General features: G+C 72.6%; 32 protein-coding genes and 1 pseudogene (1 of these 33 running past the window's edge). 15 read left to right on the plus strand and 18 right to left on the minus strand.

Translation table 11 applies throughout. The features are described 5' to 3' along the window. The 3 genes from ABH937_RS25040 to ABH937_RS25050 form a co-directional block, all read right to left on the minus strand. Nucleotides 1–210, minus strand: the start of a protein-coding gene (locus tag ABH937_RS25040) for an SUKH-4 family immunity protein (RefSeq protein WP_370219543.1). Its footprint begins 993 nt before the window's first position; the window shows 210 of its 1,203 coding nt (coding positions 1–210); its start codon is at nt 208–210; the stop codon falls past the left edge of the window. A 92-nt stretch (nt 211–302) separates the two neighbouring features. After that, nucleotides 303–1,121, minus strand: coding sequence for an alpha/beta fold hydrolase (locus ABH937_RS25045; protein WP_370219544.1), 819 nt, complete (start codon nt 1,119–1,121; stop codon nt 303–305). A gap of 140 nt (nt 1,122–1,261) precedes the next feature. Beyond that, nucleotides 1,262–1,927 carry a DUF4097 family beta strand repeat-containing protein gene (locus tag ABH937_RS25050; protein ID WP_370219563.1) on the minus strand — a complete coding sequence of 222 codons (666 nt, stop codon included), beginning with the start codon at nt 1,925–1,927 and terminating at the stop codon, nt 1,262–1,264. Nucleotides 1,928–2,153: 226 nt separating this feature from the next. Between ABH937_RS25050 and ABH937_RS25055 the strand changes: the two genes are divergently transcribed. Continuing rightward, a complete protein-coding gene (locus ABH937_RS25055; protein ID WP_370219545.1) occupies nt 2,154–2,897 on the plus strand; it encodes a helix-turn-helix domain-containing protein in 744 nt (247 codons plus the stop codon). Nucleotides 2,898–2,912: 15 nt separating this feature from the next. Here the strand turns inward: ABH937_RS25055 and ABH937_RS25060 are convergent, their stop codons facing one another. From ABH937_RS25060 to ABH937_RS25070, 3 genes are all read right to left on the minus strand, one after another. Continuing rightward, complete coding sequence (locus ABH937_RS25060) at nt 2,913–4,256, minus strand: M48 family metallopeptidase (protein ID WP_370219546.1); 1,344 nt, start codon at nt 4,254–4,256, stop codon at nt 2,913–2,915. A gap of 132 nt (nt 4,257–4,388) precedes the next feature. Further along, nucleotides 4,389–4,826, minus strand: a complete 438-nt coding sequence (locus tag ABH937_RS25065; RefSeq protein ID WP_280689447.1) for a cytidine deaminase — start codon at nt 4,824–4,826, stop codon at nt 4,389–4,391. Between the two features lie 148 nt (nt 4,827–4,974). Continuing rightward, nucleotides 4,975–5,838: a PIG-L family deacetylase gene (locus ABH937_RS25070; protein ID WP_280689446.1), complete on the minus strand. Its 864-nt coding sequence runs from the start codon at nt 5,836–5,838 to the stop codon at nt 4,975–4,977. Between the two features lie 247 nt (nt 5,839–6,085). On the opposite strand from ABH937_RS25070, the gene lysS reads away from it, so the two are divergent. Both lysS and ABH937_RS25080 read left to right on the plus strand, forming a co-directional pair. After that, on the plus strand, nt 6,086–7,750 hold the full coding sequence (gene lysS, locus ABH937_RS25075; RefSeq protein WP_370219547.1) for a lysine--tRNA ligase: 1,665 nt from the start codon (nt 6,086–6,088) through the stop codon (nt 7,748–7,750). A 596-nt stretch (nt 7,751–8,346) separates the two neighbouring features. Beyond that, nucleotides 8,347–8,850 (plus strand): hypothetical protein, encoded by a 504-nt coding sequence (locus ABH937_RS25080; protein ID WP_280689444.1) that lies wholly within the window; start codon nt 8,347–8,349, stop codon nt 8,848–8,850. Nucleotides 8,851–8,888: 38 nt separating this feature from the next. Here the strand turns inward: ABH937_RS25080 and ABH937_RS25085 are convergent, their stop codons facing one another. Further along, on the minus strand, nt 8,889–11,585 hold the full coding sequence (locus ABH937_RS25085; protein WP_370219548.1) for a tetratricopeptide repeat protein: 2,697 nt from the start codon (nt 11,583–11,585) through the stop codon (nt 8,889–8,891). Between the two features lie 153 nt (nt 11,586–11,738). Here ABH937_RS25085 and ABH937_RS25090 point away from each other — a divergent pair, with 153 nt between their 5' ends. The 3 genes from ABH937_RS25090 (at nt 11,739) to ABH937_RS25100 (ending at nt 14,164) form a co-directional block, all read left to right on the plus strand. Next, nucleotides 11,739–12,479: an AfsR/SARP family transcriptional regulator gene (locus tag ABH937_RS25090; protein WP_280689442.1), complete on the plus strand. Its 741-nt coding sequence runs from the start codon at nt 11,739–11,741 to the stop codon at nt 12,477–12,479. Between the two features lie 287 nt (nt 12,480–12,766). Next, complete coding sequence (locus tag ABH937_RS25095) at nt 12,767–13,696, plus strand: hypothetical protein (RefSeq protein ID WP_370219549.1); 930 nt, start codon at nt 12,767–12,769, stop codon at nt 13,694–13,696. 138 nt (nt 13,697–13,834) lie between these two features. Continuing rightward, on the plus strand, nt 13,835–14,164 hold the full coding sequence (locus ABH937_RS25100; RefSeq protein ID WP_370219550.1) for a hypothetical protein: 330 nt from the start codon (nt 13,835–13,837) through the stop codon (nt 14,162–14,164). Nucleotides 14,165–14,229: 65 nt separating this feature from the next. On the opposite strand, the gene ABH937_RS25105 is transcribed toward ABH937_RS25100, so the two are convergent. From ABH937_RS25105 to ABH937_RS25135, 7 genes are read right to left on the minus strand one after another with little or no spacing between them, the layout of a single operon-like run. After that, nucleotides 14,230–15,642: an MFS transporter gene (locus tag ABH937_RS25105; RefSeq protein WP_370219551.1), complete on the minus strand. Its 1,413-nt coding sequence runs from the start codon at nt 15,640–15,642 to the stop codon at nt 14,230–14,232. Nucleotides 15,643–15,649: 7 nt separating this feature from the next. Next, nucleotides 15,650–17,764 carry a molybdopterin-dependent oxidoreductase gene (locus ABH937_RS25110; RefSeq protein WP_370219552.1) on the minus strand — a complete coding sequence of 705 codons (2,115 nt, stop codon included), beginning with the start codon at nt 17,762–17,764 and terminating at the stop codon, nt 15,650–15,652. Further along, a complete protein-coding gene (locus ABH937_RS25115; protein ID WP_370219553.1) occupies nt 17,754–18,854 on the minus strand; it encodes a saccharopine dehydrogenase NADP-binding domain-containing protein in 1,101 nt (366 codons plus the stop codon). Before ABH937_RS25115 ends, ABH937_RS25110 begins: the two co-directional genes overlap by 11 nt. After that, the gene (locus ABH937_RS25120) at nt 18,851–20,209 is read right to left on the minus strand and encodes a DUF6002 family protein (protein WP_370219554.1); all 1,359 of its coding nucleotides are present in this window, start codon (nt 20,207–20,209) and stop codon (nt 18,851–18,853) included. Before ABH937_RS25120 ends, ABH937_RS25115 begins: the two co-directional genes overlap by 4 nt. Next, complete coding sequence (locus ABH937_RS25125; RefSeq protein ID WP_280689434.1) at nt 20,206–22,449, minus strand: FAD/NAD(P)-binding protein; 2,244 nt, start codon at nt 22,447–22,449, stop codon at nt 20,206–20,208. Before ABH937_RS25125 ends, ABH937_RS25120 begins: the two co-directional genes overlap by 4 nt. Then, a complete protein-coding gene (gene aepY, locus ABH937_RS25130; RefSeq protein WP_280689433.1) occupies nt 22,446–23,612 on the minus strand; it encodes a phosphonopyruvate decarboxylase in 1,167 nt (388 codons plus the stop codon). Before aepY ends, ABH937_RS25125 begins: the two co-directional genes overlap by 4 nt. Beyond that, nucleotides 23,609–24,538, minus strand: a complete 930-nt coding sequence (locus ABH937_RS25135; RefSeq protein ID WP_280689432.1) for an isocitrate lyase/phosphoenolpyruvate mutase family protein — start codon at nt 24,536–24,538, stop codon at nt 23,609–23,611. Before ABH937_RS25135 ends, aepY begins: the two co-directional genes overlap by 4 nt. 291 nt (nt 24,539–24,829) lie before the next feature. On the opposite strand from ABH937_RS25135, the gene ABH937_RS25140 reads away from it, so the two are divergent. After that, complete coding sequence (locus tag ABH937_RS25140) at nt 24,830–25,471, plus strand: DUF2461 domain-containing protein (protein ID WP_370219555.1); 642 nt, start codon at nt 24,830–24,832, stop codon at nt 25,469–25,471. 122 nt (nt 25,472–25,593) lie between these two features. On the opposite strand, the gene ABH937_RS25145 is transcribed toward ABH937_RS25140, so the two are convergent. Then, nucleotides 25,594–27,015, minus strand: coding sequence for a cytochrome P450 (locus ABH937_RS25145; protein ID WP_370219556.1), 1,422 nt, complete (start codon nt 27,013–27,015; stop codon nt 25,594–25,596). A gap of 192 nt (nt 27,016–27,207) precedes the next feature. Here ABH937_RS25145 and ABH937_RS25150 point away from each other — a divergent pair, with 192 nt between their 5' ends. Continuing rightward, nucleotides 27,208–28,494 (plus strand): wax ester/triacylglycerol synthase domain-containing protein, encoded by a 1,287-nt coding sequence (locus tag ABH937_RS25150; RefSeq protein ID WP_370219557.1) that lies wholly within the window; start codon nt 27,208–27,210, stop codon nt 28,492–28,494. Then, nucleotides 28,491–29,369 carry an SDR family oxidoreductase gene (locus ABH937_RS25155; RefSeq protein ID WP_280689428.1) on the plus strand — a complete coding sequence of 293 codons (879 nt, stop codon included), beginning with the start codon at nt 28,491–28,493 and terminating at the stop codon, nt 29,367–29,369. The genes ABH937_RS25150 and ABH937_RS25155 overlap by 4 nt, the downstream gene beginning before the upstream one ends. Here the strand turns inward: ABH937_RS25155 and ABH937_RS25160 are convergent. Together ABH937_RS25160 and ABH937_RS25165 are read right to left on the minus strand one after the other, a co-directional pair. After that, nucleotides 29,298–30,474: pseudogene (locus tag ABH937_RS25160) on the minus strand (beta-ketoacyl synthase). The gene ABH937_RS25155 and the pseudogene ABH937_RS25160 sit on opposite strands and share 72 nt — an antisense overlap. A gap of 44 nt (nt 30,475–30,518) precedes the next feature. Next, entirely contained in the window at nt 30,519–30,737 is a 219-nt protein-coding gene (locus ABH937_RS25165) for an acyl carrier protein (RefSeq protein WP_370219558.1), read from the minus strand. Between the two features lie 187 nt (nt 30,738–30,924). On the opposite strand from ABH937_RS25165, the gene ABH937_RS25170 reads away from it, so the two are divergent. The 5 genes from ABH937_RS25170 (at nt 30,925) to ABH937_RS25190 (ending at nt 37,276) form a co-directional block, all read left to right on the plus strand. Continuing rightward, a complete protein-coding gene (locus ABH937_RS25170) occupies nt 30,925–32,193 on the plus strand; it encodes an aminotransferase class I/II-fold pyridoxal phosphate-dependent enzyme (RefSeq protein ID WP_370219559.1) in 1,269 nt (422 codons plus the stop codon). Between the two features lie 61 nt (nt 32,194–32,254). Then, nucleotides 32,255–32,980, plus strand: a complete 726-nt coding sequence (locus ABH937_RS25175) for a mechanosensitive ion channel family protein (protein WP_370219560.1) — start codon at nt 32,255–32,257, stop codon at nt 32,978–32,980. 133 nt (nt 32,981–33,113) lie between these two features. After that, nucleotides 33,114–33,956, plus strand: coding sequence for an MIP/aquaporin family protein (locus tag ABH937_RS25180; RefSeq protein ID WP_280689423.1), 843 nt, complete (start codon nt 33,114–33,116; stop codon nt 33,954–33,956). A 45-nt stretch (nt 33,957–34,001) separates the two neighbouring features. Next, nucleotides 34,002–35,519: a glycerol kinase GlpK gene (gene glpK / locus ABH937_RS25185; protein ID WP_280689422.1), complete on the plus strand. Its 1,518-nt coding sequence runs from the start codon at nt 34,002–34,004 to the stop codon at nt 35,517–35,519. Between the two features lie 44 nt (nt 35,520–35,563). After that, the gene (locus ABH937_RS25190; protein WP_280689421.1) at nt 35,564–37,276 is read left to right on the plus strand and encodes a glycerol-3-phosphate dehydrogenase/oxidase; all 1,713 of its coding nucleotides are present in this window, start codon (nt 35,564–35,566) and stop codon (nt 37,274–37,276) included. Nucleotides 37,277–37,364: 88 nt separating this feature from the next. Here ABH937_RS25190 and ABH937_RS25195 read toward each other — a convergent pair whose 3' ends face one another. Then, complete coding sequence (locus ABH937_RS25195; RefSeq protein WP_280689420.1) at nt 37,365–38,810, minus strand: glyceraldehyde-3-phosphate dehydrogenase; 1,446 nt, start codon at nt 38,808–38,810, stop codon at nt 37,365–37,367. A gap of 434 nt (nt 38,811–39,244) precedes the next feature. On the opposite strand from ABH937_RS25195, the gene ABH937_RS25200 reads away from it, so the two are divergent. Continuing rightward, on the plus strand, nt 39,245–44,694 hold a 5,450-nt coding region (locus ABH937_RS25200; protein ID WP_370219561.1), incomplete at its 3' end, for a beta-ketoacyl synthase N-terminal-like domain-containing protein.

Below are 44,694 nucleotides of genomic sequence, written 5' to 3' on the forward strand. Positions count from 1 at the left end.
GGTGGCCAGTGGCTGGAGCAGGAGGTCGGGGTCGGTGTCGAACCGCAGAAAGCCTCCGCCGCCCCGGGGCAGGCCGACCTCGGTCAGCAGGCGACGGGTCGGTGCGTGCGTGAGCACCGCCGGCAGCGCCTGCTCGGGCAGGCGATGGATGGCGTCCTCGCCGAACCAGTCGGCGAGGCGTTCCCGGTCGATGTCGACTTTCAGCTGCACTGTGACCCCCGTTGTTCCGTTGCGGAGAAGTCTGTCAGCACGGGTGATCGCGCTGACGGCAGGGGTGTTCGCGCGCGAGTTCGCGGACCTGGTCACCGCCGGCCGCGGTCGAGAGCGGCGACCTCGCGCACGGCCTCCGCGATGGCACGGAAGTCCTTGCGCAGGATCGCACCGTGGTTGCTGGCGACCTTCGCGCTGACTTCGATGTTCGCGTTACGGGCGGTCACCGCGGCGAGGCTGGTGCGGATCCGCTCCTGCTCATCACCGCGACTTCCGAGGGACTTCCCCGAAGCGACCACGTACCGCACCGGGACGGTGATGTCGTCCAGCACGGGGCCCAGTTCGCGCTCGCGGGAGAGCCTGCCGAGTTCGATGTTGCTCTCGGCCTGCTGTTCGGCGCTCAGCCGCGGCGTCAGGCCCGTCGGGCGCAGCAGCGGCGTGAACCAGCCCATCCGCCGGAACAGCTTCCGGATCCGCTGCTCCATGGCTTCGTCGAGCCAGTCGTACGGGTACGCGCCGTCGACCAGGACCGCGCCCAGGGCACGGTCCGGATTCCGGCCGGCCCAGTGTGCCGCGACGAACGCTCCGTAGGACCAGCCCACCACCAGCGCCCGCTCCACACCCCTGGCCGCGAGCACGGCATCGACATCCCGGACGGCGGCCTCGAAGGAGTAGTCCGCCGAACGCTTCGACTTCCTGCCGCGACCCCGCTCGTCGTAGGTGATGTGCCGCCACCCCGTGCCCAGTTCGGCGATGGCCCGCCGCCAGTACCCCTGAGTGGCGAACTGGCCGTTGAGGTAGAGCACGGGGATACCGGGACCGCCGGTGTCGGTGACGGCCAGGGCCGTGTCGTCGACCGGCACCATGCCGGTCCACGTCGAGTTCGTCGAGAACGTGCTGTTCTTCGTCATGACTTCTTCCTGGTCGCGTTGCGCGTCTTGGACGACTTCTCCAGGTCCTGCGGGGCGGATCGCCGGCCCCTGGACCTGATGGGCTGTCAGCCGGCGATCCGTTCGTTCTCCGGTCACGCTTCAGCCGGACGGCTCCGTCCTCACAGACTGCGGGCGGTGATGTCGCCGTGGCCGGTGGTGGCGTGGATGTCGAGTTCGGTGGTGCCGTCGTTCTTGAGGGCGTTGTTGATGCGGCCGTGGCCGGTGCCCGCGTCCAGGGCACCGGAGACGCCGGGGGCGGCGCCGACCGCGATGTCGCCCATCTGGGTGCGCAGTTCGACCCGGCCGCGCGCGGCCTCGGTGATCCGGATGCTGCCCCGTGCGGTGCTGATCTGCGCGGGGCCGCCCAGCCGGCCGACCTCGACGTCGCCGTCGACCGCGGTCAGGCGCAGGCTCGCGGCCTCGTCGATCTTGATCTGGCGGTACGCGCCTTCGAACGCGACGTCGCCGAGGCGGCCGACGCCACGCAGCTCGCAGCTGGCCGTCCTGGCCTCGATGCGGGAGCCGGCGGGCAGTTGGACGGTGACCTCCAGGGAACCGGAGGGACCGAAGTACTGGTTCTGGGGCTCGGCGGCGCGGACCCGCAGGACGCCGTCGGCGAACTCGACGGTGGTGTGCTCGGCCGCCTTCACGTCGCGGCTCTTGGCGGGGTCGGCGGGCCGGACCTCGACCGCGGTGTCGGCCCGGTCGGCGGCGATGACCTGGATGCGCCCGGCGGCGATCTCCAGGACGGCGGAGATCGGGGTGGGGGTGTCGAACTTCTGCATCATGCTCTCCTCGTGCGCTGCTCGTTTCTGATGCCGGAAACGCTACGTTGCGTTCGAGGATCACGCAACGAGTTCGTTGCGCACAATGCCTATCAGTGCAGGTGAAAGCCCAGTTTTCATTGCAACGGATGTACATCTAACGCAATGACAGGCGCCTCGCCCGTTGCATTGGACTGCGAGCGAACGCTACGCTGGCGGCACCAGGGAAGTACGAAGGGAGATCGCGGTGCCGGGAGGCAGACTCACCCAGCAGGAACGTCAGCAGATCGCGCTGGGGCTGGCCGACGGCCTCGCCTACGCGGAGATCGCCCGACGTCTCGACCGCCCCACCTCGACGATCACGCGCGAGGTGATGCGCAACGACGGCCCCACCGCCTACCGCGCCGATCTGGCCCACCGCGCCACCGAACGGCGCGCCCACCGGCGCAAGCAGGCCGCGCCCCGAGGGCCGGGAGCGCCGGTGCAGCGCCACGGGCGCGATGACGCGGCCGTGCGCGAGTACGAGGAGGCGTTCACCACCCTCCTGATGCGACAAGGCCTGCCCAAGATGACGGCTCGGGTCCTGACCTGCCTCTTCATCGCCGACGCGGGCAGCCTCACCGCGTCCGAACTCGTCCAGCACCTCCAGGTCAGCCCGGCCTCCGTCTCCAAGGCGGTCGCGTTCCTCGAAGATCAGGGCCTCATCTGCCGGGAACGCGACGAACGCCGCCGCGAGCGCTACTTCGTCGACGGCGACGTCTGGTACCGGTCGACGATCGCCAGCGCCCGCGGCATCGCCCAGGTCGCCGAGACCGCACGGCAGGGCGTCGGCGTCCTCGGCCGCGACAGTCCGGCCGCCGCCCGCCTGGAGAACATCGCCCGCTTCAGCGACTTCATCAGCGAGACCATGCTCCGCGCCGCGGAACAGGCCCGCGAAGTCCTCCACACCAAACCCGAAACGGCCTCAGGTGTGGTGACGCCTCGTCAGTAGCGTGAGCTCCTGCCGTCAGATCCCCAGCACCAGGATCGCGGTCCGCCAGCGCGAGTCCTCCAACTCGGCGTGGATCGCCGCCCAGTCCACCGTGTCGGCGAGGACCGCCGCCGCCTGCGCGGGCCGTCCCGCCTGCAGCCGCAGTCGCAGGTGGGTCGCCGGGTACCAGGCGTCCACGGCCGTTCCCCGGCGGGCGGCCAGCCGACGGCGGCGCTCCCGCTCGATGTCCGGGACGGAGTCGAGGTACTCGGCCAGGCCCTCCCAGAGCGCCTGCGCGATGTCGGCCGGGCGGGTCACCGCGCTGTGCCCCTGCAGCGCCCGCTGCTTGCGCAGGTAGGCCATGGCGCTCTCGTCCAGGAACAGGGCGTCGAGCACCGCCGTGGCCGCCGTCGAGGAACCGACGCGTGCGGCCAGGTCGTCCGCCCGGTACTCGGCGAGCCGGCTGCCGGGCAGGACCGACCGGTGCAGGAGGTGCCTGGCCAGCCGGACGGGCAGCGCGCAGACCAGCAGCAGCCGGGCGGTCAACTCCTCGACCAGGGCCTTCTGGGCGTTGACGGTCATCTGCCTGAGCACGCCGCCGGCCGGCAGCGCGTCGTACTGGCTGCTGCTCTCGATCCGGGTGACCATCAACTCGTCACCGCTGCTTGGCATCAGCAGGCCGTACCAGGCGTCCAGGGTGTCCAGCGCGACCCGCAGCCACAGCCCGCGCCGCGGATCCCGCGCAGCGCCGTGGCCGAGCTCCCGGGCGAGCAGGGCGATCCGCTCCTGCGGGCTGAGCACCGCCCAGAGCGCCATCCCCACCGTGAGCTCCACCTCCTGACGCACCCCCAACCGGGCATAGCCGGTGCGATAACCGGACTGCACCCGGATCCGGTCCGGCCGCCGGACACCCAGCGCCTCGGCCACCGTGTCGCTCAGCGCGTACAGCTGCGGGGCCTGCTCACGGGTCACCAGCGCCGGATCCTCCCGCCGCCGCCCACCGAACCGTGGCCGCAACAGGTACGCCAGGCCCAGACCGACCACGCCCAGCACGACGAAGGGCGGCTTGCCGGTCAGCAGCAGCCAGAGCGTCGCGGCCAGGACCGCCAGGGTCACCAGGTGAACCAGCGACGCCAGCACCAGCGCGCCCGACCGACCGGGGTACCACCCCGACTCGCCCCCGGCGCCGGCGGCCAGCCGCACGTACAGCTCCTCGTCCCGGGCCCGCTCCCGCGACCGCCGGCGCGCCGCCCGAGGGCTCAGGGTCGGCTCGGAGCCGAGGTTCCACTCGCAGTTCGGGCACCACTCACTGAACCGCGGATTGGAGTCGTACGCAGCACCGCACTGCGGGCAGGTGCGGGTTGTTATCGAGTCAGTCACGCCGCCTGATGATGCCACCACCCAGCCATGCGGACTCCACTATCTCCGTAAAGATGATCACAATTTCAGCAGGTTACGGGCACGCGGGTAGGAAGCAGCGCTGGCCGATTTCACGGTTCCTCATCAGCGCTGTCAGCTCGCGCCAAGCGGCGCGCTCTGCTCGGCGTCGAGCTGGTGGTCGGCCCAGACGTAGCTCTCGGGGAGCAGGTCGGTGATGGAGACGGTCCGGAGGCGGTCGCCAGCGCCGACGATGACCTTGAGGGCCGGGAAGTAGTCGAGGAGGGCCTGGCGGCACCGGCCGCACGGAGGGACGACGCCGCGGTCGCGGTCTCCCACGGCGACGATCGTGTCCAGCTCGTAGACGCCTTGGGCGGCTGCCGCGCCGATGAGGACCAGCTCGGCGCAGGGGCCTCCGGTGAAGTGGTAGGCGTTCACCGCCGTGACGATCCGGCCGTCCTGGGCGCGGGCCGCGGCGGCCATGGTGTGGTTGTCGCCCCGGCAGCGGGTGCGGGCGACGTGGGCCGCGGCCTCGATGAGTTCGTGGTCGACGTGGTGGGTCTGTGCGGTCATCTTCCCTGCCTTCGTACGTGCTGGACGGCCCGTCCCGGGCCTTCCCCGCGGTGTGGTTCCTTCCGTGAAACCGACGGAGACCGCGGCGCTCACCTCCCGCGCCGCGGTCCGCTCCCCGATCCGGGCCCCTCGAACCAGTAGCCCGAGCTCAGCGCAGGCCGGCGAAGAGGTCGTCCTCCGGCAGGGCGGCGCCGGTGCTGTCGTGGACCCGGACGAACGTCTCCACGCCCATCAGCTCGGTGAACCGCTCCTTGCCCATCCGCAGGAAGAAGATGTTCTCACTCTGGCTGGCGTGTGCGGCCAGGGCGTCGAACTTGTGACCGCCGAACTCCGTGGTGTCCACCCACGTGGTGATCTCCTCGTCGGGCAGCCCGATGTCGGGCACCGCACTGTCCCCGGAGCCCTCAGAGCCCCCGGAGGAGTCCCCGGACGGAGCCGGCTCCTCCCAGTCCGCGCCGAACTCGCGCATGATCTCGCCGAACTTCTGCATCATCGAACGCGGCGCCGTCGTCCAGTACACCTTCTGCGCCAGCCCGGTGAGCGCCAGCGCCGCCATCGTGATCCGGTTCGCCTGGATGTGATCGGGGTGACCGTAGAACCCGTTCTCGTCGTAGGTCACCACCACGTCGGGCTGGTAGCGCAGCATCAGCTCGGCCAGGCGAGCGGCCGCCTCGTCCACGGGGGTGCTCCAGAACGATCCGGGCGCGTCGTTGGCGGGCCAGCCCATCATTCCGGAGTCGGCGTACCCGAGCAGCTCGAGGTGGCTGACGCCGAGAACTTCGCAGCTCGCCTCGAGCTCACTTCGACGCATCGCGGCGACGGCGGCGGCATCATGGCCGGGGTCGCCGGGCTTGATGCCGCCCGGACCGTCGCCGCAGCCACCGTCGGTACACGTGACGAGCACCGTGCGGATGCCCTCCGCCGCGTAACGCCCGAGGACACCCCCCGTTCCCGTCGCCTCGTCGTCCGGGTGGGCGTGCACTGCCATCAGCGTCAAGGGCCGGTCAGCCATCGAAATCCATCCTCTGGTCGGTCGAGCGATCGGCCCCAGTCTGCGGCACCGCGGCAGGCGGCCGCCCACAGGGCCACCGAACTCGTCCGGCATCCGCCTGGACGGCGTCGTGGAACTGACCATACGTCAGCTCTCCGTACGGCTCGGTGCTCGGCGCCGCCCGAGGTCAAAGGCAGCGCGGTGGCAAGCCGCCTGGCTGTATCCTTCCGGTGATCAACTGGGTGAACCGTATGACAGGAGGCAAGGCGTGGCAGGCGTGAAGCAAGGCGATTGGGTGGTCGCGGCAGCGGACCAGGTGATCGCCGAGGCGAAACGCCGGGGCTCTGCCGGGCCGCTGGTGTGCGCGTCGGGGATCAGCCCGTCCGGGCCGATCCACCTGGGCAACCTGCGCGAGATCATGGTCCCGCACTTCGTCGCGGACGAGCTGCGCCGCCGCGGGCTGGACTGCCGGCACATCCTGTCGTGGGACGACTACGACCGGCTGCGCAAGGTGCCGGCCGGCCTGCCGGCCTCGTTCGCCGAGCACATCGGACGCCCGCTGTCGGCGGTGCCGGACCCGTGCGGCGAGCACGAGAGCTGGGCGGAGCACTTCAAGGTCCCGTTCCGGGCCGCGCTCGCCGAGCTCGGGGTCGAGGTCACCGAGATCAGCCAGACGCAGATGTACACCTCGGGTGCCTACCGCGAGCAGATCCTGCACGCCATGCGGAACCGGGAGAAGATCGACGCCGTCCTCGGCCGCTACCGCACCGCGAAGAAGCCCGAGGACGCGCAGGCGCCGGACGAGGACGGCGAGGAGGAGGTCGCGGGCAGCGGCTACTACCCGTACAAGCCGTACTGCGCGGCCTGCGGCCGGGACACCACCGCGATCGACTCCTTCGACGAGGTGACCAGCGCGATCCGCTACCGCTGCGAGTGCGGTCACCAGGACGGTTTCGAGCTGGCCGGCGCCGACGGCGGGAAGCTGGTCTGGAAGGTCGACTGGCCGATGCGCTGGGCCTACGAGGGCGTCACCTTCGAGGCCGGCGGCGTCGACCACTCCTCGCCCGGCTCCTCGTTCACCGTCGGCTCCCAGGTGGTGCGCGAGATCTTCGAGGGCCACCCGCCGGCCTTCCTCGGCTACAGCTTCGTCGGCATCAGCGGGATGGCGAAGATGTCCGGCTCGGCGGGCGGCGCGCCGACGCCGACCGATGCCCTGCAGATCCTCGAAGCACCGCTGATGCGCTGGGTGTACGGCCGGCGCCAGCCCCGGCAGTCGATCACCGTCGCGTTCGACCAGGAGATCCTGCGCCTGTACGACGAGTGGGACGCCCTGGGCCGCAAGGTGGCCGCCGGGACGGCCGAGCCGACCGAGATCGCGGTGCGCGAGCGCTGCCTCCGTACGGCCTCCCGGACGCTGCCCACGACCCCGCGCCCGCTGCCGTTCCGCACGCTGGCGTCGGTCGCGGACATCACGACGGGTGACCCCGAGCAGACCCTGAGGATCCTGCGGGACTTCACCATCGAGGAGCCGCTGGCCGATCTCGACGAGGCTCGGCCGCGGCTGGACCGCGCGCAGGCCTGGGTGAACGGTTACGTCGCCGCCGGGGAACGCACCCAGGTGCGCACGGCGCCGGACCGCGAGCGACTGGAGCAGCTGGCGCCGCAGCAGCGGGAGGCCATCAAGCTGCTGCTCGACGGTCTCGACGAGCACTGGTCCGTGCCCGGCCTGACCACCCTGGTCTACGGCGTGCCCAAGCAGCAGGCCGGTCTGCCCCTGGACACCCCGGCGACCCCGGAGCTGAAGGCGGCGCAGCGGGAGCTTTTCGTCCTGCTCTACGAGCTGCTGGTGGGCCGGGACACCGGTCCGCGGCTGCCCACCCTGCTGCTGGCGCTGGGCGCGGAGCGGATCCGGACGCTGCTGACCGTGGCCTGAGGCCGGTGCGGCGGCGGGGCCGATGGGCTTCCCCGCCGCCCCCGCCGCCGGTCCGTGCTGGACGGCGCGCCGCCCAGGGCCCGGTGTGCAACCTTGGAGAGAGGGTGAACAGACCATCTCTACGAGAGGAGTGGCCATGTCATCGAAGCGTCGTCGCAAGAAGAAGGCACGCTGCCGGCACAAGGCCAATCACGGCCGCCGGCCCCAGTGCTGAGTGTCCACCCCTGCACGGCCGGGCCGGTCGGCCCGGTCGTACAGGGGTGGACGATCTCCGCTGAACGGGACCACCGCGACCCGCCCCGAGCCTGGTGGTGCGCTCCGTCACCGGCGGCTCTCGCGACTGACACCTCGTCACACCGGTTGTCGGCCAGGGAGCTCGACTGCGGGGCGGTCGGTGGGGCCGGCGGGAGCGAGTCCGCGCAGGCCGCGGTGGGCGGCAATTCGCACGGCGCCGGCGCGGGGAGGGCCGCGATCATCGCCCGCGCGTCGCGTGCGCGCGTGCCTGGCCTGCCGAGGCCCTGCGCTGCGGCGGGGCCCGGCTCGGCCTAGCGTTGAGCCGGCGGGGTGATCCCGGACGCCGTCGGCGGAGGTGTGTGATGGGAACCGGCCAAGCAGGCGAGGCGCTCAAGCTGCTGGAGGAGTGGCGGCAGGCGGCCGACCGCCACCTGACCCCGACCAAACGCTCGCTGGTGGTGACCTGGGCCTCGTTCGGGGCGACCTTCGGCACCGTCCGGGTCATCACGCACGGGATCAGGGGCGGCTGGCTGCCCTGGGGGAACATCTCGGCCGGTGGCAAGCACCTGCACCACTACAACATCGGCATCGCGGCGCTGGCGACGGTCGGGCTGGTCGCGGTCCGCGGCGACCGGCAGGCGGTCGGTCACCCCGCCGTCGCGGCGGTCTACGGCATGGGCGCGGCGCTGATCAGCGACGAGTTCGCCCTGCTGCTGGACCTACAGGACGTCTACTGGGCCAAGCAGGGGCGAGTGAGCGTCGACGTCTCGATCGGCCTGCTGGCCGGGCTCGGCGTCTACCTGACCGCCGCGCCGTTCTGGCACGAGGTGGTCCGCACCACCCGCCGCCACCTCGCTCGGGGGTGACGCCCGCTGACGACCGCCCGGGCAGCCGTGCACGGTCGTCAACTGGCCGTCCCCGGCGGTTCCGTGCCTTCCAGGGCGCTGAGGCGGGCCGCCACCGCATGGGCTTCGGGGGCGCCGATGCGTCGGTAGCAGGCGGTGGCCCGGCGCAGGTCGGCCAGCGCTCCGGCCAGGTCGCCCAGCGACTGCGCGCAACGGGCGGCGCCTTCCAGCGCCCGGGCCTCCTCACGGGGGTTGCGGGTCTCGCGGGCCAGGTGCCGGGCCTGCCGGTAGAGCGCCCGGGCTTCGCGCGGGCCTTCGGTGTCGGCGACCAGCGCGGCCAGGTCGATGCGCAGCAGGGTCTCGCCGAGGCGGCTGCCGATGTCCTGGTAGATCGCCAGGGCTCGCCGGTAGAGCGCCGCGGCGGCGGTGACCTCACCGGTCGCGTGCCGGACCCGGCCCAGGCAGCGCAGCGAGTCCGCCTCGCCCTGGCGGCTGCCGATCTCCTGGCAGATCGCCAGCGCCTGCTCGTGCAGCTCGGCCGCGGCCAGCAGGTCCCCGGTCGCGTGCCGGACCCGGCCCAGACCGCGCAGGGCGTTGGCGCGGCCCTGGCCGCTGCCCAGATCCTGGTAGATCGCCAGGGAGCGCTGGTACGGGTCGGCGGCGGCCATGAAGTCGCCGGTCTCGTCCAGGATGTAGGCCAGGTCGTGCAACGCTCCGGCCTCGCCTCGGCGGTCGCCGAGCTCCTGATAGATCGTCAGGACACGTACGGTCAGCTGGACGGCGGCGGGCGAGTCGCCGAGCGAATGCCGTACGCGGCCCAGGTCGCAGAGCGTGCGTGCTTCTCCCAGGCGGTCGCCGAGGTCCTGGAAGATCGCCAGCGCCCGCTCGTGCAGGTCGCCCGCGGCCAGCAGGTCCCCGGTGAGGAGCCGGATCCGGCCCAGCTCGTGCAGGCCGACCGCCTCCCCCGCACGGTCGCCGAGGTCCTGGTAGATGGCCAGTGCCCGGTCGTAGAAGTCGCCCGAGGCCCGGTAGTCGCCGGTCGCGTGCCGGATGCGGCCCAGATCGCACAGGGCGCCGGCCTTGCCCGCGAGGTCGCCCAGCTCGTGGGCGGCCGTCGCCGCGGCCTGGTGCAGGGCCGCGGCCCGGGTCCACGGGCCGTCCATCAGGAGGACGGCGGCCAGGGCGGCGGTGATGGCGATCGCCCGCGGGTGCCGGGCGTCGGCGGCCTGGGCGATCAGGTTGTCCCGCTCGGCGCGCATCCAGCGCAGCGCGGCGTCGCGATCGGGCAGCCGGGGTGCCACGGCGGGTTCGGTGCCGGTCGCCGGTGCGCCGCCGCCGCGGGTGCGGCGGGCAAGGTGGCGGTCGGCCTGCTCGGCGGTGTGGCGGTAGTAGTCCCCCAGACGTTCCAGTGCGGCCAGACGTTCCAGCGCGGCCTCGCGGTCGTCCGCCCGCCCGCTCTGCTGGTCGCTCAGCGCCCGCGCGTACAGTCCGACGAGGTCGTGGAAGCGGTAGCGGCCGGGAGTGCGCTGGGTGAGCAGGCTGTGCTGCAGCAGGGACTCCAACAGGCGTTCGGCCGTGCGGTGGTCGCCGCCGATCAGGTTGGCGGCGGCGTAGGCGTCGAAGTCCGCTCCCGGGACCTGGCCGAGGAGGACGAACAACTGCCGTTCGGCCCAGGGCAGATCGGCGACGGAGGTGGCGAAGACGGCGGCCAGACTGCGGTCCTCGTCGGCGAGGTGGTCCAGGCGGTGGTGCTCGTCGCCCAGTTGCGCGACCAGGTCCTCCAGGCGCAGGGCGCGATGGTGGCGCAGCCGGGCGGCGGTGATGCGGATCGCCAGTGGCAGGTTGCCGCACAGGGCGACCAGTTCGGCGATCGCGGGGTGGTCGGCCGGGATGCGGCCGGGGCCGGCGGCCTCGTGCAGCAGCATGACGGCTTCGGGCCCGGAGAGGACGTCCAGGGCCAGCAGGTGCGCGTCGTCCAGTCCGGTGAGGCGGCTGCGACTGGTGATCAGGACCAGGCAACCGGGCGTGCCGGGCAGCAGGGGACGGACCTGGGCGGTGGTCGCGGCGTTGTCCAGGACGATCAGCGTGCGGGTGTCGGCGAGCCGGTCGCGGTAGAACGCGGCGCACTCGCCCAGGTCCTGCGGGATCTGCTGCGGCGGCACGTCCAGGGAGCGCAGCAACCAGCCCAGGGCGTCGGCGGCGGTGAGCGGTGGGCGCCCGGGCGTGTGGCCGTGCAGGTCGACGAAGAGCTGCCCGTCCGGGAACTGGGCACGCAGGCGGTGGGCGGCGCGGACGGCCAGGGCGGACTTGCCCACGCCACCCATCCCGTCGATCGCGGAGACCACCACCATGCCCGCCGCGCTGCCGGCGGGTGCCGCTGCGGCCACCGCGAGCAGTTCGTCGAGTTCCCGCGAGCGACCGGTGAACAGCCTAGTTTCAGCCGGAAGTTGACATCGACTCCGGATGCGGCTCGGCGCCGCTGACGGGCTGGCGCCATCAGCTGCCGCTGTGTCACCATCCAGTGTCGTCGAGTCAGATGTTCGGGCAGCCGCGAGTATTCGGCGGCGGTCCTCCGGATCGAGTTCCAGAGCTGCCGCCAGCCGGGCCACCGACGAGAGCCGCGGGCGTCGACGTCCGCTCTCCAGCACGCTGATCGAGTGCACGGACACCCCGGACCGGTCCGCCAGCGCGTCCTGCGTCAGTCCCGCCCGAAGGCGGCTCTCCCGGAGCAGGGCTCCGAAGACAGTGTCAGCCACGTGCTCTCCCTGGATGCCGACTCGCCTGCGGGCACCATAACCGCGGACAGGGTCGCAAGCACCAGGAAAACGTCAACCCAACGTCATGGAGGCACAGACCGGTCCAGTTCGAGGATGGGGCTCCCAACTGTTTTGGTGATCCGAGGAACTGACATGCAACTGGGGATACTCGGTCCGTTGTCGGCGTGCGAGGACGGACGCGAGGTGGTCATCACCGGCGACCGGCAACGAAATCTGCTGGCGGCGCTGCTGCTCCGGGCCGGCGCCACCGTCTCCTTCGACGCCCTGGTGGACGCGGTCTGGGACCGCCGCGCGCCGCAGGGCGCCCGTGGGGCCCTGCACACCGGGCTCTGCCGGCTGCGCCTTCAGCTCGGCCCGTCGATCGCCGCCCGGCTGGTCACCCGGCCGCCGGGCTACCGCTTCGAGGTCGGCCCGCACGAGCTGGACCTGCACCGGTTCGAAACCGCCGCCCAGGACGGCCGAGCGGCGCTCGCGCGAGGCGCCTGGGCGCAGGCGTACCGGCTGCTGTCGGAAGCCACCGGGCTGTGGCGCGGCGCGCCGCTGGAGGACGTGCCCTCGATGACGTTGCGCGATGCCTGGCACGAGCCCCTGCGGCAACGGCACCTGACGGTGCAGCTCGACCGGACCGACGCGGGACTCCGGCTCGGCCGGCAGGCGGACCTGCTCCCCGAGCTCGATCAGCTGTGCCGTGAGCACCCGTTGGACGAGCGGGTCCACGAGCGGCTGATGCTCGCTCTGCACCTGGACAACCGGACGCCCGAGGCGCTGGCGGCCTTCCGCAGCACCCGCCGCCTGCTGGTGCGCGAGGTGGGCGTGGAACCGGGTCCGGCGCTCCAACGCCTGCACGACCGGATGCTGGCCCGCGCCCTGTAGGCGGGCAACCCCTGGCTCCGTGCATGTTCATCCTTCCTCCCGCTGCCCGACCCGAGCAGCGTGGCGTGAGCCCCTTACCGATGGCTTACCTCTCGAGCCGCAACCCGGCTGAGCAGGGAGCCCGCGAGCGCGGCGTGACGGTTCGGTCACGATTGGAAATCGCTTCGTCGTCGGCGGCCGATATCGCCGAAACCGGTTTTGGCCCGACCTCGCGCTGTCGATAGGGTCGCGGCTTCGGCTGCGCAGCGCGGCCACAGTTGACGTTCACTCACCACGGGGGATCCACCTTGTCCACTCCGCCGCCCTCGCACGGGCTGCAGTCGCCGCCGACTCCCGCGGGGCCGCCGCCCGCCGCCTTCGGGCCGCCGCCGGGCGGGTACGGACCGCCGGCGGACGGGTACCCCGCTCCGGCCGGCGGCTACGGCGCTCCGATGGGCGCGCCGGTGCCCGCCCCGCAGGCCTACGCCCCGCCGCCTGCGCAGGCCTACGCCGCGCCGCCCGGTGCCCAAGCTCCGTACGGCTACGGCGGGATGCCGCCGCAGCCGGGTCCGCAGGCCTGGCCGACGGGCAACCCGCAGGCCCAGGGCGGGCTCAGCTGCCGTTTCTGCGGCTCGGTCCCGGCCGTGGAGGCCACCATTCGCGGCCACCAGGGGTTCCTGGTGATCATGCGCTTCCTCAAGCTCCGGGGTCCGTTCTGCCGCGACTGCGGCATCGCCTCGCACCGGTCGATGACCGCGAAGAGCCTGTGGCAGGGCTGGTGGGGCATCGCCTCGGCGATCATCAACCCGATCACCATGCTGATCAACCTGCCGCAGCGCGCCAAGATCAACAAGCTGGCGCCGCCGCTGCCCGGTGCTCCCCGGCAGCCGATGAATCCGGGTCGCCCGATCTTCGGGCGCCCGGCCGTGCTCGGTTTCCTGGTCCCGCTGCTGGCCATCGGCCTGCTGCTCTGGCCGACCCCGAAGAGCCCGGACTCCGCGGCCGTCGGCGACTGCGTGCACAACCGGGCCAGCGCCACGGTCGCCGGCAGCACGGACGACCATCCGGACGTCGAGGTGCTCCCCTGTTCGGATCCGTCGGCCGATGCCCGGGTGGTCGGCAAGGTGAGCGGCTCCGGCAACCCGGACGACAACTGCCGGAGCTACCAGGACTCGGACGGCTACTACCAGCACCAGGGCGCGGACTCCTACACGCTCTGCCTGCACTTCTTGCACTGACGGCCCGGCCAGCGCCCACGCACCGTCAGCTGACGGTGCGTGGGCGCGGGCGCGCCATCGGGGCGCGCGAAGGCGGGCGCGGCGGAACGGGACGGCGAGCGCCGTGCCCGTCCGGGCCCGCTGGACGTTGCACAGCACGTGACCCGACCTGCCGACACCGGCCAGCGCCCCGACCCCCGCGAGCGGTGGCCGCTGCGCCTGCCGCCGCCCACCCAGCCGCAGCCCCAGCCCTCCCCCTCGCCCCACCCCTCCCCGAGCACGTCGCCGAGCCCTCCGGCGCAGACCGACACGCTGCTGGTGGACGCCAACGCCATCCGCTGGGCCGAGCTCGCCGCAGTGCTGGCCGACGCGGACGTGCCGTTGGAGGTCGGCGACGTCGCGGCGCTGCGGCGGCTGTCCAAACTCGACAGCGAGCTCGTCGCGGTGGTGATCCGCTGGATCCGCACCGCCCGTCCCGGCCACCCGTGACACCCGTGGCACCCCGACCCGCGCCGTGACCTGTCCCGGCGCCGCCACCCGGCCCCGGCACCCGGTCATGGCGCGGTCGGCGCGCGCCCGTTGTGGATGGAGCGCAACGACGTCACCGCCGTCGCGCCCAGCAGCAGGGCCGCCGTCCCCGCCGCCACCCGCAGACCGGTGGCCACGCCGAACCCGGTGGCCGAGATCAGCAGACCGAAGACCGTGACGCCGAGGACACCGCCGGCCTGCCGGCAGGAGCTCAGCAACCCCGAGACCACGCCGGCTCGTTCGGCCGAGACCGCTTCGAGCAGCGCCGTCATCATCGGCGGCGAGGCGAGGCCGCCGCCGATGCCGATCGGCACCATCGCGAGCAGCAGCAGCCAGGTCGGCCCGTGCGAGCCGACCAGCAGGACGCCCAGGAACCCGACGGCTTCGAGGGCCTGGGCGCCTGCCATCGGATAGCGCGGGCCGATCAGCCGGGTGAGCCTGCCGGAGAGGATGTTCGAGGCCAGCACGAAGATCGTCAGCGGCAGGAAGGAGAGGCCGGTCCTGATCGGCGACCAGCCGCGCTCCTGCTGGAAGATGAGCGAGAAGACGAACATGATCCCGTAGTAGGCGAAGTTCAGCGCGAATCCGGTGGCGAGGCAGGAGGCGAAGACCGGCGACCTGACCTCGCGCAGGTTCACCATGGGGGCGGCACCGGTCGATTCGGCCCGCAGGAACCAGAGCACGGCGACGATCGAGACGAGCAGCGGGAGGAGCACCACGGGCGAGCCCAGGCCCTTGGGCGCGATCTCGATCACGGCGAAGGTGAACCCGGTGAGCGCGATGATCGCGGCGAGCTGGCCGGCCGGGTCGATCGAGGAGCGCCGCGGCACCGACCGGGCGGCCCGGGCGACGCCCAGCATGGCCAGCAGGCCGAACGGCACGTTGACGAAGAAGATGGCCCGCCAGCCGAGCCACGCCGTCAGGAACCCGCCGGCCACCGGACCGGCCGCGACCGCCGCGCCACCGCCCGCCGCCCAGACCGCGATCGCCTTGGCCCGGGCGGCCGGGTCCGCCAGCGACTGCCGCAGCAGCGCCAGCGAGGCGGGCAGCACCGCCGCGGCCGCCGCGCCCTGCGCCACCCGGGCGAGGACCAGGACCACCGTGTCGGGCGCGAACCCGCAGGCCGCCGAGGCGATCGAGAAGGCCAGCAGCCCGTAGCCGAACAGCCGGGTGGCGCCGATCCGGTCGGAGACCGCACCGGCCGAGAGCAGCAGCCCGGCGAAGGCCAGCGTGTACCCGGCCACCACCCACTGCAGACCGGACAGGCCCGCGTGCAGCCGCAGGCCGATGTCCGGCAGCGCCACGTTCACGATGGTGGCGTCCAGGTTGATCAGGAAGAAGCCGAGGCAGCAGGCCAGGACGACGGTGCCGGTCCGGGGCCGGGCAGCCGGCAGGGTGGCCGGTGCACCCTCCTGCCGGTCCAACGAGCTTGCGGTCATGAGCTGTTCAGCCTTCCTCACGCTGCGTCGTGCGCGCGGTGTCCGCAGCCTCGATGTCCACCCGGTTGTCCTGGTAGACGGCGCCCCGCCCCAGGTCGGCGTCGCGCTCGGCGACCGTGGCGTTCACGCCCGCCCCGCCGGTCAGCTTGGACCAGTGCCCTTTGGTCGTCGCGGCCACCCCGGGCCGCACCGCGTCGCTGATCTCCACCACGGCGGCGAACGAACCGCGGTCGTTGAACACCCGCGCCCGCTGCCCGTCGACCAGGCCGCGGCGGGCCGCGTCCTCGGGGTGCACGGCCACGCTCGGCGGCCCCGCCCGCTTGGCCAGGCCGGGCCGGTTGGCGAAGATCGTGTTCATGAAGTAGTGGGACGCGGCCGAGACCAGGACCAGCGGAAAGCGCCGGGCCAGGCCGGGGTCGGCGACCTCCCGCGCGGGGGTGTAGCCGGCCACCCGGTCCAGGCCCGCCGCCTCGGCGGCCGCGGAGACGAACTCGAGCCGGCCTGACGGGGTCGGGAAGCCGTCCTGGAACAGCACCTGGTCCGCCGGGTGATCGAGCCGCACCCACCCCTCGGCGCGCAGCCGTTCGACGGTGATGCCGACCAGCGACGGGTGCCCACCGGCGAGGAGTTGGCGCGCCAGCTCCTCGTCCGAGTCGAACAGGCACGGCTCGGTCAGCCCCATCCGCCGGGCCAGCCGCCGGAAGATCTCGGTGGCCGGCAGGCACTCCCCCGGCGGTGCCACGGCCGGCTCGTTCCAGCCGAGGTAGAGGTGGCCGTAGCCGGTGTGCAGGTCCAGGTGCTCGGTCTGCATGGTGGTGGGCAGCACCAGGTCCGCGTAGTCGACGGTGTCGGTCGGGAACTGGTCGACCACCACCGTGAACAGGTCCTCGCGGGCCAGACCGCGCAGCACCCCGGCCTGGTTCGGGGCGCTGGCCGCCGGATTCGCCCCGTAGACGAAGAGGCATCGGACGGGCGGGTCGGCGCGTTCGAGCAGGCCTTCGGCGAGCCGGGTCATCGCCAGGGCGCGGACCGGCGCCCGGCGCAGGTCGTCGCGACGCAGCGCGGCGAGGTCGCCGCCGAAGGAGCCGCCGGTCGAGTAGGACAGGCCCCCGCCCAGGTACCGCCAGTCCCCGGTCACCCCGGGCAGGCAGGCCAGCAGGCGCAGTGCGGCGCCGCCGCCCGCGTGCCGCTGCATGCCCATGCCGGCCCGGATCGCGGTCGGTCGGGTGCGGGCGAGCCGCTCGCCGAGCTCGACGATCTGCCGTTCGGGCACCCCGGTGACGGCGGCGGCACGGGCCGGCGGGAACTCCAGGATGCGCCGGCGGAACTCGGGCCAGCCGACCGTGTGGTCGGCGAGGTAGTCGCGGTCCTCCAGCCCGAGGTCGAGGACGACGTGCAGCAGTCCGAGCGCCAGGGCGCCGTCGGTGCCCGGGATCGGGGCGCAGTGCTCGTCGGCCTGCTTGGCGGTTCGGCTCAGCACCGGATCGATCGCGACGACGTGGGCGCCGTGCTGCTGCGCCTCTTTGATGAAGCGCCAGAGGTGGTGTCCGGTGGTGAGGGTGTTCACGCCCCAGAGCAGGATCAGCCGGGCGTGCGCGAGCGACTCCGGGTCGATGCCCTGCTTCGTGCCGGTGGCGAACGTGACACCTTCGGTGCCGGCGACCGAGCAGATGGTCATCTGGTGCTCGGAGGCGCCGAGCACGTTCCACAACCGCTGGCCGGCCGGGCCGCGCATGCCCTGGAGGTGGCCGAGGCTGCCGGTGCCCCAGTAGGGCCAGATCGCCTCGCCGCCCCAGGTGCTGCGGATCTCGTCCAGCCGCTGGGCCAGCTCGTCCAGCGCCTGGTCCCAGCTGATGCGTTCGAAGCGGCCCGCACCCTTGGGTCCGACCCGGCGCAGGGGATGGTGCAGCCGGTCCGGCGCGGCGGTGTGCTCCAGGTACTGGTTGACCTTGACGCAGAGCGTGCCGTGCGTGAAGGGGTGGTCCCGGCGGCCCTCCAGCCGTACGGCGACGCCGTCCTGGACGGTCACCGTCCAGCTGCACCCGTCCGGGCAGTCCAGCGGGCAGGCGCCGGGCGTCCGCACCAGCGGGAGGTCGCGGCCGGCGGGTCGGTCAGCGCCCACGGCAGGCCGCCGCCATCCGCAGCCGGGCCCGCACCGGTTCCAACTCTGCAGCGAGGTCGGCGACTTGATCGGGCGCCACGGTCCGGGGAAGCTTCAGGTGCCGTTCGGCGGCTTCGCGGACCCGGTCGGAGAACTCGGCGTACCCGTGGCGGTCGACGGCCACCCCGTCCCGGCGGCCCCACCGCGCCTGGAGGTCGAGCGCGGCCGCCTCGTCGACTCCGGGCGGCAGGTCGAGGGTGATCCGCCCGTCGGCGAGCCGCACGGGATACCCGCCGGGCAGGCCGAGCGGCCCGGGCACGTGCGTGCTGACCGCGCGTTCGCGCAGCAGGTCGCGCACCAGCAGCGCGGCGGTGTGCCCGGTCAGCGCGTGGAGCATCCGCCGGTCGCAGGCCCGCATGGGCGCGAGGCGCTCGGTGACGTCGGTGGCCTCGGCGCCGTCGATCCAGACCCGCGCCTCGTCCTGCGGGTGCTCGGGCGTCGACAGGTGGTGGTGGTGCCCGAGCACCCGCAGTCGCTCCGGCGCGGTGGCGCCGGCCAGCGAGGCGGCCACGGTGGCGATGTTGCCGACTCCGCAGTGGATCGGGCCGCCGAGCGCCGCCAGCACCGGGTTGACGGCGTCGGGCAGCGCCGCGTTCAGGAACAGCGTGCCGGGCCCGCCCGCCCGGGCGACGGCGTCGGACAGTCGCGCCGCGAAGCTCGCGTGGAACGGGAAGGCCAGCGCGATGCCGCCGGCCCTGACCAGTTCGGTCCAGCCGGACGGGCGCTCGTGGACCTCCGAAGGGGAGTGGGTGGAGGCACAGTTGAGCACCAGATCGGCGCCGACCGCGCCGACCAGCGCCGCCAGCGTCTCGCCGGGCCGGTCCGCGTCCAGCCGGTGCGCGGTGAAGCGGACCGCCGAGCCGAGCAACGCCGCCCGGCAGGTCGCCACATGGGCCATGGTGCTGAGCCGGTCGAGGGATCGGGCGACCAGATGGACGGCGGTGGGCCCGGGATCGGTGTCGGCCAGCGCGTACACCGTGCTCCGTGCCAGCGCGCCGCTGCCGATCACCACCGCCGTCCGCAGCGGCGCGTCCGGTGGCACAACCGTCACCGGCCGGCCTCCACCGCGCGGCGCACCGCCTGGTAGAAGTCGTCGACGCCCTGGACCGGGACGCTGTGCGCGGGGCTGAGCGCGGTGTAGTCGTCGTCGCCGTAGCTGCCGGACGCGTGGATGAGCACGTCGCGGTCGCCGACCAACCCCCGGTCGATCCCGTTGAGCACCCCGGTCACCGCCATCACCAGGCTCCACTCGCGCAGCCTGCGCGGATCGGCCGGCAGCGTCACGCCCCCGGCCACCGCGATCAGGTCGCGGACCTCGTTGTAGCGCTGGAGGCACTCGTAGAGCGAGACGACGATCCCGGCGCCGCCGTTCTCCCGGATGATGGTGTTGATCCGCGGCGAGGTGACCGGCGTCCTGGAGTAGAAGGTCGCGTCCAGGTGCTCGGCGGGGTCGAAGGTGACCGCGGGGAAGTGCGGGTCCTCGTCCTGGACGTAGAGTCCGTCCAGCTCGCGCCGCCGGTAGGCCGGCACCAGGTCCGGGTCGAAGGAGTCGTGGTAGAGGCCGAGCACCATGTCCGGCGTGCCCAGGTGCTGAACCAGCATCAGCTGGAGGGCCGGCAGGTCGACGCCGAGCTTGGCGAGTTCGCGGTGGCCGAACTCCAGCCCGAGCAGGCCGAGCGCGCTGGACACCGCGTGCGCGTGGACCCGGCCGCGACCGCTGTCGGGCATCAGGTCGTGCTCGGCCAGCGCCCGGACCATGTCGGCCACCATGTAGTTGCGCAGTTCGAGGGTGTGCCACAGCCGCACCCCGTAGCGGGTGTGGAACTCCTCGCTGTGCTGGGACATGAACTCGGCGATCATGAGCTTGACGTGCACCGGGACCTCGCACGGCAGCACCGCCATCGGGTTGAGCTCCCGCAGCCGCGGGTCCTCGCTCATCGCGGAGGACCAGAGCTTGTGGCGCGACGCCTCGGGGACCGCCGTGGCGATCTGCAACTCGGTGTCGCGCACCAGGCCCACCGTGACCGCCCGCTCGACGGCGCTGCGCAGCGCGGTCGCCTTGTTCCCCGACGAGGGCGTGATGATGACGACCCGCTCGCCGGTGGTCCTGATGTGGTGGACCGCGCGCGCGACGTTGATCATCGAGCCGAACGTCTTGGTGGTCCGCGTCCCGGGGTTGCCCATCAGGTTCAGCAGGTGCAGCGAGCAGTCGCCGTAGGCGCCGAGTTCGGCGACGCCGATGACCGAGGGTTGGAGGAACTTCTCCATGGTCGTGTCGAGTTCGGGCAGGTCGAAGGCGGGCAGGAACTGCTCGGCGGGGACGAACTCCGCCGACTGCTGGTAGCCGTTCATGGCGCGCTTGAGGACGTCGTAGTAGTGCGCCAGGGCGTTGTCGATGCTGTTCACGCAAGCCTCGCTGGTCGTCGGGTCTGGCCATGGGATGTCTGCGGGGTCACCGGCCCGGGGCTGGTGGACCGGCCGTCGAAGGCGGCCCAGAAGCCGTCCAGCCACCCCACGAGCTCGCGCATCACGACGTCGTTGTGGTGCGGACGCAGCGCCGAGAACTGGTACGTGCCGCGGGCGGCGGCGGCCGGGCCGAGCACCGTGACGGACTCGACGGGCCTGCCGTCGTGGCCGATCGGCCGGGACAGCCGGTCGAGATCCAGGAAACCGGGCACGAAGTCCCGGTGGCCCGGCGTGCTGTTGCGCCAGAGCCGGACCAGCCGCCGCCGCACCAGGTTGCGGTAGAGCGGTCGGAGGTCGCGCGCCGCGTCGAAGGGGTGCACCCGGCCGTCGAGCAGCACGTCGAGCGGCGCCCGCAACCCGCTCTCCCGGCCGTGCAGGACGAACCGCCCGCGCTCCTCGTCGAGCAGCACGGTGGCCCGCGGCCCGGCCGAGACGTCCAGCACACCATGCTCGATGAGCGCCCGGATCTTCGCCATCACCACGGGTGCGGCGCCGCCGGAGAGCTTGTTCTGGGCGCGGCGGTGCTCGTCCAGGAACCGGCGGTGCGAGTCGGCGCTCAGCCCGCCGCCGTCCACCGCGTGGCTGATGACGAACCGCAGGTCACGCCAGACGCAGTCGACGCCCGCCTTGAACGGGTTGTCCAGGCTGCCGTGGTTCGCCCACCTCAGATCGCGGTCCAGGAAGTCCAGGTACGCCGCCCTGAACTCCTCCGGGGTGCCCCCCGGCCGGGTCCGCAGGGGCTGCAGCAGCGTCTGCCAGTCGAACCGGTTGAGCGTCGGATCGGTCTCCAACCGCCAGGGGGAGCCCGGCGGCAGCGCCACCGGCGAGCGCCGGTCGGCGTCACGGACCGACCAGCCGGCCGGCTCCGGCCCGAACACCACGCTCAGCCAGTGGGTCAGCGAGCCCGCGGCGTCCCAGCCGGGCACGGCGCGCGCGGCCTCGGTCCCCGACAGCCGCCCGGCCAGCACCTCGCGCAGCAGCCGGCCGACCAGGTCGGCCACCGCGTCGGCGCCCGGCAACAGCCGCTCGACCGTGCCGGGTTCGCTCAGCCCGCCGAGGAAGCGTTCGTACTCCTCCTGGACACTCGCGGCGATCAGGTCGCCGACCGTCGGCCCGAACAGCGTGCGGTAGTGCACGTACGCCATCTCCAGGACGATCAGCGGCAGCACCTGCGCCTCGAAGTCCAGCCGCGGACGCTCGCCCTCCCCCGCCGGCAGGCCGGCCGCCGCGCGCAGCCGGTCGATCGCCTCCCTGGTCAGGAACCGTCCCTGGTGCGGGCGGTCCTTGCGGCTCAGCGGTCGGGTGTACGGGAAGACCCCGCTCGCGCTGAACGCGTACACCGTCGCCGGCTCCGCACCGCAGGCCTGGTAGCGCAGCCGGTCGCCGTCGGGCAGGAAGCGCCCACCGCGCCCCTCGGTCAGGTAGAGGATCTGGTCGATCGCGGTCAGGCCGAGCCCCGCGCAGCCGACCGTGGCCCCCGGGACCAACGCCTGCGGCGGCAGGCGCTGTTGCAGCGGGTAGGCGCTCGGCACGTAGCCGGCGCCGGTGCGCCGGGCGAACGCGCGATAGGCCTCGGGCCCGGGCTCACCCGCGCAGTCGTTGCTGGAGTGCCCGGTGACCAGGAGCACCTGATCGGCCGTACAGTGCACACCGGAGGTCGAGACCACGTCCAACCGGCCATCGGCGGCGGGCACCAGGTCGGTCACCTCCTCGGCGTGCAGCGCGACGGTGACGCCGGGCACCCGGCGCAGCTCGGCGACATAACGGTCGAACATCTCCCGCAGCGCCAAGCCGTGTTGACGCCGCTTCGGCGAGTCCGCCGGCGCCAGGTCGAAGGCCGGGTCGCCGGTCGCCTCGAACCGCCGGCGGCACCACTCGTACAGGGTCGGCCGCTCCTGCGCGGGCCGGATGCGCTCCGCGCCCGCCACCGTGGGGTCGGCCGCGAAGGCGACCTGCGAGCCGGCCCGGTTGAGGTAGCTGGTCTGCGGTTGGTTGACACTGTGCACCTGCCCCGCGCCGAACTCGCCGCCGAGCTCGTAGACATGGACGGCCAGCCGGCGGCCGGCCAACCGCCCGACGGTCGCGGCGAGCCGCTCCAGCGCGTAGGTCGACCGTGGCCCACCGCCCACCACCGCGAGCCGGAACGCCTCCGGGCGGCCCGGATTCGATTCGTCCGTCACGTGCGCGCCACCCGGCCGAAGCGGGCGGCGACCTCGGAGGGCGCGAGCGCCGGGCGGCCCAGCGCCGGGTCGGAGCCCGCCCTGATCCGGACCCGCACGAAGTGCGGACCGGGCGTCGCCTGGGCCCGGCGCACCGCCGCGCCCAACTCGGCGAGGTCCTCGACCTGTTCCTGGCTGCGGTAGCCGCAGGCGGCGGCGATCAGCGCGAAGTCCACCCCGGCGGACTGCGTGGGCTGGCCGCCGGTCGACTCGTAGGACTCGTTGTCGAGCACCACGTGGGTGAACCGGGCGGCGGCGCTGCGGCCGATCGTCGCCATCGCCTCCATCCGCATCAGCACGGCGCCGTCACCGTCGATCACGGTGACGAAGCGCTCGGGAGCGTTCAGCGCGACGCCCAGCCCGATGCTGGAGGCACAGCCCATCGAGCCGACCACGTAGAGGTTGCCGGCCCGGTCCCAGTCCCGCTCCAGCTCGCGCGCGGTCTTCCCGGTGGTCGCGACCAGCAGCGTGTCCGGATCGGACGCCTGCACCACCGCGGCGATCGCCTCGCTGCGCAGCGCCAGGGCGCCGAGCGCGTCCGCCGGGGCGGTGGCTTCGGCAGGCCGGGCGTACGGCGCCAGGGTCCCCTTCGGGACGACGAAGGCGAACGGCAGCCCGGTCTCGCGCATATGGTCGCTCGCCCGCCCCAGCGCGGCGGCCAGCTGCCCGGGGTCGGTCGGGAAGAGCTCCCAGCGGATCTCCATCGCCGTCAGCAGTTCCGGGGTGATCCGCCCCATCAGCTGGTGCTGCGGCTCGTCCGGCTGCCCGGGCCGACCGCGCCAGGTGACCAGCAGCAGCGCCGGGGTGCGCAGCGTGTGGCAGAGCGAGGTGAGCGGGTTCACCGCGTTGCCGAGCCCGGAGTTCTGCAGGATCACCACGGGCAGCCGGCCGGCCAGCCGCGCCCCGGCGGCCAGCGCCACCGCCTCGCCCTCGTTGCCGGCGGCCTGGTACAGCCCCGGGTGCCGCTCCCCCAGGACGCTGATCAGCGGCCCGAGGAACGAGCAGGGGACGCCGTAGAACGGCCCGTAGCCCGCCTCGATCAGCGTCCGCGCGACCGCGCCGGCCTCCAGGGGCGCGGCGGGGGCGGCGGGCGTGAGGGGTTCGGCGAGCGTCGACCCGCTCATCGCGTCGCGCTTTCGGGCTGTGCCTTGCGGTGCACGAAGCGCTGCTCGGCCTCCAGGAACTGCCCCATGCCCTGAAGGTCGAAGACGGTGCTCAGCGGCGTGATCCGGTCCTCGATCCCGGTGGTGCGCCCCTCGCGCAGGATGGTGTCGAAGGCCTCGGAGACCGCCGTGATCGACGCGCGCAGGCCGTGGTTGGCGTAGATGACCAGCTTGGCGCCGGCCGCGGACAGCTCGTCGGCGGTGACCGTGTGGTAGGTGGTCGGCACCACCGCGACCGGCTGCGGCATCCGCCACAGCTTGAGGAAGTCGAGGACCGGCTGCGGCGAGTCGCCCTTGGCGTGGATCAGCACCATGTCCGCGCCGGCCTCGGCGTAGGCCTCGCCACGGCGCAGCGCCTCGTCGAGGTCCCAACCGGCCACCAGGGCCTCCAGCCGGGCGATCACCACCAGCTCGTCCCGGGTCTGCGCGCTCTTCGCCGCGGCGACCTTGCCGCAGAACTCCTCGGCGGCGACCAGCTCCTGACGTCCCGGGATGAAGCTGTTCACCTTCGGGTAGCACTTGTCCTCGACGCAGACCGCGGCGATGCCGGCGGCCTCGTAGCGACGGACCATGTGCATCACGTTGCTCGCGTTCCCGTAGCCCGCGTCGCAGTCGGCGATCACCGGCACGCCGACGCTCACGGCCATCGACTGTGCCACCGCGAGCAGTTCGCTCATGGTGAGGATGTCGGCGTCCGGCAGTCCCTGCGAGGCGGAGATCTCCAGGCCGCTGGACCAGACCGCGTCGAAGCCCGCGCGCTCGGCGAGCCGGGCGCCCAACGGATTGTGCGCGCCGGCGGCCCGCACCGGACCGGGGCGCTCGAGCAGGTCCCGCAGCGCCGCGGCGCCACTCGCTCCGACCCCCGCCGCACGCTCGGCGGACGCCATTCCTGGGAGCTGGTGAGATCTCAAAACGCCCATTCCTTTCCACGCCGCGCATCGCACACGCGACAGCCGATGTGGTGAAGTCACCAGCGCAGCAAGAGTTCTGACCGAGCGTCAGATCGACCTGCGGATCGCCCCCCGGAGCCGCACCGGTATTCGGATCCTTCCCGCCGCCGTCTGTTCGCGTCAACGCGTTCGTTGCACACCGGCCACACTCCGTGCACTTAGCGGCCGTCGTCGCCACATCGCGGTGTCGGGGCGGGTGTCCGCCCGGCACGGGCATAGCCTGGGGCGGTGACCTTTACCGGCTGGCAGGACGAGGCGCTGGAGTTCTACGAGCGCCTGGAGATCGACAACTCGAAGACCTTCTGGGCGGAGCACCGGGAGGTCTACGACCGCGCGGTGCGCCAGCCGATGGTGGAGCTGCTCGACCAGCTCGAGCCGGAGTTCGGCCCCGGCAAGATCTTCCGTCCCAACCGGGACATCAGGTTCAGCGCCGACAAGGCCCCGTACAAGACCCACATCGGCGCATACCTGGAGGCCGGCGGCTACATCCAGCTCTCCGCCGACGGACTGGCCTGCGGCAACGGCATGTACCAGCTGGCCGCCGACCAGCTGGAGCGCTACCGCGCCGCGGTGGCCGAGGACGTGACCGGCGCCGAGTTGGAACGGGTGATCGCCCGGGTCGCCAAGGCCGGCCCCGTGGTCACCGGTCGCAACGCGCTGAAGACCGCCCCCCGCGGCTACCCCAAGGACCACCCGCGGATCGCGCTGTTGCGCAACAAGGGCCTGATCGCCTGGCAGGAGTGGGAGCCGGCCGACTGGCTCGGCACGCCCGAGGCCCACCGGCGGATCACCACCTTCCTGCGCACCTCGCGGCCGCTGAAGGACTGGCTGGACGGCCACGTCGGCCCCAGCGAACTCCCGCCGCGCTGAGCCGCCGGGCCTGAGGATACCGGGCATGGGCAGTTCGCCTTGGTGCTGCGCGCGCACCACGCCCTGCTGGACGGTGCCTCGCTGTTCCCGGCTCACAGCGCTCGTGCGCTGCCGGCTCCCGCTCAGCTGCCGGCTGCCCTCCCGTGCGGGGTGGAGCGGCGCAGGTGCAACCGCATGGCGAGCTGGTGCGGTGCGCGGACCGCCTGGCCGACGGGGCGGATGCGCCGGCCCGGGACGGGACGGAGCTGCCAGCGGGCTGCGACGGTGGCGAGGGCGAGCGTGGCCTGGACGCGGACGAAGGTGTCGGCGACGCACTTGCGCGGGCCGCCTCCGAAGGGCACCCAGGTGCCTGGTGGGGGCTGGTCGATGTCCTCCCAGCGGTCCGGGGCGAAGCGTTCGGGGTCGGGGTAGCTGTCGGGACGTCGGTGCAGTTGATAGGGGCTGAAGGCGACGGTCGTGCCGATCGGCAGCGGGTGTCCGCCGAGTTCCGTGTCAGTGGCGGTGGTCCGGGTGAGCAGCAGCGAGTCCGGCGGATACAGGCGCAGGGTCTCGGTGACGATCCGGCCGGTCACCTCGAGGGCGTCCAGATCGGTGAGCCGGGCGGGACGGCCGGCGAGCACCGCGTCGACCTCGGCCTCGAGCCGCGCCTGGACCTCGGGGTGGGCGCCGATCAGGTACCAGGCCCAACTCAGTGTGATCGCCGTGCTTCCCACCCCGGCGAGCAGGAAGGTGACGACCTGGTCGTGCACTTCGGTGTCGCTCAGGAACGCCCCGTCCGCGTCGGGGGCCAGCAGCAGCGACATCAGGTTGTCGTGGTCGGCTCCCGTGGAGCGGAGGTCGGCGATCAGCCCGTCCGTGAGGTGGCGTACGTCGCGACGGGCCCGTGCGTAGCGGCGGCTGGCGGGCGTGGGGAGCTGGTGGACCAGGGGCAGCGGCCACGTCATCCGTCGGGTGATGCCGGCGACGAGGGCGTCGAGGCTCGATCGCAGAGCGAGGAGGCCGAATGCGTCGGCACCGGGGTCGAACAGACATCGGACGACGACCGCCGTGGTGAGACGGTGCATCGCAGCGGGCACGTCGAGGAGTTGGCCGTGCTGCCACGACGAGGTGAGTGCCGCGACCTCCTGCCCCAGCACCTGGGCGTGGCCGGGCATCCGGTCACGCTGGAAGGCGGGCTGGACGAGCCGGCGCTGTCGCCGGTGCACTGCGGCGGGGCAGGTTCCCACGCCGTTTCCCGCGATCTCCCGCAACCTGTCGTAGATGGGGCCGCCTTTGTCGAACGTGCGGTCCGCGATCAGGAGTTGGTGGACCAGTGTGGGGTGGCACACCACGTACGCCGGGTGCGTCCCCAGCCTGATGTGCACCAGATCGCCGTGGGTGGGGAGCGCTGCCAGAAAGCCGACCGGGTTACAGGCGAACTGTGGTGCGTGGCCGAGGAGCGGAAGCGCTCCCGGGAGGGCCGTCAAGGTGTAGGAGGACGGGAGGGCCGTCGCCGTCGCCTGCACGGCGCCGAGTCGATCCGGCGCGCGGTCGTCACTTCGCATGGGGGTGGCGGTCCTCCGCTCGGACACGAGCCGCGACGGCGTCGTGTGGGGTGTGCGCGCTTGACTAACGCGGCGGCGCCGGGCGCGTCACGCTCCTGGGCTGATCGGCGAGCCGGAACGTGACCTTTTCCGCCGGCGGGCGTTAGCCGTGTGTAGTCCCAGGTCCTGTCCGGTCTGCCTTGGGTGACCACGATGACGCAACGCCCGAACCCGGTCGACGGCTGCTTCCTCCGATATGAGAGGGAACACCACGGTGTCCGCCCCTACATCGGCGTGGTCCTGCACGCGACCGGCTCAGCTCCGAAGCTCAGCGTGGTGCGACAGCAGGTGGCCGACCGCATCGAGCGAATGCCGACGCTGTCCTGCAAGGTCACCAAGCAGGGCCGGCGGACGGTGTGGGCGACCGACGCCGCCTTCGATCCGTACGACCACGTCCATGAATTCCGTCTCCCCGCAGGCAGCGCGACCCTCGACACGACGGTGGCGGCCCTGCTGGCCGTCCCCCTGCCCGAGGACGCGCCGCGCTGGGGAATCTGGCTGATCCACGGCTATGCGGATCACGAGTACGTGCTGTTCTACCGCGCTCATCACGCCGCCCAGGACGGGCAGGCTCTGCTGGACGCGGTCACGGCACTGTTCGGGACGGGGCCGCCTCTCGCACCCCGCCCTGCCGTCACCGCGCGAGCCGTGCGCCGGCCCTGGCGGCAGAAGATCCCCGCACGGGCTGTGGCCCGAAGCCTCGCGGATGCGGTGCGAGGCCCCGCGCTGAGCTGGCCGACGCAGGACACCCTGACCGGCGAGCCACGGCTGGCGTCGGCGGCCGTTCCCGTGTCGTGGCTGCGGGAGACCGGGCGGGCGCTGGGTGCCAGCGCGAACGATGTCTGCCTGGCCGCGCTGGCGCACGCGCTGCGCGCCTGGGTGCCCGCGGGATGGATCGCGGCCGATCAGCGTGGGCGTGATCTGCAGGTGAGTCTGCCCGTCAGCCTGCGCGAGCCGCAGGAGAGGTTCGCGGTGGGCAACAGGCTCTCGGCCGTGCGCATCCCGCTGTCGTTCTGGGAGGACTCCCCGACCGCTCGGGTGGCCGCCATCGCCCGTGCGACCGGTAGGGCCAGGGCTGCGGACACGCGACGGGTGTTGCAGGCCCAGCTGCGCCTGCCGGAGAGCGCCGTCTACCGCTTCCTGCGGCAGGGGCGCCGGATGCGCAACGGTCTGGACACGTCCGGCCTGCTGCAGCTTCACGGCCGGCTGGCGCTGGGAGCGGACCCGATCGAGACCGCGGTGGCGACCCTCTTCCTGCACGGGGACCACCCTTTCGCGGTGTCGTTCCTCGGCTATGCCGGGCAGGTCGTCGTCTGCTTCACCATCGACCGCGGTTTCGAGGACGTCGGGAACCTCGCCGCCCTGTGGGCTTCCGCCGTGGAACGCCTGTGGCACCAGAACGTCGCGAAGAGCACTGCGGCACAAGGGAGTCAACCATGACAACGGCTCTGGTCACCGGCGCGAGTTACGGGATCGGCACGGACATCGCCCGCGCACTTGCCCGGCGCGGCCACGATCTCGTCCTCACCGCGCGCAGCGGCGAGGCTCTTGACCGGCTCGCCGCCGGCCTGGCGGCCGAGCACGGCATCACGGCGCGTCCCCTGGCCGCCGACCTGACCGTCGAAGCCGAGCTGGAACGGGTGGCCGAAGCGGCGTGCGAGGCGGACATCCTGGTCAACAACGCGGGCGCCGGCCTGAACAGGTCCTTCGAGCACACCACTTGGGCGCAGGAGCAGCGGATGCTGATGCTCAATGTCGTCGCGCCCACCAGATTGCTGCACGCCGCGCTGCCGGCGATGCTGCGGCGGCACAGCGGGCGGATCCTGAACATCTCCTCGGTGGCCGCCACCGGCCCGGTCTGGCAGGGCACCACCTACGGTGCGTCGAAGGCGTTCGGCCTCGCGCTGACCGAGTCCCTGGCCTACTCCCGCCGCCTGCGTGATGCGCCGGTGACCGTGACCGCGCTCGTGCTGGGACACACCACCTCGCGGTTCCACGAAGTCGCCGGGATCGCCCCGTCACCGCCGCTGCTGACCCTCGCGTCGCCGTACGTCGCGGAGCGGGCGGTGCGGGCTCTGCACCGGCGCCGCCCGCCCGTCCTGTGCGTGCCGAGCCTGCGCTACAAGCTGGTGGCCGGCCTGCTGCGGCACCTGCCGCGTCGGCTCCTGACCCTGCCCGGCCTGGCCGACGACTTCACCGCCGTCCCGTCCCAGGAGACCGGCCCGACCGCCTTCCACTCGGCGTCAGTCGGGGGTGATGGCGAGCACGGCGTTCTGGCCGCCGAAACCGGTGGACACGGAGAGCGCGAGCGGTAGCCGCCCCTCGCGGCACTTGGTGGGGATGTCGAGCGCCACAGCCGGATCGAGGTCGTCCAGGTTGGCGGTCGGCGGCACCAGGCCCTGCTCGACCGCCAGGACCGTCAGGGCCGCCTCCACCGCTCCTGCCGCGCCCATCAGGTGTCCGGTCACCGCCTTGGTGGACGTCACCGGGGGGCGGTGGGGGAACAGCACGGCCAGCGCGGCCGCTTCGACCCGGTCGCCCATGGGCGTGCCGGTGCCATGGGCGTTGATGTGCGAGACGTCCTGCGCCGATGCGCCCGCGCGGGCGAGTGCCTCGCGCAGCGCCAGCACCAGCCCGGCACCGTCGGTGCTGGGCTTCACCACGTGGTGAGCGTCCGACGAGGCACCGAACCCCCGGATGCGGGCCCGGGCCCTCGCCCCGCGGGCCCGGGCGTCGGCAGTGCGCTCCAGGACCAGCATCCCCGCACCTTCACCCATCACGAACCCGTCACGCCGGGCATCGAAGGGGCGCAGTGCCCCGGCAGGGTCGTCGAAACGAGTGTGAGAGCGCACCGACACGGTCGAACCCGGCGATGTTGTACGGCGTGATCGTGGCATCCGCGCCGCCGACCAGAGCGATGTCACAGCGCCCCAGGGCCAGCAGGTCCAGTGCCGTGCCGATGGCGGTCGCCCCGGACGCGCAGGCGGTGTTGACCGTGTGACTGGGGCCCATGGCGCCCAACTCGATCGTCAGCTGCGCCGACACGGAGTTGCCCAGCGAGGCCGGCACCGCATACGGCGACATCTCCTGCGCGCCCTCGCCCAGCAGCGCGCGGTGCTCGGACTCCAGCGTCCCGATCCCGCCGCTGCTGGATCCCACGATCACCGCGACGCGCGTCCCGTCCCAGCGTGCCGGCTCCAGCCCGGCATCGCTCAGCGCCTCACGGGCGGCGAGCAGCGCCAACTGGGTGCAGCGATCGGGCCTGCGGGACCGGGCCCGGCCGAGCCGAGCCGGGTCGAAGTCCGCGACCGTACACGCCAGATGGGCGACCGGCGCCGGCGGCCCCAGCGCCGCGGTCGGCAGCCCCTCGCACACCCGCTCCCAGGTGGCCTGCCAGCCGTCGCCGGCCGGCGTCACCATGCCGAGACCGGTGACAGACACGTCCGGGACGGTCACCCGGAGGATCACCGAGCCGCCACGAGCGCAGCCACGTCCGCGACCGTGGCGGCGGCTGCGAGCTCCTCCTCCGTCACCACCAACCCCTTCTCCCGGCGCAGGACCAGGGCGAGTTCCACCACGGCGATGGAGTCGAGTCCCGCGTCCTCCCGGGCGGCGTCCAGCCGGATATCCGACTCGGGAATCCCAAGAGAGACCATAATATTTTTCAGTTCATCGAATGACATATTTTTCTCCCTTGAGCGAAGCCATGACGACAGTCCCCTAAATTACCATCACCCCTTCGCCGAAGATCTTCTCCGGAAACCGAGTTGGTGCGCCGATGTCCCGGGGTGACATATTGCTGGCGAGCATCGAAGCCCAGCAAGCCACGCGGGCCGAACACCGCCCCGAGTCACCTTGGAGATCGTGCGGATGGACGTGTTGGAGCAGTGCCGCTCGTGGACGGCAGAACATCTGCGCACTGGCGGGGGTGACTGCTACTACCGGGCGATCAGCGGCACGTCCGACGGCACGGAGGTCGAGTTCGAGGGCAAGCGGGTGATCATGGCCGCTTCCCACGACTACCTCGGCCTCTCCGCCGACCCCCGGGTGCGGGAGGCCGCGGTCGCCGCCGTACGGCGTTTCGGCACCTCGCTGGGCGGATCACGCGCGGTGAGCGGCTCCCTGGACCTCCACGAGGAGCTGGAGGATCGACTGGCCCGATTCCTGGGGCACGAGGCAGCGGCCGTACTTCCGTCCGGATACCAGGCGAATCTGATGCTGGCTCCGCTGCTGACAGCAGGCCGGTATGTCTACAGCGACCTTTTGAATCATGCCTCGCTCGCTGAGGTAATCCGTCTGGGTGACGCCGCGGAACGCAAATTCCTGCACGGCGACATGGACCACCTGAACGAACTTCTCACCGCCGCCTCAGGAGCGGACGGAGCGGACGGAAAAATCATCCTCACCGACGGGATCTTCTCCGTCGGCGGAGACATCTGCGAACTCCCGGACTTGATGAAGCTGGCCGACGCCCACGGCGCACACGTCGTCGTGGACAGCTCCCACGACCTCGGGGTGCTCGGGCCCAACGGCGCCGGCGCCGGGGACCACTTCGGGCTGCGGCCCCTGCTGGTCACCAGCGCCCTCTCCAAGAGTCTCGCCTCCGTGGGCGGCGTCATCGCCGGACCGGCCGAGGTCATCCACTACCTGCGCTTCCACGCCCGGACGGCGCTGTTCACCGCGGCGGCCGCACCGGCCAACGTCGCCGCCGCACTGGCCGCACTCGACATCCTCCAGAGCGAACCGGAGCGCCGCGCACGGGTGCTGGACCTCGCCGAGCAACTCCACCGCGGTCTGCGGGCGCTGGGTTACGACACCGGCACCTCGCTCACCCCCATCGTGCCCGTCCTCACCCGCGGCCGTGAGCGCTGCCTGCGCATGTGGCAGGAGCTGTGCGGAGCGGGAGTGTTCACCGCCCCCATGACCTATCCCGCGGTCCGGGCGGGCCGTGAGGTCCTGCGCATCACGCTGACAGCCGCGCACACGGATCAGCAACTGGTCCGGGTGCTGGCCGCGTTCGAGGAGGTGGGGCGCAAGGAGGGCCTCGTCCCCCCGGTCCCCACCCGGCGGACCGCACCCGACACGGGCGGCCGTCCGGCGGTGATCCCACCGACCAGGACTCGTGCGTTCACCGGTTAGGGCCTCGCTCCACTCCCCGGGCCGGGCACCGGCTTCGCGCCGCCTTTGGGACACTGGGGTGATGGACAAGGACGAGAACCACGCGGACGGCCACCACCTGTTGCCCCCGGGCCTGCATCTGGGCGGCGTCATCCGCACCCGCCAAGCCATCGTCACCACGACGCTGGCGATCTCCGGGCTGGTGGTCTCCACCTACTACGGCGGCCTGCTGGGCGATCCGACCTCCCGCCACCACCTCACCGACCGCGGTATCGCGGTGGCCAGCGCGGTCGTCTTCCTCGTCTTCGCCCTGATCGCCGTCCGCGGCGCCACCCAGGACCTGCTCAAGCTCGTCCCCAATCGCTTCGGCGACACCCGCATCGTCGCGCTGCGGATGCTCTGCCTGCTCACCGGCTACGCCCTGGTCATCATCGGCGCCCTGAGCCTGCTGCACGTGCCGTGGAGCAGGCTCATCCTCGGCGGCGCGCTGACCGGCGTCATCGTCGGCATCGCGGCCCAGCCGGTGCTCGGCAACATCTTCGCGGGCCTCGTGCTGCTCACCGCCCGGCCCTTCCAGCTCGGCCAGAGCATCAGCATCCAGTCCGGACCGATCGGCGGCCGGATCCAGGGCGAGGTCAGCGACATGACCCTGCTCTTCGTCAAACTCCACACCCTCGACGGCCCGATGCTGCTCCCCAACAGCGCGGTGCTCAACGCCGCCATCACCCCGCTGGCCCCGGGCAAGAGCTGGCCGGATCCCGCCGCCGGGCCGGCCGGCCAGGAGCCGACGGCGAACGAGAGCGCCTGAGCCACCACCCCCGCCGCAGACCGCGGCCGTGACTCGAACAGCCGTGTAAGCCGGGCCCCGGCGCCCGTTCTCGCTCAGGCTTGGCCGTGTACGGCCTTCCGAGGCACCAACTCAGCGGCGGGAACCGGTTTCCATGACGGGCAGTCACACGGCAGCAAAGATCGCGCACAGCCCCACCAGACTCCTCCTCGGCGAACTCAGCGCCGAGTTCGCCGGGACGATGATCCTCATCCTCTTCGGCACCGGAGTGGTCGCACAGGTGGTGGCCGCCGGTATCGGCAACCACGACAGCATCGCCTGGGCCTGGGGCCTGGGCGTCGTGCTGGGCGTCTACACCGCCGGGCGGATCAGCGGCGGGCACCTCAATCCGGCGGTCACCCTCTCCCTGGCCCTCTTCAAGGGCTTCCCCTGGCGCAAGGTGCTGCCGTACGTCGCGGCCCAGACGGCGGGCGCGTTCGTCGCTGCCCTGCTGGTGCGCTGGAACTACACGAACATCCTGAAGGCGGTCGACCCCGGCCACACCCTCAAGACCCAGGTCGTGTTCTCCACCCTCCCCGGCAACGGCGTCCTGCCGATCAGCGACTGGGGCGCGCTGCGCGACCAGATCATCGGCACCGCGATCCTGGTCTTCCTCGTCTTCGCGGTCACCGACGTGCTCAACTCGCCGCCCGGCGCCAACCTGGGCCCGTTCATCGTCGGCCTGATCGTGGTGGCCATCGGCATGGCCTGGGGCGCCTGCGCGGGGTACGCCATCAACCCGGCCCGTGACCTCGGCCCGCGCCTGGCCAGCTACATCACCGGCTACTCGCACGCTTGGCGGGACCAGTACGGGCATCTCTACTTCTGGGTGCCGATCGTCGGTCCGCTGATCGGTGGCGTCGTCGGTGGCGTCCTCTACCGGTACCTGATCACTCCGCACCTGGGGATCGGCGAGCCGGAGGAGCCGGGCCGCGCTCCGCTCGAGCCCGTGAACTGATCCGCACCCGACCCACAACCAGCCCACTCAGCAGAGGCGGCAGTCATGCCAGAGTTCGTCGGAGCGGTGGACCAGGGGACCACGAGCTCACGATTCATGATCTTCGACCACGACGGCAACGAAGTGGCGAAGCACCAGCTGGAACACACCCAGATCCTGCCCAGGCCCGGCTGGGTCGAGCACGACCCGGTGGAGATCTGGGAGCGCACCAACTCGGTGATCCAGAACGCCCTGCGGCACGGCGGCCTGTCGCCGGCCGACCTGGTGGCGATCGGGATCACCAACCAGCGCGAGACCACCGTCGTGTGGGACCGGCGCACCGGCCGGCCGTACTACAACGCCATCGTCTGGCAGGACACCCGGACCGACTCGATCGCGGCCGCCCTGGAGCGCGAGGGCCACGGCGAGGTGATCCGCCGCAAGGCCGGCCTGCCGCCCGCCACCTACTTCTCCGGCGGCAAGATCAAGTGGATCCTGGAGAACGTCGAGGGCGTCCGGGCCGACGCGGAGCAGGGCCACGCGGTCTTCGGCAACACCGACTGCTGGGTGCTGTGGAACCTCACCGGCGGCCCCGACGGCGGCATCCACGCGACCGACGTGACCAACGCCAGCCGCACCATGCTGATGAACCTGGAGACCCTCGACTGGGACGACGAGCTGCTGGCGCTCTTCGACATCCCGCGGGCGATGCTCCCGAAGATCAATCCGTCCTCGCACGCCGAGGCCTTCGGCACCGCCCGGACCTCCCGGCCGCTGCGCACCGCCATCCCCATCACCGGGGTGCTCGGCGACCAGCACGCGGCCACCGTGGGACAGGTCTGCTTCGCCCCCGGCGAGGCGAAGAACACCTACGGCACCGGCAACTTCCTGGTGCTCAACACCGGCACCGAACTGGTCCGCTCCCAGCACGGCCTGCTGAGCACCGTCGCCTACCAGTTCGGCGACAGCCCCGCGGTGTACGCGCTGGAGGGCTCCATCGCGGTCACCGGCTCCGCCGTCCAGTGGCTGCGGGACCAGCTGAAGATCATCACCGACGCCGCCGAGAGCGAGCGGCTCGCCCGCAGCGTCGACGACAACGGCGGGATGTACTTCGTGCCGGCCTTCTCCGGCCTGTTCGCCCCGTACTGGCGTTCCGACGCCCGCGGCGCGATCGTCGGCCTGGCCAGGTACAACACCAGCGGGCACCTGGCGCGGGCCACCCTGGAAGCCATCTGCTACCAGAGCCGGGACGTGGTGGAGGCGATGGAGCAGGACTCCGGCGTCCACCTGGACGTGCTGAAGGTGGACGGCGGCGTGACCGCCAACGACCTGTGCATGCAGATCCAGGCCGACGTCCTCGGGGTCCCGGTCAGCCGCCCGGTGGTGGCCGAGACCACCGCGCTCGGAGCCGCCTACGCCGCCGGCCTGGCGACCGGGTTCTGGCGGGACACCGACGAACTGCGCTCCCACTGGCAGCAGTCGAAGCGCTGGGAGCCGTCCTGGTCCGAGCAGCAGCGCGCCGACGGGTACGCCGGCTGGAAGAAGGCCGTGACGCGCACCCTCGACTGGGTGGACGTCAAATAGCGCCTCCCGGCACGTAGACCCTCACTCAGCAGAAGGGCTGACTCATGGTGAAGCCAGTGGCACTATCCCCGCAGGCCCGGGCCGAAGCGCTGACCCGGATGGGAGAGCGGGAGCTCGACGTCCTCGTCGTCGGGGGCGGCGTGGTCGGCGCGGGCTCCGCGCTCGACGCGGTCACCCGGGGCCTGAGCGTGGGCCTGGTGGAGGCTCGCGACTGGGCGTCGGGGACCTCCAGCCGGTCCAGCAAGCTGATCCACGGTGGGCTGCGCTACCTGGAGATGCTCGACTTCCGGCTGGTCGCCGAGGCGCTCAAGGAGCGCGGCCTGCTGATCCAGCGGCTGGCCCCGCACCTGGTCCGCCCGGTGCCGTTCCTCTACCCGCTCACCCACCGGATCTGGGAGCGGCCCTACGTCGGGGCCGGCGTGCTGCTCTACGACACGATGGGCATCACCTCGGGCACCGCCCGCGGGCTCCCGCATCACCGGCACCTGCTGAAGCGCCAGGCCCTGCAGGAGGCACCGGCGCTGCGCTCGGACGCGCTGGTCGGCGCCGTCCAGTACTGGGACGCCCAGGTGGACGACGCCCGGCACACCATGAACATCGTGCGCACCGCCGCGAGCTACGGCGCGCACGTCGCCAACCGCAGCCGGGTCACCCGCTTCCTGCGCCAGGGCGAACGCGTGGTCGGCGCGCTGGTCCGGGACCTGGAGACCGGGCTGGAGGTGGAGGTCCGGGCGAAGCAGGTGATCAACTCCACCGGTGTGTGGACCGACGACACCCAGAGCATGGCCGGCACCCGCGGCCAGTTCCACGTCCGGGCCTCCAAGGGCGTCCACCTGCTGGTCCCGCGCGACCGGATCAACTCGCGGACCGGACTGATCCTGCGCACCGAGAAGAGCGTGCTCTTCGTGATCCCGTGGGGCCGGCACTGGATCGTCGGCACCACCGACACCGACTGGGACCTGGACAAGGCGCACCCGGCGGTCAGCTCCAAGGACATCGGCTACCTGCTGGAGCACGTCAACAAGGTGCTGGTGACCCCGCTGACGCCGGAGGACGTCGAGGGCGTCTACGCGGGCCTGCGACCGCTGCTGGCCGGCGAGGCCGCCGACACCAGCAAGCTCTCGCGCGAGCACCTGGTGGCCCATCCGGTCCCCGGCCTGGTGGTCGTCGCGGGCGGCAAGTACACCACCTACCGGGTGATGGCCAAGGACGCGGTGGACGAGGCGGTGCGCAACCTGGACGAGAAGGTCCCCGAGAGCACCACCCAGGACGTGCCGCTGGTCGGCGCCGAGGGCTACCGGGCGCTGTGGAACGCCCGGTACGCGCTGGCCGCCGAGTCCGGTCTGCACGTGGCCAGGATCGAGCACCTGCTGCGCCGCTACGGTTCGCTGGTGCACGAGTTGCTCGCCCTGGTGGCCGAGGACCCCTCGCTCGGCGAGCCGCTGCCGAGTTCCGACGACTACCTGCGGGTGGAGGCCGTCTACGCGGCCACCCACGAGGGGGCCAGGCACCTGGACGACGTGCTGGCCCGGCGCACCCGGATCTCGATCGAGTCCTGGGACCGCGGGGTGGACGCCGCCCGCACGGTGGCCGACCTGATCGCCGGTCCGCTCGGCTGGCGCCAGGACCAGATCGAGCGGGAGGTCGACCACTACGCCAAGCGGGTGGAGGCCGAACGCGAGGCGCAGCACCAGCCGGACGACCAGACGGCCGACGCGGTACGGCTCGGCGCGCCGGAGATCGTTCCGCTGACCTGACGCCGCGCTCGCCGGGACCGAACGGTCCGGGCCCAGCGGTCCGGACTTGGACCGCTGGGCCCGGACCGCTGAGGTGACCGCGCCGGGATCAGACCGCCGGGGCCGGGTAGGTCGGGTACTCGACGCCCGAGACGTGCTGGACGACCCGGATGACCTGGCAGGAGTAGCCGAACTCGTTGTCGTACCACAGGTAGAGGATCGCGTTGTCACCCTCCACCTTGGTGGCACCGGCATCGACGATCGAGGCGTGGCGCGAGCCGATGAAGTCGCTGGAGACCGCGTCGGGAGCGCTGATGAAGTCGATCTGGCGCCGCAGCGGCGAGGTCAGCGAGACGTTGCGGAGGTAGTCGAGGACCTCCTCGCGGTTGGTCTCGCGGGCGAGCTGCAGGTTGAGGATCGCGATCGAGACGTCCGGCACCGGGACGCGGATCGAGCTGCCGGTGATCGTCGCCTTGAGCTCGGGCAGCGCCTTGGCGACGGCCGAGGCGGCGCCGGTCTCGGTGATCACCATGTTGAGCGCCGCCGAGCGGCCGCGGCGGTCGGAGCTGTGGTAGTTGTCCAGCAGGTTCTGGTCGTTGGTGTACGAGTGGACGGTCTCCACGTGGCCGCGCAGCACGCCGTACTCGTCCGCCATCGCCTTCAGCGGCGGGACGATCGCGTTGGTGGTGCAGGACGCGCAGGACAGGATCTGCTCGTCCGGCTTGATCGTGTCGTGGTTGACGCCGTGCACGATGTTGGGGACGTCGCCCTTGCCCGGTGCGGTCAGCACCACCTTGGCGATGCCGGGGCGCAGGTGCTTGGAGAGGCCCTCGCGGTCGCGCCACCGGCCGGTGTTGTCGATCAGGATGGCGTCGTCGATGCCGTACGCCGTGTAGTCCACGGTGGTCGGGTCGTCGGAGTAGATCACCGTGATCTCGTGACCGTTGGCGATGATCTTGTTGCTCGCCTCGTCGACGGTGATCGTGCCGTGGAACTGGCCGTGGATGGAGTCGCGCCGCAGCAGTGAGGCGCGCTTGACGATGTCCTCGCCACCGCTGTTGCGGACGACGATGGCCCGCAGCCGCAGGCCGTTGCCCGAGCCGGCCTTCTCGATCAGCAGGCGGGCCAGCAGGCGGCCGATCCGGCCGAAGCCGTACAGGACCACATCGCGCGGTTCGCGGCGGTCCAGCTTGTTGGCACCGGTGGCGCCGGCCACCTTCTGCGCGGTGAACTCCGCCACCGACAGGCCGCGGTCGTCGGTCTTGTACGTCGCGGCGAGCATGCCGATGTCGATCTGGGAGGGGCCGAGATCGAGTGCGGTGAGCGCGTTCAGGAACGGCAGCGTCTCGGTGACCGAGAGCTCCTCGCCGGCGATCTGGCGAGCGAACCGGTGAGTCTTGAGGATGCTCACCACCGACTTGTTCACCAGGGAGCGGCTGTGCAGCAGGACGGTGACGTCCCTCTCCCGGTGCAGTCTCCCGATGATCGGAATCATCGACTCCGCGATCTCCTCGCGGTTCTTCCAGTCCGTGAACACGTCTTCATTGACAGTCACAAGTTCATCTTTCGAGCTAGGCGATTGCTCTCATATTAGCTTTCGACAATTTCGCCTGATCACCCGGACCGGCCTTGAACACCGCGGCCCGCTGCGGTAAGCACCCAGGTCAGGCGACCACTCGGGGTCCGGCGGCGCGTGCCGGTCGACGCCAACTGGGTTGACCGGCAGGTGCGGTGACGCTCTGTCAGCTCGTCGGGCGCGGCAGCGCGAGTGGAACGGTGTGCCAGATGTCACGATTACGCAGACATTGACATGGGCACGCAACGTTGCCTTAACCTGTCAGGCACTACCCGCCGGTAGCGTCCCATCCTGAACCGGACAGCGGAACCACGCAATGGCGCCCTCGAATCCCCGCGAGGGCGCCTGGTGACGCCTGTGCCGGGAGTCGCTCCTGCCCCGACTGCGCCGTGACTCATCCCCGGAGAGCCAGCATGAGGCCCAACGCATTACCGCTGACCGATCTCGTCATCGGGATCACGCCGTTCCAGGAACCGGACGCCGGGCTCGCCGAGGCCGTGTGCCGCGCGGGAGCCCTGGGCGTGCTGGACCTGGGGAGCGGTGACCGCCAGGCGCGCGAGGAGTTCGCCAGACTCCGCTCCAGAACCCCGGGCCGCTTCGGGGTCCGGATCGGGCGCCACTGCCGCCTGACTCCCGCTGACCTGGGCCCCCAGGACGGGCGAGGGCCCGACACCCTGCTGCTGGCCGTGGACACTCCGGGCTGGAACCCTCCCGGCTCGGACACTCCCGGCTCGAACACTCCCGGCTGCGCCGCTCCCGGCTGGGACCTCGCGGCGCTGGCCGACGAGTACCGCCTGCTGGTCGAGGTGACCGACCTGGCGCAGGCCCTGGCCGCGGTTCGCGCCGGGGCGCGTGGACTGATCGCGCGCGGCGCCGAGAGCGGCGGCCGGGTGGGCGAGTTGAGCACCTTCGTGCTGCTGCAGCAGCTGCTCGGCGCACCGGGGATCGAGCTGCCGGTGTGGGCCGCCGGCGGGATCGGGCCGTACACCGCGGCCGCGGCGGTGGCCGGCGGCGCGGCCGGCGTGGTGCTGGACAGCCAGCTCGCACTGCTGGCCGAGTCCGCGGCGCCGCAGCAGGCCGCAGCGGCCGTGCGCGGCATGGACGGATCCGAGACGACCGTCGTCGACGGGCACCGGGTGCTGCGCAGGGGCGGCGCCGACCAGGTTCTGACGGTAGGTCAGGACGGCTTCCTGGCCGCCAGGTTCGCCGAGCGGTGGGCCACCGTCGCACGCACCGTGCACGGTGTGCGAACGGCCGTGCTGGATGGGCTGCGCGCGGCCGCGGCACCGGGCGCGGCCGCCGCGCTGCTCGGCCCCGAGGCGCCGCTCAGCGCGGCGCTGGGCACCGGGCTGCCGGTGGCGCAGGGCCCGATGACCCGGGTCAGCGACCAGCCGGGGTTCGCGGCGGCGGTGGCCGCGGCCGGCGCGCTGCCGTTCGTGGCGCTGGCGCTGGCCGGCCCGGAGCAGACCCGGGAGCTGCTCGCGCAGAGCGCTGCCGCGGTCGGCGAACTCCCGTGGGGTGTAGGCGTACTGGGGTTCGCGCCGGAGGAGCTCCGGAGTGCCCAGCTGGCCGAGGTGCTGGCGGCGCGGCCCAGTCACGCGGTGATCGCGGGCGGGCGCCCCTCGCAGGCCCGGGTGCTCGAGGAGGCGGGCATCCGCACCTTCCTGCACGTGCCCTCGCCCGGCCTGCTCGGGCAGTTCCTGGCGGACGGGGCACGCCGCTTCGTCTTCGAGGGCTCGGAGTGCGGCGGACACGTCGGCCCCCGGCACAGCTTCCCGCTGTGGGAGGCGCAGTTGGCGGTGCTGGAGGACTTCCTGGACGCCGCGGCGGACCAGCAGTCGGTGGAGGTGCTGTTCGCGGGCGGCGTGCACGACGAGCGCTCGGCGGCGATGGTGGCGGCGCTCGCCGCGCCGCTGGCCGGCCGGGGTGTGGCCGCCGGGGTACTGATGGGCACGGCGTACCTGTTCACCGAGGAGGCGGTGGCCCACGGCGCGGTGCAGCCGCAGTTCCAGCGGCAGGTGCTGGCGGCCCGGCACACCGAGCTGCTGCAGACCGCGCCCGGGCACGCCACCCGGTGCGTCCCGAGCCCGTTCACCGCGGAGTTCGAGCGGACCAGGGAGCGGCTGCGGGCGGACGGCGTGCCGGACCGGCAGGTCTGGGAGCAGCTGGAGCACCTGAACGTCGGGCGGCTGCGGATCGCCAGCAAGGGCGTCGACCGGGTGGCGGGAGCGCTCGCCCCGGTGGACGAGCAGGGGCAGCTGGACCGGGGCATGTTCATGGCCGGGCAGGTGGCCGTGCTGCGCTCGACCACCACCACGCTGGCCGAGCTGCACGCCGCGGTCAGCACCGGAGCGGCCGCCCATCTGGCGTGCCGGGCCGCAGAACTGACGGAGCGTCTGGGACTGGCGCCGGCCACCGAAGCCGAACCCGCGCCGGCCCCGCTGGAGATCGCCGTGATCGGCATGGCGGGGATGTTCCCCGGCGCGCCCGACCTTCCCGCGTTCTGGGCGAACGTGGTGGGCGGGGTGGACTCGGTGACCGAGGTGCCGGCCGAGCGCTGGGACCCGGCGCTCTACCACGCGGCCGACGGCGGCCCGGGCAGCACGCCGTCCAAGTGGGGCGGTTTCCTGCCGCGGATCCCGTTCGATCCGCTGAGCTACGGCATCCCGCCGACCGCGCTCGGCAGCATCGAGCCGGTGCAGCTGCTGGCACTGGAGGCCGCGCGCCGGGCGCTGGTGGACGCGGGCTACGACGGCGGCGGCGCCGAGGGCGGCCGGGACTTCGACCGCTCGCGCACCAGCGTGGTCTTCGGCGCGGAGGCGGGCAGCGACCTGTCGAACGCCGGGGTGCTGGGCGCGGTGCTCCCGTCCTACCTGGGCACGGTGCCGCCGGCGATCGCCGAGCAGCTGCCGAAGCTGACCGAGGACTCCTTCCCCGGCATGCTCTCCAACGTCATCTCGGGGCGGATCGCCAACCGCCTGGACCTGGGCGGGGCCAACTTCACGGTCGACGCGGCCTGTGCCTCCTCGCTCGCGGCGCTGGACGTGGCCTGCAAGGAACTGGTCGCCGGCACCGCCGACCTGGCGCTGTGCGGCGGCGCCGACCTGCACAACGGGATCAACGACTTCCTGCTCTTCGCCTCGGTGCACGCGCTCTCCCCCACAGGCCGCTCCCGCCCGTTCGACGCCGCGGCGGACGGCATCGCGCTGGGCGAGGGCGTGGGCTGCCTGGTGCTGAAGCGGCTGGCTGACGCGCAGCGGGACGGCGACCGGGTGTACGCCGTGGTCCAGGGGGTCGGCAGCGCGAGCGACGGCCGCTCGCTGGGCCTGACCGCGCCCCGGCCCGAGGGGCAACGGCTGGCGCTGGAGCGCGCGTACCGCGGCAGCGGGGTCGCGCCGGCCGAGGTGGGCCTGCTGGAAGCGCACGGCACCGGGACCGTGGTCGGTGACCGCACCGAACTCGCCACGCTGACCGCGGTCTTCGCGGAGGCCGGGGCCGCACCGGGGAGTTGCGCGCTGGGGTCGGTCAAGTCGCAGATCGGGCACACCAAGTGCGCGGCCGGGCTGGCCGGGCTGATCAAGGCCTCGCTGGCGCTGCACACCGGTGTCAAGCCGCCGACCCTGCACCTGGCCCAGCCGAACGCGGCCTGGCAGGGGCAGCAGAGCCCGTTCGTGTTCCACGCCGAGGCCCGGCCGTGGGCCGCGCCGCCGGCGCAGCGGGTGGCCGGCGTCAGCGCCTTCGGCTTCGGCGGCACCAACTTCCATGCCGTGCTACGGGGTCATGACGGTCCGGCGGCGGTGCACGGGCTGCAGGAGTGGCCGGCCGAGCTGTTCACCTTCCGGGGCGGCGACCGGGCCCGGGCACTGCGCGGGGTCACCGAGTTACTGCGGCTGGCAGTGGCGGAGGGCTCCCCCTGGCGGCTGCGCGACCTGGCGCTAGCCGCCTCCCGACGGGCGGAGTCGACTCCCGGCCCGGTGCAGGTCGCGGTGGTGGCCTCGGACCTGGCCGAGCTGACCGCGCTGCTGGGCCGGGCGCTGGACGGGGAGCACAGCCCGGCCGACGGGCTGCAGCTGGCCGCCGAGGACGACGGCGGCACGGGCCCGGTCGCCTTCCTCTTCCCCGGGCAGGGCAGCCAGCGGCCCGGGATGTTCGCCGAGCTCTTCGCGGCGTTCCCTGGCGTGCAGCGGCACCTGCGGCTGGGCGGCGCGTACGCCGATGTGCTCTACCCGCCGCTGGCCTTCACCCCCGAGGCGCGCGAGGCGCAGCGCACCGCGGTGACCGACACCCGGGTGGCCCAGCCCGTGCTCGGCATGGCCGGCCTGGCCGCCTACGAGCTGCTGGCGCTGGCCGGGGTCCGTCCCCAGCTGGCGGGCGGCCACAGCTACGGCGAGCTGGTCGCGCTCTGCGCGGCGGGCGCGCTGGCGGCCGAGGAGCTGCCCGGGCTCGGCGCCGAGCGGGCCCGGGCCATCCTGGACGCGGTCGGCGAGGGCGAGGACCCCGGGTCGATGGCGGCGGTGACGGCCGGCGCCGTGGCCGTCGAACAGCTGCTGGCGGCGGCCGGCCTGGCCGGGCGGGTCGTCGCGGCCAACCACAACGCGCCGCGCCAGACGGTCATCTCGGGCGCCACCGAGGAGGTCGCCGCCGCGACCAAGCTGCTGCGGGAGGCCGGGCACGAGGTGAAGCGGCTGCCGGTCGCGTGCGCCTTCCACAGCCCGCTGGTGGCGGGGGCCGGCGAGCGCTTCGCCCGGGCGCTGGCCACCCGCAACGTGCGGGCGCCGGAGTTCCCGGTCTTCTCGAACCGGACCGCCACCGCCTACCCGGCGGACCCGACCGGGGTACGGGCCGAGTTGGCGGCCCAGATCGGCGCACCGGTGCGCTTCGTGGCCCAGGTCGAGGCGATGTACGAGGCGGGCGCGCGGGTCTTCGTCGAGGCCGGTCCGGGGTCCGTGCTGACCCGGCTGGTGTCGGCGGTGCTCGGCGAGCGGCCGCACCGCGCGGTGCCCGTCGAGGGACGCCGGCGCGGACTGCCCGGTTTCCTCGACGCGCTGGCCGAACTGGCCGTCGCGGGCGTCCCGGTGCAGACCGAACGGCTGCTGCGCGGCCGGGACGCGGTGGACCCGGGCCGGGCGCGGGCCGCGCGCCGGCCCGGCTGGACGGTGGACGGGCAGCTGGTGCGCACGGCTGCCGGAGAACTGCTGCCCGGTGCGCTGGCACCGGCCCGACTGGTGCCGGAGGCGCTGATGACGACGGAGCACACACCGCAGCCGACCGCCGGGGACGCCCTGGTCTCGGAGTTCCTGCGCAGCAGCCGGGAGTTGATCGCGGCTCAGCGGGACGTGCTGATGACCTACCTCGGCGGGACGAGCGGTGGGCCCGTCCCGTTCGCCCCGCCGCCGGTGGCGGCCGGGGCGGTGATGCCTGCGGCGCCGGCCGCGGCTCCCGAGCGGCCGGCCGCCGCTCAACCGCCCGAGGTCACTGACCTGCTGGGCCTGGTGGTCGAGGTGATCGGCGAACGCACCGGCTACCCCGCCGACATGATCGAACCCGACCTCGACCTCGAAGCCGACCTCAGCATCGACTCCATCAAACGCACCGAGATCATCGGCCAACTCGCCCACCGCCTCGGCGACACCGCCGAACTCGGCCAACTCACCGACGACCAGATCGAAGAACTCACCCGCGCCCGCACCGCCGCCGCCATCACCGACTGGCTCACCACCCAGCTCGGCAACCCCGCACCCGCCGCCGCTCAACCGCCCGAGGTCGCCGACCTGCTGGGCCTGGTGGTCGAGGTGATCGGCGAACGCACCGGCTACCCCGCCGACATGATCGAACCCGACCTCGACCTCGAAGCCGACCTCAG

Source organism: Kitasatospora sp. GAS1066B (assembly GCF_041262605.1).
Classification (GTDB): domain Bacteria; phylum Actinomycetota; class Actinomycetes; order Streptomycetales; family Streptomycetaceae; genus Kitasatospora.

What these genes read in the sequence shown, in the direction of transcription:
- ABH937_RS25190 (WP_280689421.1), top strand. Translation starts at nt 35,564, where the DNA reads ATGGTGAAGCCAGTGGCACTATCCCCGCAGGCCCGGGCCGAAGCGCTG.
- glpK (WP_280689422.1), top strand. Translation starts at nt 34,002, where the DNA reads ATGCCAGAGTTCGTCGGAGCGGTGGACCAGGGGACCACGAGCTCACGA.
- ABH937_RS25080 (WP_280689444.1), top strand. Translation starts at nt 8,347, where the DNA reads ATGGGAACCGGCCAAGCAGGCGAGGCGCTCAAGCTGCTGGAGGAGTGG.
- ABH937_RS25170 (WP_370219559.1), top strand. Translation starts at nt 30,925, where the DNA reads ATGGACGTGTTGGAGCAGTGCCGCTCGTGGACGGCAGAACATCTGCGC.
- ABH937_RS25050 (WP_370219563.1), bottom strand. Translation starts at nt 1,927, where the DNA reads ATGCAGAAGTTCGACACCCCCACCCCGATCTCCGCCGTCCTGGAGATC.
- ABH937_RS25145 (WP_370219556.1), bottom strand. Translation starts at nt 27,015, where the DNA reads ATGCGAAGTGACGACCGCGCGCCGGATCGACTCGGCGCCGTGCAGGCG.
- ABH937_RS25150 (WP_370219557.1), top strand. Translation starts at nt 27,208, where the DNA reads ATGACGCAACGCCCGAACCCGGTCGACGGCTGCTTCCTCCGATATGAG.
- ABH937_RS25175 (WP_370219560.1), top strand. Translation starts at nt 32,255, where the DNA reads ATGGACAAGGACGAGAACCACGCGGACGGCCACCACCTGTTGCCCCCG.
- ABH937_RS25065 (WP_280689447.1), bottom strand. Translation starts at nt 4,826, where the DNA reads ATGACCGCACAGACCCACCACGTCGACCACGAACTCATCGAGGCCGCG.
- ABH937_RS25155 (WP_280689428.1), top strand. Translation starts at nt 28,491, where the DNA reads ATGACAACGGCTCTGGTCACCGGCGCGAGTTACGGGATCGGCACGGAC.
- ABH937_RS25180 (WP_280689423.1), top strand. Translation starts at nt 33,114, where the DNA reads ATGACGGGCAGTCACACGGCAGCAAAGATCGCGCACAGCCCCACCAGA.
- ABH937_RS25090 (WP_280689442.1), top strand. Translation starts at nt 11,739, where the DNA reads ATGCAACTGGGGATACTCGGTCCGTTGTCGGCGTGCGAGGACGGACGC.
- aepY (WP_280689433.1), bottom strand. Translation starts at nt 23,612, where the DNA reads ATGAGCGGGTCGACGCTCGCCGAACCCCTCACGCCCGCCGCCCCCGCC.
- ABH937_RS25165 (WP_370219558.1), bottom strand. Translation starts at nt 30,737, where the DNA reads ATGTCATTCGATGAACTGAAAAATATTATGGTCTCTCTTGGGATTCCC.
- ABH937_RS25070 (WP_280689446.1), bottom strand. Translation starts at nt 5,838, where the DNA reads ATGGCTGACCGGCCCTTGACGCTGATGGCAGTGCACGCCCACCCGGAC.
- ABH937_RS25105 (WP_370219551.1), bottom strand. Translation starts at nt 15,642, where the DNA reads ATGACCGCAAGCTCGTTGGACCGGCAGGAGGGTGCACCGGCCACCCTG.
- ABH937_RS25045 (WP_370219544.1), bottom strand. Translation starts at nt 1,121, where the DNA reads ATGACGAAGAACAGCACGTTCTCGACGAACTCGACGTGGACCGGCATG.
- ABH937_RS25135 (WP_280689432.1), bottom strand. Translation starts at nt 24,538, where the DNA reads ATGGCGTCCGCCGAGCGTGCGGCGGGGGTCGGAGCGAGTGGCGCCGCG.